Here is a 57,671-nt window from a genome sequence, read left to right as displayed (position 1 = left end):
GTATTTGACGCTGAAACGTTTATCCTTGGCGTCTTTTCTGGCGTGTTAGGTATCTTTATCGCCTACCTGCTCACCTTCCCAATCAACAGCATCATCTACAAGCTGACCGATTTAGCAAATGTAGCACAGCTAGATCCGATGGCTGCATTGATTTTAATCATTGTATCAACCGTACTCACCCTGCTGGGTGGTCATATCCCTGCCAGAATGGCAGCCAAAAAAGATGCCGCAATTGCTTTACGAAGTGAATAAGCTCAATAGAAAAAGAGACGCGTTGCGTCTCTTTTTTTCTATGCTCTTTTCATTACTAAATTCAGCGGTGTAACAATAATTGGGACAACTACTGCAGTAAATATAGCTTCAAATATGCCATTAACTCCTAACGCCATAATTAATATCAGAATTAATGGCGTACTTGAACTATAGTTGCCCAGATAATGTACTAAGCTAGCTGGGTCATGCATAAAGAATAAGCTGGTTAGCACAATCACCATAATGGTATTAGTCAACGAAGTTACCGCTCCGCTTAAAATATAACCTAATTTTGCATATTTTGTTTGATTTAAATACTTAGCAATTAATCCAGGAAAGTATCCTGCCAAAATGCTAGGCACTAACGAAATTACTGGATTTTGGAAAAGCATTAGGCTAACCATATCGCCCGGCTGCGTATAAGCGACAATCAAGCGGGTAATTCCCCAGAAAAGGCCAAAAATAAATCCTGCTTTTGGTCCCATTAATGTCCCATAAACTGCAATTGTTAGCGGAATAGTGGTAATTGCAGGAAGTGCTGGGATAATTCTAATGTAGCCAATGTTAGGTACAAAAGTTTGCATGATTAATATTGCAGCAAATACCGCTGTAATTGCCATGCGCTTCGTTTCTTCTCTTCTCATTATTTCTCTCCAATTCACAAAAAGTTACTTAAAAATTAAAACATGAATAGGGAATTTTTGCAGTAAATATACTTGCTTTCCTGTACAATTAACTAAAAAAGGGAATTATTATGAAGTTTAAAAAAGCAATTTTATTGATCTTATTAACTGCGACTACACTGACAGGCTGTGCTAATCAAAATAAAGCAGAAAATTCTAGTTCAAAATCGATCGCTCTAATCACGGACGGCAGCGGTATTAATGACCATTCTTTCAACCAATCCGCATGGGAAGGTTTCAAGGATTACGGTCAAGAATATAAGTTAAACCAAGGGAGAAATGGCTATCAATACTTCCAATCTAAAAACTCTGGTGACTTTTCAAAAAACATCGCTAAAGCTGTTAAAACTAAATATCAAACAATTTTTGGCATTGGCTATAAATTAAAAGATGATATCTCAACTGCAGCTAAACGTTATCCTAATAAAAACTTTGTGATCATCGACGATGTCATTAAGAATCACAAAAATGTAGCCTCTGTCACTTTTAGAAAAGATGAGGGTGCTTATTTAGCTGGTGTTGTTGCTGCTAGTGAATGCAAGACTGGTCGAGTTGGTTTTATCGGTGGTTCCAAAAGTGGCATTATTAACTCATTCAGTTCAGGTTTCACCCAGGGCGTACAAGATCAAGCTAAAAAGATGCATAAAAAGATCACTGTTTTTCATCAATATGTAGGCAATTTTACTGATACAAATAAAGCTAAAAGCATCGCCAGCGGGATGTACGGCAAGGGCGCTGATATTATTTTTCATGCAGCAGGCGGTGCTGGTAACGGATTATTTAAAGAAGCAAAATTCATTAATCAAGCTCGCCCCGCCAAAGATAAAGTTTGGGTAATTGGCGTTGATGCAGATCAATCTGACCTGGGTAATTATTTCGCCAAAGGTGGTCAAGAAGCCAACTTTGTTTTAACTTCTGTAATTACCGGTGTTAATGTAGCGACTAAAGATATTGCGAGTCAGGCTTATCAAGATAACTTTCCTGCCGGTAAAAAGCTAGTATACGGTCTGCGTAGTGGTGCCGTTTCACTCCTCCCTGGTCAAATAGACCCGAACGCCTGGAAGAACGCACAAATCGCAAAGCAAAAAATACTAGCTGGCAAAATCAAAATAAAAAATTAAAGAGCTGTTCCACATGGAACAACTCTTTTTTACACATATTCACAGACTTATCCACAAGATATAGTGACTATGCACTTGATTAAATACTATATCTTGATACTAAATTACTGCTAATGGTGTTTTCTCAGTTGGCATTGGAAAATCACTATTAATTAACCGCAATTCATCATCTGTTAATTTGATATTTTGTGCTTCAATATTTTCTTTCATATGCTTTACTTTGCCTGCTTTAGGAATTGAAAGGACATTGCCATTCCGCATCGTCCAAGCAAGCATAATCTGGTGTGGCGTAACGCCATGATCGCGCGCAACAATCTTCAAGTTTTGTGTGATTCGAATTGTGTTGCCTTTACCTGAATTAAATGGTGAGTAGCCAATAAAGCTGACGTGGTGCTTTTCCTGCCAGCCCTGCAAATCAAATTCAGTGCCTCGCTCACTTAAATTGTACAGATCCTCATTGGCAAAGCACTTTGTTCCACCAGGTACTGTAAACAGCTCTTCCATATCGCTGGTATCAAAGTTCGAAACGCCCCAGTGACGAATTAATCCTTCTTTTTGCAAAGCTTCTAAACCGCGAATCGTATCTGATAAACGGTGACTGCCACGCCAGTGCAGTAAGTATAAATCTAGATAGTCCGTACCTAATCTTTTCAAACTAGCTTCAAGGCTCTGACGCTCTAGTTCTGGCGTTGCATGATAGGGATAGAATTTTGAAATCAAAAACAGTTTGCTTCTATCATAGCCCTTGATTGCCTCACCTATCAGTTTTTCACTTTTTCCTTCGCCATACATCTCAGCTGTATCGATTATATTTAATCCATTATCTAGTCCATAACGCATAGCTGCTATTTCATCTTTTTTCTTCTTAGGATCTTCACCCAGATTCCAAGTTCCTATGCCTAAACCTGATAACTTTTCAAAATCCATCCTCGTTCACTTTCTCTATCCAAATTCTAACATAGTTAAGATTATTTCTTTCTATCAATTGACAAAATGGTCTATTCCATTTTATAATGGACTAGACCAGTAAGTAAGGAGGATTTATTATGAAAGTTATCGTTACAGAAAACAAAATTCAAGGTGGAGCAAGAGCTTTTGAAATCTTTGAAAAAGAAATCAGAAACGGAGCCAAGGTTTTAGGCTTAGCTACTGGTTCCACTCCTGAAACACTTTATCAAAGTTTCGTTGCCAGCGATCTTAACTGCGAAAATCTTATTAGCATCAACCTTGATGAATATGTTGGTTTAAAACCAGATAATCCTCAAAGTTACCACTACTTCATGCAAAAACACTTATTTGATAAAAAGCCTTTTAAGAAATCCTACATCCCCGATGGCATGACTAAAGACGTTGCTGCTACTTGCAAAGCATACGATCAAATAATCAAAGAACACCCTATTGATCTTCAATTATTAGGCATCGGCCGTAACGGTCATATTGCCTTCAATGAACCTGGTACTCCATTCGATATAGGAACTCACGAGGTTAAGTTAACTGAGAATACAATTAAGGCTAACTCTCGTTTCTTCGATAATGAAGATGAAGTACCAAAGAGCGCTATCTGCATGGGATCTGCTAATATTATGCAAGCTAAGAAGATCATTTTAATGGCCTTTGGTGAAAAGAAAGCTAAAGCTATTAAAGAAATGATCGAAGGTCCAGTTACTGAAGACGTACCTGCTTCTATTTTGCAAAAGCACCCAGATGTAACTGTCATTCTTGATACGGCAGCTGCCCAAGAATTAGACGATAAGTATAAGAACTAAAACATATTTATTTTAAAGAAAAACGGTTAGGTAAAATTATACCTAGCCGTTTTTGTTGTCTAATAACCAATCAACCACATTTACAATTGGGATACCTTCAATTCTAGTATTTTCAGGTATTTCCTCGGTAATTACCATTCTCTTAAAACCTGTTTTCAACTTCAGAAGGTTATCTGTTTCATGCGTGTTTTCTGGAATCTGCCGAGTTACTTGAATATATTCAACATCATCGACTTTTCTAGCAATAAAGTCAATTTCGACATCGTCCAATTTACCTACGCTAACATCATAACCACGTCTTTTTAACTCTAAATACACAATATTCTCTAGTTGATTTCCATAATTGCCTGCTCGTCTACCTATCGCTTGACGTCTAAGCCCTGTATCTACAATAAAGTATTTGCCATTATTAGATAAGAACTTTTTACCACGTAGATCATACTGGTCCACTTTATAAAAAAGAAAAGCGTCTTCCAGTAAGTCCATGTATCTTTGAACGGTATGGACATTTGTTTTTATTTGATTACTGGTTAATGTGTTAGCAATCTTAGTTGGCTTAATGAGTTGCCCTACGTCATCTGCCAAAAAGCCCACAATGTCACGTAGCACCGAAATGTCACGTAAGTTTCCTCTTGCGGCTACATCATTCAAGATTACTGCATCGTAGATTCCTGATAAAATAGTATCTTTAATATTCTCTTTAGCAAGTACTACAGCTGGGAAGCCACCATAATTACGATATTCACGAAAAGCTTTGATCAGACGATCAGAATCTTCGCTAATTCCTTTAACTTGCAAGAATTCTTTGAATGAAAATGGATAAATTGGAATTTGAACATATCGACCACTAAGCATAGTTGCAAGCTCACCTGAAAGCATCTTAGCGTTAGAGCCAGTGACTGTAATATCGCAGTCAAAAGATACACGAACGCCATTGATCACTCTTTGCCAGCCATCCACATTCTGAATTTCATCAAGTAGTAGATAAAAATGATGGTTTTTCGGCATTAATGGATCTAATACTTTATGAAGAGTAGCTTCATCTCTAACCATACTCATTTCATAACTTTCCATATTAAGATAAATAATATCTTCCGGTGGAACGTCATTTTCTTTTAGATAATCACGATACTGCATTAATAAAACGGACTTGCCGCTTCTTCTAACTCCAGTAATAACTTTTACAAAATCATTATTGGTCAAATCTTTTAATTGATTTAAATAGTAGGTTCTTTTTAACATAGTGAATCATACTTCATTTCTAACAAAAAATATTGCCTAATTGAATTATACTTCATTTTAACAGTATTTTTTGTTTAAAATGAAACATATTTCACTTTTTACCTATTTTTTACACAAAGTGAAGTATATTTCATTTCTATCCGATTTTTTTGTAAAACATCATTTATTCTATTGACTTTTCACCCATTTAGCTAATTGAAAAAGTCCTTGCGTGACTACCAGATATTGACTAAACTATTAAAGCAACCCTATATCTGGTAGAAAGAATGTGATTCAAGTTATTGTTTTAAGTGGGCCAATTGGAGCCGGAAAATCCAGTTTAACTAGTATTTTAGCTGAGCATTTAGGTACACAAGCTTTTTATGAAGGTGTTGATAGCAATCCAGTTTTGCCTTTGTATTACAAAGATATGAAGCGTTACACTTTTTTGCTTAATACCTACTTGCTCAACCACCGTTTAGCACAGATTAATCAAGCTATTCAAGAGAAAAATAGTGTTTCTGACCGTTCTATCTATGAAGATGCTTTGTTCTTCAAGATGAACGCTGACAGCAAAGTAGCTGATCCAACCGAGTTCAAAATCTATGATGATCTGCTTGAAAATATGATGGAAGATACGCCAGGCAATCCAAGCAAGAAGCCTGATCTATTAATCTACATCCATGTTTCGCTTGATACCATGCTTGCAAGAATTAAGAAGCGTGGTCGAGCTTTTGAACAAATCAGCTCTGATCCAGGATTGAAAGATTATTATGCTAGACTTTTGAAATACTACGAACCATGGTACAAGAATTACGATGCATCCCCTAAGATGATGATCAACGGTAACAAACTCGACTTCGTTACTAACATGGATGCTCAACGTGAAGTACTCAAAGAAATTGACGAGAAGTTGCACCAAATCGGCAACTTATAGATATAGATAAAAAGAAGGAACGTGATGACAGTTATTGTTTTAAGCGGGCCAATTGGAGCCGGAAAATCCAGTTTAACAGGTATTTTATCCAAATATTTGGGAACCAAGCCATTCTACGAAAGTGTTGACGACAATCCAGTCTTGCCACTTTTTTACGCTGATCCTAAAAAATACGCATTCTTATTGCAAGTATATTTCTTGAATACACGCTTTCACAGCATTAAAGATGCTCTTACTCAAGATAATAACGTTTTAGACCGTTCTATCTACGAAGACGCTCTTTTCTTCCAAATGAATGCAGACATCGGTCGTGCTACTTCTGAAGAAGTGGACACCTACTATGAACTCTTGCACAACATGATGGGCGAATTGAAGAGAATGCCTAAGAAGAATCCTGATCTGCTTGTTCATATCAATGTCTCATATGATACGATGATCAAACGGATTAAGAAGCGTGGTCGTCCATACGAGCAGCTGAGCTATGATTCAAGTTTGGAAGATTACTACAAGAGATTGCTTCGTTACTATAAGCCATGGTATGAAAACTATGATTATTCACCTAAGATGGAAATTGATGGTGACAAGCTTGATTTCATGGCTAATCCAGAAGATAAGCAAACAGTACTTGAACAAATTACAGCTAAATTAAAAGAAATGGGTAAATTGCCAGAAGATTGGGATAAATCTACTGACATTCAAATCGAGGCATAATTCCCCAGGAAATAATAAACGCGTTAGGATGTTTTCCTAACGCATTTTTATTTTATTCCAAATCATCTAGTACCTGTGCAATGCCATCATGATTATTATCTAGGGTTATATGATCGCTGCCGAATTTCTTCTGCAAATCTACTGGAGCGTTGCCCATCAAATACGGATGCCCTACTTCTTCCAACATTTCTTCATCGTTGTAGTTATCACCAAAGGCAATACAATCTTTTAGCGGTACCTTATATTCTTGTGCCAGAATCTTAACTGCACTAGCTTTGCTTACGCCCTTTAATACTACCTCAAGCAAAATTTTCGAAGATCTAACAAAACTCAAATCTGGAAATTTAGCAATCAATTCTTTTTGCATACGATCCAAATCTTCTGGCTCACCCATAATTAAAGCCTTGTGTACGCCCTGCAATTTCACTATTTTTTCAATTGAAGCAGGGGTTGCTTTCACATCAACGATTTTCTCTTCATGCTCTACTCTGGGACTCTTTTTTTCGGCACAGTACCACACATAGCCGCTATAAATGTTCCACGCGGAACTATTATCTTGTTCATCGACATAGCGGCAAATTTCTGCCGCTTTTTTTGCATCAAAGAAACGAGTAACTAAAGCTCGACCAGTTTCATCCAATGCCAATGCACCGTTATATGCAATTAACGGGCAAACCTTCAGAATCTGACCAACAGCAGTCATCATCCCCTTAGGAAGCCGTGCGGATGTTGGTACAAAAATATTGCCTTTGATAATCTGCTTGCGAATTGCATCCCGCGTCTTAGGCGTTACCTGCAGATCATCATTAATTAACGTGTCATCAATATCTGAAAAAATAAGTTTTGCGGACATCTTTTCACCTTTATTCTAAATTAACAAAGTTCTTCTTATATTTAAGAATAATGCTAAAAGAATGGGAATGAAAGCCAATTCAATCCGATTCGCTTTGTTTTAAACAAGGGTATTTTATCCTAAAGTTTCTCTTATAATTCGTATTTACAAATTTATTTTTGAATGATAAAGTATAAGAGTTGCTTCTCAGAAGTAAAAACACGAACAATTCTTTGGAGAGAGAATAATGAATTTTATCAAAAACTATTTTCAATTAGATAAGTACAAGACCAACATTAAAGTAGAATTTATTGCTGGTTTAACTACTTTCATTAGTATGTCGTACATTTTATTCGTTAACCCTAGCGTTTTAGGTGCCTCAGGCATGAATACCGGTGCCGTATTTACCGCTACAGCTTTAGCAAGTGCCCTTGGTACGGCGATCATGGGGATCGTTGCCAATTATCCTATTGGTGAAGCACCTGCATTAGGAATCAACGCATTCTTTGCATATACCGTATGTATTGGGATGCACGTTAAGTGGCAAACAGCTTTAGCTAGTGTCTTTGTTGCTTCAATCATTTTCATCTTAATTACTTTATTTAAATTAAGAGAAAAGATCATTGACTCTATTCCAGCCGACTTAAAGTTTGCCATTTCTTCAGGTATTGGTTTATTCATTGCCTTTTTAGGTTTGCAAAATGGTAAATTAATCGTTGCTAACAAATCAACATTGGTTGGCTTAGGTTCACTTCATGACCCACTCGTTTGGGTAACTATTTTCGGTTTATTAGTAACTGTTATTTTGATGATTTTGCAAGTTCCTGGTGCTATTTTCATCGGTATGGTTTTGGCTGCCGTATTTGGTATCTGCACCGGTCAAATTGCTTTACCACACAAAATCATTTCTACCGCACCTAGCTTGGCACCAACTTTTGGTCAAGCTATATTCCACATTAAAGACATTAATACCGTTCAAATGTGGGTTGTTGTTTTAACCTTCTTGCTCGTTACTTTCTTCGATACTGCTGGTACTTTAATCGGCTTGGCTCAACAAGCTGGTTTCATGAAGAACAACAAGATGCCACGTGTTGGTAAGGCCTTAGCTGCCGACTCAAGTGCGATGGCTGTTGGTTCTATTCTTGGTACGTCACCAGTTGGTGCATTCGTTGAATCAAGTGCCGGTATTGCCGTTGGTGGTCGTACTGGTTTAACCGCCGTATTTGTAGCTATCTTCTTCTTGATTTCAATGATCTTCAGTCCACTTTTGGGCGTGTTCACTAGTCAAGTAACTGCTCCTGCCTTGATCATCGTTGGTGTTTTAATGGCACAAAATACAGCACATATCCATTGGAACAAGTTGGAAATTGCCGTTCCTGCATTCTTAATCATTTTAGGGATGCCATTGACTTACTCAATTTCAGATGGTTTGTCATGGGGTATGATTACTTACCCAATCTGCATGATTTCTGCTAAGCGTGGTAAAGAAATCAGCCCGATGATGTGGGTACTATTCGTAGTATTCCTGATCTTCTTGTGGGTACTGAATTTCTAAAGTAAAAACAATAGATAAAGAAAGGACTAAGTTCGAATTTGAGCTTGGTCCTTTTTTGCTTGTACTTATTTTATTTTTCCAACAAGAAGTCAATAATATTCTGGTGGATAATCCCATTACGGCTCATGTCAAATCTATCCATCGAAAGCACATACTTAGGATAGTTATCAGCAACATCAGCATATGCACCGAATTCACGGTCAATCGTTGCCTGACTACCCAACATATAAGTCACTTGGTAGTACCGCTTATCACTGCCTTTTTGAGCCACAAAATCAATCTCTTTTTTATCATTTAGTCCTACAGAAATATGGTATCCACGACGCAAAAGCTCAATAAAGACAATATTTTCAAGAATCTGATCAATATTTTGCTGATTATTGCCAACAATAGTTTGCCGCAAACCATGATCTGTAATGTAATATTTATCATTAATGCGTAAATTCTCTTTGCCACGCAGATCCGTTCGAGGAACACGCGTAAATAAGTACGCATCGCAAGTATATGAAATATAATCAAGAATCGTATCTGCAGAACTTCCCCTGTGTTCACTTTTAAGGAATTTAGCAATACCTGTTGCCGAGATAGGATGCCCTATTTCACTGCTTAAATAGCTGATTATTCTTCTAAGTAGATCTACATTTCTAATTGCATGACGATCAACAATATCCTTTAGAACTACAGAACTATAAATATCCTGCAGGTACGTATCACATGCTTGCTGATCAGAATAGATCAGTGACAAGAAAGGCATTCCACCTATTTCTACATAAGTAGCAAAATCACGATCTAAGTTTTGCCGATCAGAATTAATTGCTTCCAAAAACTCACTGAATGAAAAAGGATAAACCTTAATTTCAACATATCGACCAGCAATTTCAGTTGCTAATTCTCCTGATAACAGTTGAGAATTCGATCCAGTAATATAAATATCGCAATTATAAGTTACACGTAAAGAATTAATTGTTTTTTCCCAGGATTTAACTCTTTGAATTTCATCAAGGAAAAGGTAAGCTTTGCCATCAATCTGGTTAATTCGTTTAATTAATTCTTGGTTAAGTGCTTGATAATTGAGCAGGAATTCATATTGTAAATCTTCAAAGTTAATGTAAATGAAATTAGCTCTATCTTTCCCACGTTGTACCAATTCATCTTGAATCTGTTGCAACAAAACTGATTTTCCACTACGGCGAATGCCTGTAATTACTTTAATAATATCTTTATCAATAAATGGACTAATTCGATTTAAATATGTAGTTCGTTTAATCATGCGTTCACCTCATTTATATCGATTATAATCGATATAAATGCTAAAATCATTAATCTTATCGATTATACTCGATAAGATTATAAAAAAAGAGCCTTTTATCGAGTATATTCGATAAAGGCTTCTTATATTTCCCAGGAAAATTATCGGGTAATCTCTAAACAATATGCCTTGTGATGACAATGCGGACATTCTAATTTCCTAAATTTAGGCGTATGCGCTGAAAAGATAAATGTTTTCAAAGATGGTACAAACTTAGTACCACAGTTTGGGCAAACATATTTTACCTGGTTATAGTAATACTTAGTTAAAAAGGCAGTCGATCCAAATACTAAAACCAGCATAATCACGATGCTGATAATCATCGCAACTAATGAATTAATTTGCTTAAATTGGTAGGCACTAAAGATCCCGATTGCTTCAATTAGCAAAATACCTACGCTGAATAGCCACATCCGTTTCCTTAAATTAGTTAATCTAGTTTCTTTTTTCATAATTTGGGCAATGTCGACGAGATTATTTGAATCAATTTTCTGTGTAGCAATTGTCTTGCTTAACCGCCGCAACTGCTTTTGTTGCTGTTCTAAAGAATCAATTTTGCTTTCATTTTCCATAATCTGCTTCTGGAATAATAACTGCAGTGAATCAGAACCACTCTGGTCACTAAGCAATTCCTTAATCTGCTTAATAGAAAAATCTAGTTGTCTCAAATAATTAATCAGTTCTAATTTTTGAATTTGCTCTTCGCCATAGTAGCGATAGCTGTTTTCACCAATGAATTCTGGCTTAACCAAATTTTTCTGATCATAAAAGCGAATCGCACGTGGCGTCATTTTTAGTTTTTTTGCTACCTCGCCAATGGAATATTTTTGCGACATTGCTTTCACCTCCTGATTTAAATATACGGGTTTACGTAGGGTTAAGGTCAACAATTATCTTAAATGAATTCGCATTCATTGCAAAAACTGAACAAATAGCTTGAATTTTATTGAAATTATTAACTATTTAAGTATAATTAAAGTTGATTATTCGGTATCTACTATTTTTTATTCGCAATATCTTTAGTTTATAGAATAAAATCAGATATTTTGCGAACTTTTCTGGAGGAATTACATGAATTCTATCAGCAAATTTTTTCATTTAGATGAGAATCACACCTCATTTAAAACAGAATTGCTAGCTGGGTTGACTACTTTTGTAAGTATGTCCTATATTCTTTTCGTTAACCCTAATGTTTTAGGTGCCAGCGGTATGAATAAAGGAGCGCTGTTCACCGTTACTGCCTTATCGGCCGCTTTCACTTGTATCGTAATGGGTTTGGTTGCTAACTACCCCATTGCATCCGCACCAACATTGGGACTGAACGCATTTTTTACCTACACAGTATGTTTAGGGATGCACGTTAAATGGCAAACTGCTTTAGCTGCCGTTTTTGTTGCTTCGATCCTCTTCATTTTGCTTACTATTTTTAAAGTCCGTGAAATGATTATTGATGCCATTCCTGCTGATATCAAATATGCAATTTCAGCTGGTATCGGTTTGTTCATTGCTTTCATTGGTCTTCAAGGTGGTAAGCTTATTCAAAACAGTGACTCAACTTTAGTTACTATTGGTGGTCTTAACAATCCAACCGTTTGGATCACTATCTTTGGTTTGATCGTTACCATTTTCCTAATGATTGCACGCGTACCTGGTGCAATCTTCATCGGAATGATTGCTGCGGCTGTCTTCGGTGTAGTTATTGGTCAAATTCCAATGCCTAAGGGCGTGATTTCATCTGTCCCAAGCATCGCACCAACTTTTGGTCAAGCAGTCTTCCACATCAGTGATATTAATACCGTTCAAATGTGGGTTGTTGTCTTCACCTTCCTTTTAGTAACTTTCTTTGACACGACCGGTACTTTAATCGGTTTGGTTCAACAAGCCGGCTTAATGAAAGACAACAAGATGCCTCGTGCCGGTGAAGCTTTAGCCGCTGACTCTTCAGGTATGCTTGTTGGTTCAGTACTTGGTACTTCACCTGTCGGTGCCTTCGTTGAATCAAGTTCTGGTATCGCAGTTGGTGGTAGAACTGGTTTAACCGCAGTTTGGGTTGGTATTTTCTTCCTAATTTCTACTATCTTCAGCCCAATCTTAAGTGTCTTTACTACTCAAGTAACTGCACCTGCCTTAATCATCGTCGGAGTTTTAATGGCTGAAAACTTGGCTCATGTACACTGGACTAATCTCGAAATTGCCATTCCTTGTTTCCTCATTGCAATCGGAATGCCTCTTACTTACTCAATTTCAGACGGTTTAGGCTGGGGCTTAATCGTATACCCAGTTTCAATGATCGCAGCTAAGCGTTTCAAGGAAATCACACCAATGATGTGGATTCTGTTCGTAGTGTTCATTATCTACTACGTGGTTTTAAACGTAAAATAATTTCATTAATAAAATACCTTCATCTAAGCAAGCAGTTAATAGCTGCTTGTTTTTTGTTTCCCAGGAAATTTGCGTAGACCACGAATTTCTGCTAGAATACTTAACAATCAAGTTATCTATATATCGTCGAAATAAGGTCGACAGTATCTACCCTGAGCCATAAATTCAGGACTATAGGTATCAGACGTCATAATTTTATCAAGGACATCTTTTACCCATGACTTTGGGTAAGCTATGTCCTTTTTCTTTTTGTTTTTATTTTGGAGGCGCAATGGATTTTTTAAATAAAGTCTTTCATTTAGAAGAAGCTAACACTAACGTTAAACGCGAATTAATCGCCGCATTAACCACGTTTGTCAGCCTCTCCTACATCTTGTTTGTTAACCCTAATATTTTACATGCAGCTGGTATCCCTAAAGGTGCAGCCTTCACTGTAACGGCCATCGCTACAGCAATTGGTTGTTTCCTGATGGGCTTTATTGCAAACTACCCTATTGCCTTAGCTCCAACTTTAGGTAGTGGTGCTTTCTTCGCATATAACGTTTGTGTAGGGATGCATATTTCCTGGGAAACAGCTTTAGCTGCCGTTTTAGTAGCATCTATCTTGTTCATCTTGATTACCGTCTTCAAATTGCGTGAAATGGTAGTTAATGCGATTCCACAAGATATGAAATATGCTATTTCTGCTGGTATTGGTTTATTTATTGCCTTTATTGGTTTGAAAAATGGTCAATTAATCGTTAATAGCGATTCTACGTTGGTTACTTTGGGCAAGTTTAGCAACTCAGCTGTTTGGATTACATTATTTGGCTTGGTTTTGACTGTGATCTTAATGGCTTTGAGAGTGCCTGGCTCAATTTTTGTGGGCATGATCATTACCGCTATTTTTGGCATGATTATCGGTCAAATTCCATTGCCACACGGCATCATTGCGGGTGCACCAAGCATTACCCCAACCTTTGGTCAAGCCGTCTTCCACTTAAAGGATATTAATACAGCACAGCTTTGGATGGTTGTTTTAACCTTCTTGTTAGTAACTTTCTTTGATACTGCAGGTACTTTAATCGGAATGACCGAACAAGCTGGCATGGTTGATAAAGATGGCAAGATTCCACGTATCGGTCGTGCTTTCTTGGCCGACTCAACTGCTATGGTTGAAGGTGCCGTTTGCGGTACTGCTCCACTTGGTACTTCAGTAGAATCAAGCGCTGGTATCGCTATGGGTGGTAGAACTGGTTTAACCGCGATCTTCGTTGGTATTTTCTTCATCATCAGTATGATCTTCAGTCCACTTCTTGCCGTTATCCCAACTACTGTAACGGCTCCAGCTTTGATCATCGTTGGTGTATTGATGGCAAGCAACTTGAAGAAGATCGACTGGGACAAGTTTGAGATTGCTTTCCCTGCATTCTTGACAGTTGTCGGCATGCCATTGACTTACAGTATTTCAGATGGTCTGGCTTTAGGTTTGATCGCCTACCCAATCACAATGATCGCATCTAAGCGCGCTAAGGAAGTTACCCCGATGATGTATATTCTATTCGTGGTATTCATTGTCTTCTTCCTAGTTACTAATTTATAGAAAAATAAGCAAAATTCGTTCCTCGTATGGAGCGGATTTTTTTGTATCTTTTGCATCTCACTCTACGATAAAATATCTGTAGGGGGAATTGTTTATGAAAAACAAAAAACTTATATTATTGCCTGGGTTATTTCTTACTCTAGGCCTTTTTCTAGCAGGCTGTAAATTCCATACTTACACTGACAAAAACTCTGGTCCAGTAGTTAAACAAACACTTTCTGAACAGAAGTTTAATTCTATGAAAGTTTCGACAGATATTGTTGATACCGAATTGCATGTTGGTAAAACATACAAAGTTATTTATCACGGCTTGAAACGTTTTAAACCTAGCGTTCAAATAAAAAACGGCATTTTAACAATCAAACAAGAAAATAAAGGTGGGCGTTATCGCATTTCTAAAGATAATGTGATCGCCATCTACTTGCCAGCAAAGGAATTACAAAAAATTGATATGCATCTAGAAGATGGCGATGTTGATTTTTATGGTAATATTCGGGTAAAAACTATTGCGCTTTCTGCTGAGGATGGAGACATCACGATTGATAGCTTGTATGCAAAGAATAAAGCCAAGATCGACTCAGAAGACGGAGATGTTGAAGTTGATAAATTGTTTACAACAAATGGAGCTAAAATCACCTCAGAAGATGGAGATATCAAGGTGAAGCAAAGTAACGCCCATGGCTATTATTTATCCTCTGATGATGGGGATGTAACCTTTAAGGGAACCGATCATGACAATGATGACGATGGTGGCTCATATACCAAAAATATTTCCAGCTCTAATGTCTTATTTGCTCATAGTGATGATGGAGACGTGACCGTTAACTAATTTTTCTTCTTGATACGCTATACTAAATATCAAGGAGAAATTAATCATGAAATTAACTAAAAAAACGCTTTGGATTCTCGGCACCCTGTTTTTTTCAGCCATTGCTGGAATCTACTTTTATCTCAATATTCATAATCCTTCAGGAACTACAATCGCAATTATCTTAGCTGCACTAGCACTATATTTTCTTTTTCAAACAGGACAACTTTATCAAAAAATGTGGACTAAAATTTTAGTCTATCTGCTTGATGTGGTATGGATTATTGCAGTTTTATTACTTGTGGGAATATTTGTGAAGTAAGGAAGACACTCGTCTTTCTTTTTTTATTGCATTAAAGTTTACAAATGTAGATTTTAAGAGTATAGTTACAAATGTAAACGTAAGGAGGAAAAGATGGTTACTCTTCAAGAAAAAGAAAGCACAATTTCCGATAGTGAATGGGATGTCATGCGAATTATTTGGACTCTTGAACCAGTTAGTTCAACTAAAGTAATTCAAGAATTGCAGGCTAAAAAAGATTGGTCTGAATCTACAATCAAGACTTTACTTCGACGGTTGGTTAAAAAGAACCTGCTAGAGACGTCTAAGGAAGGCAGACACTTTGTTTACTCTTTCAAGATTAATCAGACGCAGGTAATGACAGAGGCCGCACAAGAGCTTCTAAATCGCATGTGCGACATGCATAAAGGCGAGGTGCTCTTGCAGCTGCTGGCTAATTCCCCTATTTCTAAAAGTGACCTAGAAAAAATAAAACAAGAAGTTACTGTAAAAGAAAAAAGTGCTCCTGATAAAGTTCCTTGCAACTGCTTGTCAGGTAAAGAACACTTTTGCTAGGAGGGACTAAAATGGGTATCTCACAAATTATTACGTTAGTTGTGGCAGTTTTGCTGATCGGCTTTATTGTTTGGTGGTTCTTTGGCAAACACAAAGAAGCTATCGGCACTGCCAATATTGATCAAGGAACACAAGAAGCAAACATCGTTGTCAAAGGTGGCTATTCCCCTTCAACTGTTGTGTTGAAACAAGGCGTTCCAGCTAAGGTCAACTTCGATATGAAGGACTCAACTGCATGTTTGTCTCACGTTGTTTTTGAACAATTAGGCGTGAATAAAGATTTAACTAAACAGAAAATTACTACTATCGATATTCCTACTGACAAGAAAGGCACTTATAACTTTGCTTGCGGCATGGATATGTTTCATGGAAAGGTTGTTGTTAAATAATGAGTATTTTTTCAAAGAATCAAACTAAAAAAGTTGTTGTTAATGCAGAAAATCATGGTTACAAGCCTGATGTTGTTACCTTTAAACAAGGCAAGCCAGCTAAGTTAAAGTTCATTGCTTCAGATAATATGGGATGCATGAACGAAGTGGTTTCTAAAGACCTCAATTTTGATGAAAAATTAGATGGCAAAAAAGAAGTTACAATCAATGTTCCAACCGACAAGCCTGGCACTTACAACTACGCTTGTGGGATGGATATGTTCCATGGAAAAGTAGTGGTTAAGTAATGAAACTTTCTAATATTCAACGCTTCTGGATTTCATTCATTCTAGCAATCCCAATGCTTATCCAGATGTTCGCAATGCCCTTTCATTGGATGATGCCAGGCTATAATTGGATCGCTTTTATCACGACTACAATTATCATGGCAATCTCCGCTGCACCTTACTGGAGCAGTGCTTGGGCCGCTTTTAAAAAGCATAGCGCTAATATGAATACGCTAGTGGCAGTCGGTACTGCTGTAGCTTACTTCTACAGTATCTTTGCCATGTTTACTGGACGTGAAGTTTACTTTGAAAGTGCCGCTTTCGTAACGGTCTTCGTCCTTTTGGGCGACGTTATGGAAGAGAAGATGCACAATAACGCTTCAAACGCTTTGGCTAAATTAATCGACTTACAAGCTAAGGACGCTGAAGTCGAGCGTGATAGTCAATTCGTCAAGATTCCATTAGATCAGGTTAAGGTTGGCGATATCATTCGTGTTAAGCCTGGTGAAAAAGTACCTGTTGATGGTGAAATCATCACTGGATCTACGACAATTGACGAATCAATGGTCACTGGTGAAAGTATGCCAGTCACTAAAAAGAAGGGCGACAATGTAGTTGGCTCAACGATTAATACCAACGGTACTTTCACCTTTAAGGCTACCAAAGTTGGTAAAGATACGATGCTCTCTCAGATCGTTGATTTAGTTAAAAAAGCACAGACTAGTCATGCTCCTATTCAAAACCTGACTGATAAAATTTCCAATATCTTTGTTCCAGCTGTTTTGATCATTACGATTATTACCTTTGTAATCTGGTACGTCTTCTTAGGCGCAACATTGGTCAATGCAATGCTGTTCGCCGTTTCTGTAGTCGTTATTGCCTGCCCATGTGCATTGGGATTGGCTACGCCAACTGCATTGATGGTCGGGACTGCTCGTAGCGCCAAGATGGGCGTTTTAATCAAGAACGGTGAAGTTCTTGAAGAAGTCAGCGATATCGATACTGTTGTTTTTGACAAGACGGGTACGATTACCGTTGGTAAGCCTCAAGTAACTGACCTCGTTGGCGATCAAAACAAGGTATTGACTATTGCGGCCAGTTTGGAAGAAAATTCTGAACACCCTTTGGCAACAGCCGTGGTTAAAAAGGCTAAGGATGCTAAGATTGCTTTAGCCCAAGTTAAAAATTTTGCAGCTATTGAAGGTAAAGGTGTTAGAGCTACTTATGATGGACAAACTGCCTTCGTAGGTAGCGATAAATTGCTGGAAGATATCTCTATTTCCCAGGAAATGAAAGATCAAGCAATTAAATTGCAAAAGGAAGCTAAGACCGTTGTCTATGTTGGCTTAGGAGATCAAATTATCGGGCTTATTGCGATTCAAGATGTGCCTAAGGCTAGTTCCCAGGCCGCTATTGCCGAGCTGAAGAAACGCGGTTTAAAGACCATTATGCTTACCGGCGATAATCAAAATGTTGCGGAAGCTATCGGTAAAGAAGTTGGGATTGATCAAGTGATTGCAGGCGTTTTACCAACTGAAAAGGCTGCAGAGATTAAGAAATTGCAAGATGCTGGTAGAACAGTTGCCTTCGTCGGTGATGGAATTAACGACGCGCCTGCTTTATCTACAGCTGAAGTTGGGATTGCCATGGGTTCAGGAACTGACATCGCGATTGAATCCGGTGGTATTGTCCTCGTTCAGAACGATTTAATGGGCGTTGTACGGGCTTTGGATATTTCTAAGAAGACTTTCAACAGAATTAAGTTAAACCTCTTCTGGGCCCTAATATACAACACCATCGGCATCCCTATCGCCGCTGGTCTCTTCATGGGATTAGGATTAACTTTAAGTCCCGAGCTGGCAGGTTTAGCAATGGCCTTTAGTTCCGTATCAGTGGTAACCAGCTCACTGCTTTTGAATAAGACAAAAATTGCTGGAGAATCAGCAAAAGCGTAGCTTTCATGCTACGCTTTTTTGTTAGAATTGAATAATTTGATCTGCTTTATTTATTAACTCATTACTGTATACATGAGTAACATATAGCACTGTTTGATGTGGCAAGGAGAAAATTCTATCTTCAACTTTTCTTAAAGTATCTTTATCTAATCCAGATGAAAATTCATCTAAAATCAAAATCTCCTTATTTTGCAAAAGGAGTCGTGCAAGCTCAATTCTTTTAGCTTCTCCACCTGAAATAGACTCCGAGCTAATTTGTTTGCTCAAAGAATCTTCATTTGCCCACTTGTTTAATTCAACAAACTTTAGCACCTCAATTAAATCCTTATTCGTTTTATTTTGATACAGTGATAAATTATTGGCTAAAGTGGTTTCAAATATGTGTCCATGTTGCGGCAAATAGCCTATTTTGGAATATAATGTTTGATCTGCAATATTCGTAATATCCAATTCATTAAAAGTAATAAGACCTTTATAATTCAATATTTGTTTCGTTAGTATTTTAAGAAAAGTAGTTTTTCCACTGCCACTAGGTCCCTTGATCACATACTTCTGGTTTGCCAGAATATCAAGGTTCAATGAATCAAGGATTTTCTTTTGATCGTTTTTAAACGTTACATCCCTAAAACTGATTTTTTTAAATGTATCTAATTGAAGGTTATTCTGTAATTCATTAGAATTTACCGGGATTTCTGTTTCAATCTTTTCGAAGAGCTTTTTACCACCAACTATCTGAGAAAACATATCAGCACAACTGTATATTGGAAATGAAATATTAATCACTAATTGAGAAAAGGCTACAACTGATGCCATCGTCATTTGTTTATTCAGAATAAAAAATGCCCCAATTAGCCATGTACCTAAATACAACACATTTGAAAAAGCATGGTTAAAAGCTGTTGAAAGATTCTGTGCCTTTAATTCACTTTTTTGAAATTGTAATACTCGTGTATTTTCAATCTTTTCTTGTGTATCAATCAGCTTACTACCACCATTAATTTTCCAATCTGCAAAGCCAAATAAATAATCAGATATCTTAGCGATGTACAAATCTGTTTGCTTAATCGTCTTAATTTTTGTGTTTTCTAAAACCTTTCTAAAAATCAATGGTAGCAATAAATTAGGGATGCTTAGGATAATTGCTATTATGGCCATAGTTGGATTTACTGCAAGGGCTATAACGCATGCAACTATAAATTGAATTATTAAGTAAAACGCCCAAAATATTGCAGCAAAATAATTTTCATCCAGATTATCCATTTGAGCAGTCATTAGCGAAACATACTTACTTGGAGTGTGATTATCAAAAATAGATATTCTCTGAGCCGTGATCCGTCTGAAGACTATTCCTCGATATAAATTAACAGCTTTTTTAGCCAGATATTCAGAATTAAACTGTTGAAAATAATAGGCGAAGCCTTCAAGCAAGATAAATACCATTACTGATATGACTATTACGTAATATGGTATCTTGCTAGAGTCTTTCACATTATTAATAATAAACTGCAAAACCAGAGCATCTGACACCGTGATAACTGCAAGTACTAGTGACAGAATGGCAAAAAGTAAGATATATTTAGGATAATGCTTTATAACGTATTTCATGCGATTGTTCCTTTGTTCATGGACTATCGCACTATTTTACTGAATATTTTTTATTTTCCAAATCTATTTCGATATATCGAAACTTAATCGATTAGCTAAAGACGTATAGCCACATCTTGCAAGTAGATCCTTTAGCTCAGTCATATGCTTTTGATCACCTTTCAAATAATCTGCATAATACTGTCCTACCAATTTCTTTAGACCATAAACGTCATTAGCAGGTAAGCTTTCTATTAAATCAAGCGATTTCCGAACATATGTACCCATCTTATAAACGAAAATTGCATTGAATACGTAGTTTATACAGATAGTTGAAATACGACGTTGCACACTATCTGGGAATCTACTAATATCCGCATATTCTTTTATGATTTGTTTCATTCGACGTTGTAGAATACTTTGATTCATTCTTGGCATAGAATTACCAAATAGAATTAGAGCTTCTTTGTTTTTAACCCAATCATTTGATTTATATAAATAGTTACTAATCTCGTCTATTGTATTTTGATCAAGAGATGCCATGTGGTCTTTTAATTCTGCAGTTACTAAAATCGCTCTATATTTCAAGCCCAATGAAACTTCTGGATCTGTAAGTATTTTATTTTTTATTTCATTTGCTTTTTTAATGTCTCCACTATTGAAAGATTGCGATAGTTCCAAAGATAGTTCGTCCGTCAAAGACACATCATCCTGTAATTTTGAGAAAAACTCCATTATATCTACATTATTGTTCTTAAGAAGTAAAATTAACTGTTCACTATCTATATCTGCCTTTTTACCATTTTTAATAATGCCGTTTTCAATTTCAGAATATCTTGATACAGAAAGATGAATGTTTTTTATCCACTCTCGTTGAGTCTTATTCTGGGCTAATCTTTCTTCTTTTAACACTTGTCCTATGTTTAGCATTTTTCTAGTCTTTACTGTATTTTAATTCTTTTACCTTCGACACTGATTAATTCATCTTTTTCCAAACTTTTTAGCTGTCTACTCAACGTTTCCGGTGTAACACCCAAATAGCTTGCTAAATCCTTCTTCTTCAACTTCAGCTGAACGGTACGACTCTCTTGCTTTTTAGCCAAATCTTCCAAATAAGCTAAAAGGCGCTCCTTAGCGCTCATTGAATTACGCCGAATCGACTTGGTCTCAATAGCCACGAGTTTTTGACCAAAACTGTTCAGCAAATTAAGTGCCAAATCAGGTGTCTTCTTCAACAGATTTTGAAAGTCCTTGCGATTAATGGAACAAACATAAGTATCTTGTAGAGCTTGGACAAAATTTTCATTGTTATTATCTTGAAATAAATTCAATTGCCCATCAAAATCTCCTTGATTTAATACGCCTAAGACAGTTTCCTTGCCTTCCGCATTAAGGCTATAGATTTTAGCACTGCCTTCATCCATAAAGATCAATCCATCCTTGCCGTCCCCTGGTCGACGAATGATGCTTCCTTTTGGAAAATGTTCTTGGTGCGTTGAAATTGGTGCAATTTTCTTTAGGATGCTATCTGATAATTTTGAAAAAAGTCCTACCTGACTGATACATGCTACAGCTGAATGTTTTTTCATAAGATTCCTTCTTTTCTTGATCTACATCAATTTTTATCAAAAGCATTGTACATATAATTAAACTAACAAATCAAGAAAAGAAAGGAACTTTGACAATGACTAAATATATTGCAAATATTCAACCTTTAAATGCAGATAAAATCGGTACTAAAGCTCATGGTACTGCAACTTTCGAAGAAAACGACGACAAGCTTCACATCCATGTAGAAATGTTTGATACACCAGCAAATATTGAACATTGGGAACATTTCCACGGTTTTAAAGATGGTAAAAAGGCCCATGTACCTACTATGGCTCAAGATACTAACCATGACGGCTTCATCGACTTACCAGAAACCGAACCTGTTTCTGGTACGACAATGGTTCCTCTTGATGATGCCCCAGAAAAGATGAATATCCCTCATGACGGCTATCCTGTTGCTGATAGCAATGGTCATTATGAATATGATGTCAACGTTCCATTAACTGAGTTGCAAGCTAAATTCAAAGATGCCTTTGGCAGTAGTGACCTTCAATTAGATAAGCGAGTCGTTTATGTTCATGGGGTTCCTAAAGATCTTAAATTACCAGACAGCGTTGGCGGTTGCGTAATGAGTTATGATGCACATACTACTTTACCCATCGCCGCAGGTGAAATTGAAAAAGCATAACCAAAAAAGCCATCATTTGATGGCTTTTTGCATATCTTCTTATTATTTGTTAGCATATTATGTAAAGCTATTATTTAGATTTACTTAAGGAGTTGATGAATAAGCAAGCCGTAGCCTTGCTCTTATGGAAAATAACGAGAATATTAGACGTGAAAGAATTATCAAAACTAAAAAGAATTATAAACGCGCACCATTAATGCCAGTTCATTTACGAGTGTTAATTGCAGTCATCCTAGGTCAAATCGCCTGTGGGTATTCCCTGGGAATTAGTGGTACCGCACTTTCTAATGCTGCCAAGTATATTCAAATCAGTGATTTATGGACTGGTTTAATTGGAGCAGGATCACTAATTGGACTGGCTGGCAGCCTTTTGGTAGGACGTTTATCTGATAAAATCGGTCGACGCAAAATGTTAATGATTAACATGTATGTTTTAACCATTTTTACATTGCTGCACTTACTAACAGCTAATTTCTTATTAACTTTTATTATCAGAGTCGGTATTGGTTTAATGATTGCCGTTGATTACACTGTCGGTAATGCTCTATTAACCGAATGGTTACCCAAAGGCGAAGACAGCAAGCGTCAGAGTCATCTATTAATCTATTGGACAATCAGTTTTATCTTGTCATACTTAGCCGGATCATTTATTACTGGTTTAGGCAGTTATACTTGGCAAGTTATTCTAGCAACTGGTGCAGTGCCTGCCTTAATTACTGCCTTATTTAGAAGCTTCTTCCCACTTCCTGCATCCCCAAGTTGGTTAGCTAGTAAAGGGAAAGTCAAGAAGGCCAATAAAATTATCCGCAAACATATGGGACGCAAATGGAGATTGCCTGCAAGATTCATGAGACGCGATAAAGCAAAGAAGCCTAAAAACATTTCCTGGGCAATTCTATTTTCTAAAAAATATCTGCGCCATACTCTTGTTGGTGGTATCTTTTATGCTTGTCAGGCTTTCTCATTCTTTGGCATTAGTATTTTCCTGCCAATTTTGCTTAAAAGCATGAATATTACTAACAGCAGTATTTCTGGACTTATTTATAATGGCGGAATGATGGTTGGTGTGATTATCGGTATTCTGCTCTTTAACCGCATCAGCAGACGTGCTTTCCTAATCAGTAACTTTTTCCTTTCTGCGGTTTTGATCGGGACATTAGCTGTATTACCTAATTTGAATTCTATTCTTAAATTAATTATTTTCGCATTATTTGCTATTATTTTGTCATCTGGACTAGTTCTTGATTACCCATACCCAACTGAACTTTTTGATATCAAAGTCCGTGGTACTGGTGTAGGCACATGCATCACTATCAGTCGTATTGGAGCTGCCGCAGGAACTTTTCTATTGCCTATTTTGACCAACCAAGGTGGAAGCAATTTAGCAATGATTGTTTGTGCAATCGTGTTGTTCTTTGCCTTCATCGTTTGTCTGATCTGGGCACCAGAAACTTCGCCACAATTTAATCAAAAATAAATAATAATTAACTATTCAAAAAGGCAAATTGCATGAAAGCAATTTGCCTTTTTATTACTACTTCTTATCTTTACCTTTTTTCTTCTTAGCCTTTGAATCCTTATTAAGCAATTCTTCTGGATCTTTATGCTTTGGCGTTTTCTTTGGATCTGGAACGGTCGCAAAACGATCAAGCATCTTTTGTAAATTATTAGGGTTTTCAAAAGTTAATCCCATGGAACATCTTCCTTTCGTTTTCTAAATTATAGAAAAAGTTTGCGCTGCTGACAACTTATTTAACCATGATAGTCGACAAAGCGTTGCATTTTAATCATATCTGAGCTAGCTAAGTCGACGCTAATCAAATCATCATAGCTATGATCACTTACGTCACCTAAATCATATTCCGTTAAGATTTTAAGATCAAAACCTTCTTCATTACGTTCTGTAACTAGACCTAATCGATCTGGATAATGATAGATCGAATCACTAATTTTAACTACACGATCATTAGGCCAATCCTCAATTACTTCAGCAGGCGACTTAATCTCCCCTCGCAAATTGATTGAACGCTCCAAGTGATCCGGATCAAAACTGTTGTTTTTCTTCTGCCATTTTACTAGGTAATTAAAGTAATTTAGCTTTTCTGAATCTTCGGAAATATGTGCAATATGACTACGTGAAATTACTGCAATCGATTCTACCTGACCTAGCTCGTTTAAACTTTCAAGAATTAGATTTTCTTCATCATATTTAAGTACTTTACCAATTGCAAAGCTACCAAATTGATCATCAAAAGTATAATCAAAGTAAATTTCAGCTAATTCCAAATCATTATCATAGTTCTTATTCTGCTTTAAATATTGAACAAATAGTCGATTATCTATGCTGTTGATATCAATACAAACAATATCTGCTAGAGGAATGACAGTGGCGTAATGTTCAAGAATAGTTTCATTTTTCTCTAGAATGCGGACCTCGTTTTTGTCCAATTGAGTAATTAAGCCAGTATAAGTTACACCGGTATTAACTTCAACCGTAATAAAGGGATGCTCATCAGATGCATTAATTAGAAGATCATAAATATTGGTAAAATCCCAGTGTAGTACAGAAGCATTTAATTGTTTCATATGGAACGGATCATAGATGCTAGCAGTCGCATAATAATGTAGCACAGGAGTATTATCCTCTATTTTAGCAATTTGGTTTTCTCTAATAAAAACCACACCACCCCAGTTGCCGTCTTGGTCAACTGATTCTAACGTTATCCAGCCATGATGCCGATTAATAATTTGACCAATATAATAAGAATTCGCATCAATAAAAGTGATGCTTTCATCTCCATCCAGATTATATTTTTCCTGATCCGCATTTAACGTGATCTGTACTAAATTATTCACCTTCATCCCTCTTTTCTACATAAGTTTAAGTATCTAATATAACCTATTTTTGTGCAAGAAAAAAGACGGCATATATGTATGCCGCCCTTATTTCAATTATCCATCAAGTTCAACGCCTTGCAGGTCTTTCATTTTACTGTAAACACGACCTCGTTGACTTGAATCAAACTCCAAAACAAGCATATCGCCGCCACGAATAATCGTCTGACCGGTTGGGATTATTTCATCCCCATCGCGACGAATTGTTCTAATCCTTGTATCTTCAGGCCACTTAATATCAGCAACTTTTTTATCAACCAATTTACTGCTCTCATAGACTGGCAGAACCATTTGATCAGCCTCTCCAGTATAGTTAGCCTTACGATCACTGTGCGTGTCCATAGCAGCTGCTAGCAGACCATAGATAGGCTTGCCGCCTAAGAGCTCATCCACTAAAAGTGCAATAAATGCTACTACAGCTAAAGGCATTAAGTGCAGCAAGGAGCCAACCATTTCGGTAATTAAAATAATTGCTGTAAATGGTGCACGAATAATTGCAGCAAAATAGCCAGCCATTGAGAAGATTACCAAGTTAACTACTAAGCGTTGTGGCAATAGACCTAATTGAACCATAAACAACCCATAGGTTGCACCAATTAATGCACCCATAGTCAAAATTGGTAAGAAAATACCACTTGGTAAGCCCGAATCATAAGTCACAATTGAGAAGACGATTCTCATCACATAGTAGAAGGCTAAGAGTCCAACCAATCCCCATCCTGTTTTAGTAATCATATGGGGAAGAGCTAAAATCAAACGATTACCTGGACCTGTAATTAAAGGCCAGAAGTAAGCAATCGGGATCAAAATAGCCAATGGAATAAGACCATGAAGCCAACGTGGCAAAAAAGTAATTTTTGCATAAACCTTTTTCAGACTAAATAGACCAACCTTATACAAGTGTCCGAGAAGGCCTAATAAGATTCCTAAAACAATCAAATGCCAATATAAGATAATGGGGAAAGAATAATTATATGGAATAGCTAAAGCATGACGAATCCCAAACAAATTTGAAACAACAAAATTTGAAGCAATTGCACCAGCTAAAGCATTCATCCAAACAAGTGGTGAAAAGTTATGAAAGACTTCTTCTAGAACAAAAAGTGCGCCACTAAGTGGAGCTCCAAAAGCAGCTGATAAACCACTCGAAGCACCAGTAGCCAACAAAATTCGAGAATTAAGTTTATTCTGCTTAAAACCCTGTCCTACGCCTTGACCAATTGTAGAACCCAATTGCAATGAAGGTCCTTCTGGTCCTAAAAAGAGTCCAGTTCCAATAACCAGAATGCCGCCAATAAGTTTCCGCCATAAAATTGGAAGCCATTGTAAATGTAGTTTTCCTTGCAATTGCAGCTTAACTTCTGGAATACCGGATCCACCTACGTGGGGATACTGTTTTACAAAATAACCAGCAATCACAGCTACTGCAATGAAGCCAATGATAATTGCAATAAACCAAGCTGGATTCCGATGCGCCAACTGGAATAGATACAACCAGAATCCTGAAGTTTCTTGGATGCCAAATCTAAACAAACCAACTATTATTCCAGTGCAGACACCTACAACCAAGGCCTGCATCAGTAATTTAATGTTGGTTTTATTTCCCTCGTCTTTCATATAATCCTCTCTTTTACTCGAAAAACCATGCCGCTATTATTGTACACTAAAAAACCAGCTAGAATATCTCTAACTGGCTTTATTTAGTTTCACATGAAACTACTTATTTTTCTTCGTACCATTCAGTGTGGAATGTACCTTCACGGTCGTTTCTAAGGTAAGTGTGAGCACCGAAGTAATCACGTTGACCTTGAATCATGTTAGCTGGCAAGTTTGGATTGAAGATTGATTCCAAGTAATTGAGAGCTGCACTTAAAGTTGGAGTTGGTACACCAACCTTAGTAGCAAATTCTACTGACTTTCTCAAAGATGGCAAGTTCTTTTCTGCCAAGTTTCTGAAGTATTCATCTTGGAATAAGTTCATTGGCTTCTTGCCATCACTATAAGCATTTTCAATATCCTTAAGCATAGCAGAACGAATAATACAACCAGCTTCCCAGTTTTGGGCAATTGACTTAAATCTTAAGTCCCAGTTATATGCTTCAGCAGCCATAGTCAATTGTTGGAAACCTTGAGCATATGCGACAGCTTGAGCTAATTGCAAAGTTTTGCCAAATTCGTCTACCAAGTTATCTGGCAAGTCGCTATTTTCTTCAAATGTAATTGGCTTAATTCCTTTCTTAACTGCCATATGAGCTTGCTTACTCATAAAACGAGCCATAACGGCTTCACCAATTACAGTTACAGGAGCACCAAGAGCAACACCATCTTCAAGCATCCAGTTACCAGTACCCTTGTATGAAGCAACGTTCAAAATATGATCAATAACGTGATCTTTAGTTAAATCATCTTTCTGTGCTAAAACCTTTGAAGTGATTTCACTCAAGTAAGCTTCAACCAAACCATGGTTCCATTCGTCAAAGATCTTAGACATTTCGTCATCGCTCTTACGAGCAACGTCACGCAACAAGTTGTAAACTTCGGAAAATTCTTGCATGATACCATATTCGATACCATTGTGTACCATTTTTACATAGTGGCCGGCACCTTCAGGCCCCATGTAGCTAACGCATGGTTGGCCTTCTTTATTCTTAGCGGCAATAGCTTCAAGAATCGGAGCAACCTTCTTGTAGGCCTCTTCATCACCACCTGGCATAAGAGCCGGGCCGTTCAAGGCACCCTCTTCACCACCAGAAACACCCATACCAATGAAGTGAATTCCGTGTTTTTCCATTTCATGGTAACGACGGTTAGTATCGTGATAGTTTGAGTTACCACCATCGATTAAAATATCGCCTTTGTCTAAAAGTGGGAGCAATTTTTGCAAAGTTTGATCAACTGGATCACCAGCCATGATTTGAATCAAAATCTTCCGTGGCTTTTCAAGTGAGTTAACAAATTCTTCCCATGTGTAGCATGGCTTTAACTTATCATCTTCATACTTAGCAAAGGCATCAACTTCTGGCTTATCAATTGAAAAACCAGAAACTGAGAAGCCGTGATTTCTAACGTTTAAAGCAAGGTTCTTGCCCATAACAGACAAGCCGATAACGCCGAATTGTTGCATTTCTCTAATTCCTCCATATTAATCAAAAATCATCAAATATTATTATACGTTTAAGCACGTAAAAAAGCGAAACGAAAAGTTTTAAATTTAATAACTAATTTATTATTGCTTAAAAATGTTTCACAGGGCTTTTGAAAATTTCCTAGGAAATATTTTAGACAAAAATAAAGAGACGAGATTATTTCTCGTCTCTTTATTAGTTACTCAACCATATTAATGTTGTGAAGCACCTGAAATTGTATCAGGAGCAGGTTCTTCTTCTGGTTCTGATTCTTCATGTTGAGATGCACCTGTTGCAGCATCGGCTTCTAAGCCATACTTTTCAGCAAAGTAGCTAAATGGCTTCAAGTCTTCAGCTTCATACTTCTTAACGAATGCTGGATCGTCAAGTGAGTTCAACTCAGTTGAGTAAGGCATATTGTGCGTGTACTTAACATCGATTAACATTGGGCCGTCCATCTTCTTGAATTCGTCAACAGCTTCTTCGAATTCTTTCTTGGTACGAACTGTTACGCCTTTAACATTCATACCTTCAGCAACTTTAGCCCAATCATTATCTGGAAGCTTTACACCTGATAATGGTTGGTTAGATTCATCAACTTGTTCAGCTTCAATGTAACCTAAAGTTTCGTTGGTGAAGACAACATTTAAGACGTGCATGTTGTAGCGTGCCATTGTCAAAAGTTCTTGGTTCATCATGGCGAAGCCACCATCACCTGCCAAATTCCAAACTTCACGGTCTGGGTAAACTGTTGCAGCCATTAATGCGGCAGGAGCACCATAACCCATAGTTGCGTGCAAGCCTGATGTAGTCCACTTTTGATCATCATGCAAGTTTAATAAACGGCAGGAATCAACATTAACGTTACCAACATCAATTGCAAAGACTGCGTTATCATCAGCCTTCTTGTTAATAACGTCCCAAATTGGTTCTTGACGAACTGGCATTTCATCAGAGTTCTTAAAGCTGTCTTCCCATGCATCCCAGTTTTCACGGTCCGCAATAGCGGCCTTGTACAATGGTGACTCGCTTCTCTCTTCACCAGCATCAATAATTGCACGAAGTGCCTTTTTACTGTCAGCCAACATTGAAACATCAGTTGAGTGACGTTTACCAAACTTAGCTGGATCAACATCGATTTGAATTACTTTAGCGTTCTTAGGGAACCATAATACTGAGAATGGTGAGTTATTACCAACCCAAACGACTAAGTCGGTTGCAGTTTGAACTTCTTGAGCAGCTTTTGGTCCAATACGGCCAATTGTACCCATGTAAGCTGGGAATTTGTCTTCCACAATGCCCTTGCCTAAGTATGATGACATAATAGGAGTCTTAAATTTTTCAGCAAATTCCTTCACTTCTTCGCCAGCATCTTTAGCACCTAAACCAATGTACATGGTTGGGTTTTTAGCTTCTTTCAAAAGCTTAACGGCTTTATCTACTGAGGCCTTAGTTGGTGCTGGGTAGTTTGCTTCTGGACGAGCATTCTTATTTACACGGAAATTATCTTCAATCTTTTGCCAACCATAGTCCTTAGGAATGATCAAAACTGCAGGACCTTTTCTGGCATAAGCTTGACGAATAGCTTCATCAGTCAATACTGGAATAAGTTCCGGAGTCTTAGCTGAAGCACACCATACACTAGCATCTAAGAACCATTTATCTTCGTCAAATGCTTGGAAGAAATCAATGTCTTGCTTGCTAGTTGGAACGTTAGCCACGATTGCTACCATTGGTGTCTTATCGTATTTAGCATCATATAAGCCGTTAAATAAGTGAGCGGCACCAGGACCAGCTGAGCCAAAACATACACCCAACTTACCAGTAACTTTATATTCAGATGAAGCAGCAAGTGCGCCAGCTTCCTCGTGACGAACTTCGATAAACTTCATCTTGTCTCTAAAGTCATAAATAGCATTCATGCTGGAATCAAAAGATCCACCTGGGAAACCATAAATATGATCAATTCCCCAATCATAAATAACTTTAAGCATCGCATCAGAACCATTAATTTTAGTCATATAAGTGCATCTCCTTAATTTCGTTTCTTTCATAATGTATTAAAGCACATTTTTTCACATTTGCAAAACGCCAAAAGTACCGTTATTATGCAAATGAAAACGCTTTTGTAAAAATAACCATTTCACAAAGTCTAATTAATAAGAACTTATAGATCACTAATTGAGAGCGTTTTCTATTGTGATTTCATGAACATTATTATACTAAAATAAGTTTATTTTATATATATTTATATTTACTTATAGCTAAAATTTAAGAAAAATTTTTTAATTATTGAGGTTCTTAATACGCACTTATATATTTTGGTTATCTTATATCTAAACAAAAAAGACATTATTCGTTAAAACTGAATAATGTCTTCTATATTTAGTCTAGATTACTTTTTAATCTTAGAGTAACGCCCATTTTGAATATAAACACTCAAAATTGCCAAGTCAGCTGGGTTAACACCTGAAATACGTTCTGCCTGAGCTAAAGTTTCAGGACGAATTTTTTCAAACTTTTGGCGAGCCTCAGTAGCTAAACCTTCAATCATCTCGTAATCAATATCTGCTGGAATCTTTTTAGCCTCTTGTCGCTTCAAACGAGCAATTCGGGTTTCTTCTTTCTTGATATAGCCGGCATATTTAATACCAATTTCTACTTGTTCTTTAACGTAACGATCGCCCTTGATCTTTTCCCCAGTAAGACGTTCAATGTCATCGATCGTTACATTTGGACGACGCAGGAAGACGTCAGCCTTAACGCCTGCTTTCATTGGTTCTTGACCAATACTCTTCAAAAATTCTTGTACTTCATCAGTCAAATGGACTGTAATCCCATGCAACCTCTCTTTTGCATCCCTAATAGCTTGTTTCTTTTCTTCAAATCTCTTGTAACGTTCATCGGAAATTAATCCAAGTTGATGACCATATTCAGTTAAGCGCAAGTCAGCATTATCAGTACGTAAAATCAAACGATATTCAGCACGGCTAGTAAGCAAACGATATGGCTCATTAGTACCCTTTGTTACTAAATCATCAATCAAGACACCGATATAAGCATCGTTACGCCCTAATGTAAAGCCTGGCTTGTTTTGTGCACTAAGTGCGGCATTAATCCCAGCGATTAATCCTTGACCCGCTGCTTCCTCATAACCGGAAGTTCCATTCATTTGACCAGCCGTAAACAAGTGCTTAAGCTTTTTAGTTTCTAGCGTATGTTTCAATTGCCAAGGCTCAATAACGTCATATTCAATGGCGTAGCCAGGACGCATTAATTCTGCATGTTCTAGCCCTGCAACAGAGTGAACCATCTTCAATTGCACTTCTTCAGGCATGGAAGTTGAGAAGTCCCCAACATAGACTTCCTTGGTAGTCTTCCCTTCTGGTTCAAGGAAAATCTGGTGGCGATTCTTATCTGCAAAACGTACAACTTTATCCTCAATTGAAGGACAATAACGTGGACCTACGCCCTTAATTACCCCAGTAAACATAGGAGCACGATCAAGGTTGTTTCTAATAATCTCATGAGTAACTGGATTGGTGTAAGTCATCCAACAAGAGATTTGATGCTTTAAATAATCTGCATCTCTACTTTCAAATGAAAAATGCCGCGGAGTCTTATCCCCAGGCTCTTCTTCAGTCTTGGAATAATCAATTGTATTACCGTTAACACGTGGAGGAGTACCAGTCTTAAAGCGACGCAACTTAAAGCCAAGCTTTTCTAAATTCTCTGACAGCTTAATTGATGGGGTCGTATTGTTAGGACCTGAAGAATAAGTAAGCTCACCAATGATAATTTTGCCTCGAGCAGCGGTTCCTGTAGTTAAAACGACGCTTTTGGCATGATACTTGGCACCAGTGTTGGTAATTACGCCCTTGCAGACACCATCTTCAACTACCAATTCATCCACGATTGCCTGACGTAAAGTTAAATTAGGAGTATTTTCGATGGTATCTTTCATATGCTCATGATATTGCCACTTATCAGCTTGTGCACGAAGAGCACGTACAGCCGGACCTTTACCAGTATTAAGCATCCGCATCTGAATATAGGTAGCATCAATATTTTTACCCATTTGACCACCTAATGCATCAATCTCACGGACTACTGTACCTTTAGCTGGACCACCAACGGATGGGTTACATGGCATAAAGGCTACCATATCCAATCCAATCGTTACCAGCAATGTTTTTTGGCCCATATGAGCACTGGCTAGAGCGGCTTCACAGCCTGCATGTCCTGCCCCTACAACGATTACATCATATTCATTTGAATCATATGTCTTAATCATTCTTCCTCCTACTTTCCTAAACAGAATTGACTGAATAATTGCGTAATTAACTCATCAGGTGCGCTTTCACCAGTAATTTCACCTAGTGTATCCCAAGCACCAGTAAAGTCAATCTGTGCGATGTCAACAGGAATACCATTATCTACAGCCTGAACTACATCTTGCAACTCTTTCTTGGCTTTAGTTAAAAGCGAAGCTTGGCGTTGATTTGTAACCATAATTTGATCATTAGAATTTTCAATCCCAGCAAAGAATAATTTGTTAATCATTTCTTCCAAATCATCCAGATTCTTTTCTTGAAGGATTGAAGTTGAAATAACATCGCTACCAGTTAGTTTTTTCATCTGATCAACTGTTATTTTTTGTCCTAAATCAGATTTATTCAAAATAATAATCCGCTTCTTTGACTTAGTTTCTTCAATCAATGCTTTATCTTCAGCTGTTAAATCTTGACTCGCATCAATCAACAACAAAACTAAATCTGCACGTTCAAGGGCTTTTTTGGATCGTTCAACTCCTATTTTCTCAACTTTATCTTCTGTGTGGTGAATCCCAGCAGTATCAATTAGCTCCAGAGGTACGCCTTTTACAGACACATATTCTTCAAGCGTATCACGCGTTGTCCCAGCTACATCGGTAACAATCGCTTTATCACTTTGAGTTAAATAATTAAGCAGAGACGATTTACCAACATTAGGACGACCAACAATAGCTGTTGCCAAACCATTACGTAAAATTTTACCTTCTTGCGCGGTTTTAAGGAGACGATCTATTTTTTTAATCACGTCAGTAGCTGTATCAGACATTTGTTTTGCAGTTACCTGATCTGCATCATATTCTGGATAATCAATATTAACCTCAACATTAGCTAGAGTATCCAAAATCTCTTGTCGCAATGCACGAATTTTATGAAGCAAGCCACCAGCAAGCTGATGTACCGCAACTTGACGTGCCTTATCAGTTTTAGCACGAACAATATCCATCACGCTTTCTGCTTGTGTTAAATCAATTCGTCCATTTACAAAAGCACGCTTAGTAAATTCACCAGGCTCTGCCATTCTAGCACCATTGCTCAATAATAGCTGCAAGATATGATTAGTAACAACAATCCCACCATGGCAATTGATTTCGACAATATCTTCGCGAGTAAAAGTCTTAGGTGCACGTAATACAGTAACCATTGATTCATCAATAGTTTTACCCGTATGAGGATCAATAATATGACCATAATGGATAGTGTGTGTTGGCACTTTGCTTAAATCTGCACCTTTAAAAACCTTATTTGCAATTTTAACCGCATCTTCTCCAGACATTCGCACAATGGAGATTCCACCCTCACCAATTGGAGTTGAAATTGCGGCAATCGTATCAAATTCTGTTAAAGTTTGAGCCATAATTTTTTCCTTTTCTCAATAAAAAAAGTGCATTATACCACCACGAATAAACATGATGGATAAAGCACTTTGACTACTTTATCTAAAAATCATTTTAGATTGATATTCTTTTATTTGTTTTTGCGTCCTAAACGCTTGTAAGTTCTTCTTAGTTTACGCTTACGTTCACGTTCAGCTTCAGCCTTAGCTTCTTGCTCTTTCTTATACTTGATAGGATTTTGCAAGATAAAGGTCTGAACAGCCTGGAACATGTTGGAAATAACCCAATAAAGCGTGATGGCTGATTGGAATTGTAAAGCCATAACACCAACCATAATAGACATTCCATATGTCATTATCTTGGTCATTCCATTTTGAGATGACGCAGGTGTTGACAAGAAAGTAAACGCCATTGCCAAAATCGGCATTATAAAGTATGGATCAGGCTTGCTTAAGTCCATCCATAAAAAGCGCCCAGTCTGCAATTGTGGGGTACGTAAAATCGCACCATACAAAGCATACATAACAGGTAACTGAACTAACACAGGTAAACAACCCGTATATGGATTAACCCCTGCTTCTTTATAAAGCTTGTTAGTTTCTCGTTGTAATAATGTCCTTGATTCAGTGTCACGTCCTGGATACTTCTTACGCAACTCATTAATTTGTGGTTGAATGCTTTGCATCTTGGTTGTGCTTCGAATCGAAATAGCATTCAAAGGCAACAAGATAACACGAACAATGATGGTAAAGACAATAATAGCCCACCCATAACTATTGTTCATTAGATTTGCTAACCACAAAATGAAAGCTGACATGTAATAAACGATCCAACGATCCCACCAATTACCACTTGTATGTGATATTGGTGCCACATGACCGTTTGCGCCCTGAGTCGAACATCCTGTTAATACAACAGCCAATGTAACTACAGCCAGGACAACAAGAAGACGTTTGACATTTCTCTTAGTCAGAATGTCTTTCAATCTATTTTTCCTCAACTTCATCTGGCATTTCTTCAATAATATGAGCCAAAGCTAATGCATGCAGCAAGTTTTTGCGTACTTTGACCATATCAAAATTGCGAGCATAAGGTCGCGTAATGATCAAAAAATCAACATGCGGATTAATCTGCAATTTTTCTTCATCAATTACGGCCCGAATATAACGCTTGAGTCGATTGCGTGCGACAGCCGTATGACCAACCTTCTTGCCAACAGAAATACCTACACGAAAGTGCTTGTTTTCTGCTTTCTCTACTACATAGATAACAAAAGCACGGTTAGCGACTGAGTCGCCAGATTCGAAAACTTGCTGGAAATCTTTTTCAGATTTTACTCGATAAGACTTTCTCAAAACGTTTCATTCCACTCTAGTAGACTAAAAAAACCACTGGGATTCAGTGGTTTAAGCAGATAAGACTTTTCTACCTTTTGCACGGCGTCTTGCTAAAACCTTACGGCCATTTGATGTGCTCATGCGCTTCATAAAACCGTGAACACGTGAACGGTGACGCTTCTTAGGTTGGTAAGTTCTCTTAGTTGTCATTATAAACTGCACCTCCATATTTTTTGTGCCAACTGCACAATTTCTTATTAAGGATAGCACGAATAACAATAAAAACCAAGTCTTTATTAAAAAAAGGCTGTGCATACTTTCGTCTACTTTTTTCAAAAAGCGAAAAAATGAATGTGGATAAAATATTTTTTGCTTGGTTATAAAAATAAATTCACAGATTAATTCTCATTGTTTTCCACAACTCACACGGTGTTAAAAACTTAATTCACACCATGTGGATAACGCATATGGAATTTTCAATCAATTACTGATAGAATAGCATCTGTAATCCACATAGCAGCTGTGCATAAACTAACAGCTTTGCCTTTGTCATGTCAAAATGTGCATATTGCATTACAAAATATCCACAGCTTGTTAATACTGTTTATTTCTTTTTGCCCTGTGGAAAACTTATCTATGACATGCTAAAATAAAATTGCTTTTTACCAATGGAGGAATACACATTGTTCGACATTGAAAAATTTTGGCAGCAATTTAACGATGAAATGCGTGCTCGTTTTAATGAAGTTGCCTATAATGCATGGTTTAAAAACACTAAGCCTATTTCTTACAATAAAAAAACGCATGAATTAAAAATTCTTGTTCAAAATCCTGTTGCAAAAGGTTATTGGGAAAAAAATCTTTCTTCACAATTAATTCAATCAGCGTATGGATACGCGGGCATTGAAATCCTACCTGTATTTCAGATAAGTGAAACTGATGACAGTCCAGAAAGAATAGTTACCCCAGAGCCACAACATGATATACGAATTCGACAAGAGAAAAGGGAGCAAAAAGAATTCACTAAAGATCTGAAATTAAACGAAAAATATACTTTCGATAATTTTGTTCAAGGTGAAGGAAATAAACTGGCTGCGGGTGCTGCTTTAGCAGTTGCTGATAGTCCCGGAAGTTTTTACAATCCTTTATTTATCTTTGGTGGAGTCGGCCTGGGAAAAACACACTTGATGCAAGCTATCGGTCATCAAATGTTAGTCGAAAGACCTAATGCTAAAGCAGTTTATATACAGAGCGAAACTTTCGTCAACGATTTTATTAACTCTATAAAAAATAAAACGCAGGACCAATTCCGCGAAAAATACAGAACTTGTGACCTGCTATTAGTTGATGATATTCAATTCTTCACTAAAAAAGAAGGAATTCAAGAAGAATTCTTCCATACTTTTGAAACACTTTATAATGATCAAAAGCAAATTGTAATGACCAGTGACCGACTTCCAACTGAAATACCCGATTTATCAGAGAGATTGGTTTCTCGATTCACTTGGGGGTTGCAAGTTGAAATTACTCCACCTGATCTTGAAACACGAATTGCAATTCTACGCAGAAAAGCAGAAGCAGAGGGCTTAACAATTGATGATGATACACTCGATTACATTGCTTCCCAAGTAGACACTAATATTAGAGAACTTGAAGGAGCTTTGGTTAAAGTGCAAGCTTATGCCACAATTGAGAAAGCGGATATCAATGTTAACTTGGCTCGAGAAGCCTTAGTCGATCTTAAACTTGTCCAAAAAAATCGTGGACTACAAATATCCAAAATTCAAGAAGTAGTCGCAAATTACTTCCAAACTTCAACTGCTGAATTAAAAGGTAAAAAGCGAGTACGGCAGATTGTAGTACCACGGCAAATTGCAATGTATCTTTCACGTGAATTGACAGATGCTAGTTTGCCTAAAATTGGACAGGAATTTGGTGGGAAAGATCACACAACTGTAATGCATGCATATGATAAAATTGACAAGCAAATGAAAACTGATGCTGATATTAAAACTGCAGTTTTTGATTTGAAACAGATGCTAGAACATTAGTTAAAGTTATCCACTGTGGATAACTTTATAGTTTTTACACATCTTTTTTAACCGTTACAATTCCGTTATTTTAGGGCTTCTTATGAGTTTTCAACAAAAATCACAGGCCCTACTACTACTAATTAAATATATAATTAATATAAATAATAAAATTCAGCAATCTCAGGAGGATGAAAATGAAATTTACAATCAACCGTAACCTGTTTATAGAGAACTTGAACAATGTAATGCGGGCCATTTCATCAAGAGCTACTATTCCAATTCTTAGTGGCATCAAGTTAGATTTAACTGAAGATGAATTAACCTTAACAGGTAGTGATACTGATATTTCCATTGAAATCAAAATACCAGTAAATGAAGACTTGAATGTAGAATCAACAGGTTCTATTGTGTTACCTGCTCGTTTCTTTAGTGAAATTGTTAAAAAATTACCAGGCAAAGATTTCTCTTTCGAAGTCAAAGAAAGTTTTCAAACACAAATCGTATCTGAAAATAGTGAATTTACAATTAATGGCTTAGATGCGAATAATTATCCACGTCTACCAGAAATACCTGATGCTACATCATTCACAATTTCTGGTAAAACTTTCCGTGAAATCATTAATGAAACACAATTTGCCACTTCTAATGATCAAACTCGTGCGATTTTAACTGGTGTACGTTTCTTCTTTAAACCAGATAGTATTAAAGCAGTTGCAACTGATTCACACCGTTTATCACAAAGAACAATTGCTTTAGAAAACGGACCTCAAGCAGAAACAGATTTAATTATTCCTGGTAAAAGTTTACAAGAATTAGCTAGAATTATCGGTGAAACTGATCCAGAAGTAAAAGTTTGTCCCGGCGACAATCAAGCTTTGTTCATTATTGGCAATCTTTCATTTTACTCACGTTTACTTGACGGCAACTATCCAGATACTGATCGTTTGATTCCAACTGAAAAAACAACCAGTATTGAATTTGATATTCCCGAATTATCAAGTGCGCTCGAGCGTGCAAGTTTGTTAACACATGCAGGTCGCAATAATGTCGTAACTTTGACTTTAGATGTGGAAAAACAAACTGCTAAATTGTCAGGTAAGTCAGCTGAAATTGGTAATGTTGAGGAAGATGTAAGCTTTAGAAATCTAGAAGGAAATAATTTGGAAATTTCATTCAACCCTGACTACATGCGCGATGCACTTCGAGCTTCAGTTACTGATTCTGTAATCATGGACTTTACTAAACCACTTCGTCCATTCATTATTAATCCTGATAAAGACAATGTTGAATTTGTGCAATTGATTACTCCAGTTAGAACTTATTAATCAAGTACACTAAATTTAGCTTCTTAAAAACCACCCATTTTTGGGTGGTTTTTTTGTAGATTTGGTGATAAATGCCAAAAAATCGGTGTTCTTTTATTTTTAACTTGTCTTAGTATGATTAGTTTAATTTTAAAAAAAACGCTGAAATAGCGTTTGAGCGCGTTTTAAGTTTGTTATTTGCTCTGAAAACTAATATAATTATATAGGTAAAAAGAGTATTGAAGGTGAGTATTATCAAGGATTTCACAATCGAGGGCGAATACATTACTTTGGGACAATTTCTGAAGGAAGAGAGCATTATTTCGTCAGGTGGACAAGCAAAATTTTATCTTCAAGACAATCCTGTAACTTTAAATGGAGAACTTGAAGATCGACGAGGTAAAAAATTGCATGTTGGTGATCATTTACAAGTTAATGGTCAAGAATATGAATTTCGGTAGGAAGATTAATGTATCTTGATCGTTTTACTGTTCAAAATTTCCGTAATCTAAAAAAGCTTGACGTAAAGTTTGATCCGAACGTCAATATTTTTATTGGCAAAAATGCACAAGGCAAAACGAATTTGCTGGAAGCAATTTATTTTCTAGCATTGACACGTTCACATCGAACCAATAGTGATAAGGAATTAATTGGCTTTGGTGGTGAATACACAAATTTATTGGGACATGTGCAAAAAAGCCAAGTAGATTTAACCCTGCGTGTTTTAATTACCAAAAAGGGTAAAAAAGTGTGGATAAACCGAGTTGAGCAATCCAAACTGTCTAAATATGTAGGCCAGTTGAATGCTATTTTATTTTCTCCAGAAGATTTGGAATTAATAAAAGGCGCACCTGCTTTGCGCAGAAGGTTTATGGATCAGGAATTTGGACAGATAAATCCAGAATATTTGTATTTTGCAAGCAAGTATCGCCAGGTTTTGATTCAAAAGAATAATTATTTGAAGCAACTATCGAAGGGAAAAGCTAAAGACAAAGTTTTTTTAGATGTTCTTTCAGATCAGCTGGCTGGAATTGCGGCAGAAGTTATTTCTCGCCGTTTTAAATTCTTGCGGTATTTGAGTCATTATGCCAGCGATGCCTATGCCCATATTAGTTTAGGCAGTGAACAGTTAGCAATTGCTTATCATCCCTCCGTTTCAGATATTAAAGCTGATGATAGCACTGAAGATATTTATCATAAGATTCTTGCTAGTTTTGAACGCAACAAGGATACAGAGATTCGTAAGGGAACAACTACATCGGGTCCGCATCGTGATGATATTGAGTTTAAACTTGATGGTAAAAATGCTCATTTATATGCCTCACAAGGGCAGCAGCGCTCGATTGCTCTTAGTGTGAAGCTAGCGGAAATTCAATTAGTTCATCAATTGACTGATGAATATCCGCTTTTGCTTTTAGACGATGTTATGAGTGAATTGGATCATGGTCGTCAAAGTGCGCTTTTAAATTATATTCATGGGAAAACCCAGACCTTTATTACAACGACAGATCTGGAAGGAATTTCTTGGGAAATAATAAAAAAGCCGCGTGTATACCACATTCAATCAGGCAAAATTAGTTTGGAGAAGGAGAATTAAATGGCTGATAATTCAAAAGAAAATCTTGATAAGGTCAAAAAGTATGAAAAAGAGGCCGACAAGTATAATGCCAGTCAAATTCAGGTCCTAGGAGGACTAGAAGCCGTACGTAAGCGTCCTGGTATGTATATTGGCTCAACTAGTTCTCAAGGTCTACACCACTTGGTGTGGGAAATTATTGACAACAGTATCGATGAACGACTTGCTGGTTTTGCCACCAAGATTGAAGTTACTGTTAATGAAGATGGCAGTGTCACTGTTCAAGATGATGGACGTGGAATTCCAGTGGATATTCAAGAAAAAACTGGTCGTCCAGCTCTAGAAACTGTCTTTACCGTATTGCACGCTGGAGGTAAGTTCGGCGGTGGAGGATACAAGGTTTCAGGTGGTTTGCACGGTGTTGGTGCATCAGTTGTGAATGCTTTATCCACTAAACTTGACGTAACTGTTATGCGTGATGGCAAGAAATACTTCATTGATTTTGATCACGGTCGTGTAAAAGATGAAATGAAGCAAATTGGAACAGTTCCACTCGATGAGCATGGGACAATTGTGCACTTTTATCCAGATCCAGATATTTTCACCGAGACTACAACTTTTGATGACAAGATCTTAAAGAATAGAATTCGTGAATTAGCTTTCTTAAATAAAGGGTTGAAGCTGACTTTTACTGATAAGCGTAAAGATAGTGCTGAAACCGATGTTTATAAGTATGAAGGTGGTATCAAAGAATACGTTGCCTTTTTGAACAAGGGTCAAGAAGTATTGTTTGATGAGCCAATTTACGTAGAGAGTACTTATAACGGTATTGATGTTGAAGTTGCTTTGCAATACACCAATGGTTATAAGACTACTCTGATGACTTTTGCCAACAATATCCACACCTATGAAGGTGGGATGCACGAAGCTGGGTTTAAGACGGCTTTGACACGTGTGGTTAACGATTATGCACATAAGGCAAAAATTTTAAAGGATAAGGATGATAATCTTTCTGGTGAAGACATTCGTGAAGGAATGACCGCTGTTGTTTCAGTTAAACACCCTAGTCCGCAATTTGAGGGTCAGACTAAGACAAAATTAGGTAACTCCGATGCGAGAACTGCTGTGGATAAAGCCTTCTCTGAAACCTTCAGTCGTTTCTTGATGGAAAATCCATCAGTTGGACGCAAGATTGTTGAAAAAGGTCAATTAGCAGAACGTGCTAGAACAGCAGCAAAACGTGCCCGTGAAGTTACCCGTAAAAAGTCTGGTTTGGAAATTGCTAACTTGCCAGGCAAATTAGCCGATAATACTAGTAATGATCCTAATATTTCTGAATTGTTTATCGTCGAAGGTAACTCAGCTGGTGGTTCTGCTAAGCAAGGTCGTTCACGTTTGACACAAGCTATTTTGCCAATCAGAGGGAAAATTCTGAATGTGGAAAAAGCTTCAATGGATCGAATCTTGGCTAACCAAGAAATTAGATCATTATTCACAGCTTTAGGCACAGGTTTTGGTGCAGACTTTGACGTATCAAAAGCACGTTACCATAAACTAATCATCATGACTGATGCCGATGTTGATGGTGCTCACATTAGAACCTTGTTATTGACGCTGTTTTATAACTACATGCGTCCAATGATTGAAAAGGGTTATGTTTACATTGCTCGTCCACCTCTGTATCAAGTACGTCAGGGCAAGGTAGTTAAGTATCTTGATACTGATGAAGAATTACATGATTATCTTGGCAGTTTGCAACCTAGTCCAAAACCTATTGTCCAACGTTACAAGGGGTTAGGTGAAATGGACCCAGAACAGTTGTGGGATACTACTATGAATCCCGAAAATAGACGACTGGATCGTGTAAGTCCTGAATATGCCAAAGATGCTGATGCGGTCTTTGAATTACTCATGGGTAATGAAGTTGCACCAAGACGTGACTTTATTCAAAAGAACGCTAAGTATGTGGAAAACTTGGATGCGTAGGAGGCTTTAGATGGACGAGAATCAAACTCAAGATCATAGAATTAGAAACGTCGATCTGACAAGCATGATGCGTAGTTCTTTCTTGGACTATGCTATGTCAGTTATTGTTGCACGTGCTTTGCCTGATGTACGTGATGGTTTAAAACCCGTACAGCGTCGTATTCTTTATGGAATGAGCGAATTAGGTGTTACGCCTGATAAGCCATATAAAAAGAGTGCCAGAATCGTAGGGGAAGTTATGGGTAAGTTTCACCCACACGGTGACTCCTCAATTTATTTAGCTATGGCGCATATGGCACAAGATTTCTCATATCGTTATATGTTGGTTGATGGACACGGTAACTTTGGTTCTGTTGATGGGGATGAACCAGCCGCAATGCGTTATACCGAAGCAAGAATGAGTAAAATTGCTGTGGAAATGTTGCGGGATATCAACAAGAACACTATCGATTGGCAAAGAAACTACGATGATACCGAAAATGAACCAGTAGTTTTACCAGCTAGAATTCCTAATCTGTTGGTAAACGGTGCAAATGGTATTGCTGTTGGTATGACTACTAATATTCCTCCACATAACTTGAGTGAAGTAATTAGTGGTTTGCACATGCTTATGAAAAATCCTGATGCTACTACCAAGGATTTGATGAAGGTTATCCCAGGTCCTGATTTCCCAACAGGCGGGATCATTATGGGGCGCGGTGGTATTTACCGTGCCTATGAGAGTGGCAAAGGCAATATTGTTGTTCGTGCCAAGACCAATATTGAAACTGAAAAAAGTGGCCGTGAACGCATTATTGTCAATGAAATTCCATTTATGGTCAATAAGGCGGAGTTGGTTAAGAAGATTGCTGATTTAGCTCGTGAAAAGATTATTGATGGTATCACTGGTGTACGTGATGAATCTGACCAGACAGGTATGCGAATTACAATTGATATTCGTAGGGATGCAAGTGCTAGTGTTGTTTTGAACAATTTATTCAAGCAAACGCAAATGCAAGCCAACTTCGGGATGAATATGGTTGCTATTGTGGATGGCGCACCACATTACCTGACTTTGAAGCAAATGTTGCAATATTACTTGGATCACCAAGAAGATGTTGTTACTCGCAGAACGAAGTTCGAATTAGCCAAAGCTGAGGCTAGAGCTCATATTCTTGAAGGTTTGAGAATTGCTTTGGATAATATCGATGAAATTGTGCATATTATCCGTAGCAGTCATTCAAGCGATATTGCCAAGGCAACTTTAATCAGTCGTTTCGGTCTGGATGATAAACAATCTCAAGCTATTTTGAACATGCGTTTGGTACGTCTGACTGGCTTGGAAAGAGACAAAGTTGAAGCCGAATACAAAGAATTGCAAGCTAAGATCGCAGATTATAAAGATATCTTGGCTAAGCCTGAACGTATTGACCAAATTATTTATGATGAATTGCTTGATATTCAAAAACGTTTTGGTGATAAACGTAGAACTGAAATTGGTGCTAGTGAAGTTGTTTCAATTGAAGACGAAGATTTGATTGAAAAGCAAAATATTCTTTTGACTGTAACGCATAACGGTTATATCAAGAGAATGCCAATTCAAGAATTTAAGACCCAAAACCGTGGTGGTAAGGGTATCAAAGGCATGGGTGTTCAAGAAGGCGACTTTATTGAGCACTTAATTTATTCAAGTACACACGATACGCTTTTATTCTTTACCAATGCTGGTAAGGTTTACTCAAAGAAGGCCTATGAAATTCCAGAATACGGCAGAATGGCTAAGGGTTTGCCTGTAGTCAACCTGTTACAACTGGAAAAGGGTGAAAAGGTTCAAACCGTTATCAATATTCCTGAAGGTGCAGATGACAATTACTTATTCTTCGTTACCAAGATGGGTACAGTTAAGCGTACGCATGTCAGTGAATTCTCTAATATTAGAAACAGTGGATTAATTGCTCTTACTCTTCGTGATGGAGATGAGCTGAGCAACGTTTTGACTACGGATGGCAAGCAAAATATCTTAATTGGTACACACTTAGGCTATGCTGTAACTTTCAACGAAAATGATGTTCGTGCTATGGGTAGAACCGCTGCTGGTGTTCGTGGTATTAACCTTCGTCCACACGATTATGTCGTTGGTTCAGGCGTTTTAGGCAGCAACGATCAAGTATTGGTTATTTCTGAAAAAGGTTATGGTAAGCGCACCTCAGCTTCAGAATATCCAGTTAAGGGCCGTGGCGGTAAAGGTATTAAAACTGCCAATATTACTGAAAAGAATGGTCCACTTGCTGGTGTAATTGTCATCAATAGTAGTAAAGATATTATGGTAATTACTACTGACGGTATCATGATCCGCTTCAAGACTAAGGATGTTTCTCAAACAGGACGTAGTACAATGGGCGTTCGTTTGATTAAGGTTGATAATGGCAGTCAAGTTGCAAGTTTGACAATAGTTCCAACTGAGGCTGAGCAAGATCAAACTGGTGACGATGACGATACCGAAAATGAATAATTAGTTAAAATTACAAAAAAATTCAACTTTTGAAAAAATTATCAAACTTTTTTGCGTAATAAATAATAGACAGTAAAAAAACTGTTAGGATCACGTGAAAAACTGTTTGGTAATTTTTTATTTATATGCTAGAATTAGAAATTGCGAGTAATATTCCAATTACTCCTTGTTCTTGATTTTAGCAAGAACCATATAGTCCAAAAGGAGGTGCAATAGTCATGGCAACTACAAAGTACGAAGTAACTTACATCATTAAGCCTGATGTTGATGAAGATAGCAAGAAGGCTCTCGTAGAAAACTACGACAAGGTTATCGCTGATAACGGTGGTACTATGGTAGAATCCAAAGACTGGGGCAAGCGTCGTTTCGCATATGAAATTGATAAGTATCGTGAAGGTACCTACCACATTATGACTTTCACTGCTGACAACGCTGACGCAGTTAACGAATTTAGCCGTTTGTCAAAGATTGACAACGCTATCTTACGTTCAATGACCGTTAAGTTAGACAAGTAATTTTTATTTATTATCTATGTGATTTAGGAAAGGGAGGACATAAGTATGATTAATAGAGTTGTACTTGTTGGCCGATTAACACGTGATCCTGAATTGCGTACTACTGGGAGTGGTATCTCGGTTGCTACGTTTACTCTTGCTGTTGACCGTCAATTTACAAATAGCCAAGGTGAGAGAGGCGCAGACTTTATCAGCTGTGTAATTTGGAGAAAGTCCGCAGAGAACTTCTGCAACTTTACTTCTAAGGGTTCATTGGTTGGTATTGATGGCCGAATCCAAACTAGAAGTTATGATAATAAAGATGGGCAGAGAGTATATGTAACTGAAGTTGTCGTTGATAACTTCGCATTGCTTGAATCACGTAAGGATCGTGAAGCCCGCGGTCAAAATGGTGGTTATACACCAAATACTGGAAATAATAGCGCACCAAGCACTAATAATTTCCAAAATAATGGTGGATCACAAAGTAATTCACAGAATAATAACAATCAAAATAGTCAAAATAATTCACAAGATCCATTTGCTGGATCCGGTGATACAATTGATATTTCTGATGATGATCTTCCATTTTAAAAATAAATTTAAGAAAGGATTCTAAAACATGGCTCAACAAAGAAGAGGTGGCCGTCGTCGTCGTAAGGTTGACTACATTGCAGCTAACCACATCGACTACGTTGACTACAAAGATGTAGATCTGTTGAAACGTTTTATCTCAGAAAGAGGTAAGATTTTACCACGTCGTGTTACTGGCACTAGTGCTAAGAACCAACGTAAAGTAGCTAATGCAATTAAGAGAGCTCGTATCATGGGCTTATTGCCATTCGTTGCTGAAGACTAATTTAGATCGAATAAAAAATTGAAGGGTAGAACTAACTTAAAGTTCTGCCCTTTTTTAATTTCATCTTTTTCATTCATAGCACGTAATAAGGTATAATTGATACTGATGTAGTTTACCCTAGTAGGAAGGATCTTCATGAAAGATTTTTTACGTAAGCTTGAATTGCCTGAATTTATTAAAGATTCAAGATTGACAGCTTCCGTAGTAATTATCCTATCACTTTCCTTAATTGGAAGTGTGATTGCGATGATTATGAATCCATTATTTGGTTTGGCGATGGTATTGGTATTTATCTTAACTGTCGCTTTTGCTGTTTATGGAACCTATATTTTAGCGGGTAATGCAACTAACTTTGCGGTTAATTTGTCTTACCGGATAAAACGTAGTGAACAGGAAGCAATGATCAAGATGCCATTAGGTATCTTGCTGTATGATTCTGATCATCAGATTCAATGGGTTAACCCATATCTGCAGCTTTATTTGAAAGATACAGATTTAGTTGGTCATACTATCGAAGCTGTTGATCCTGACTTGAATAAATTGCTCAATGAGGCAATTGAGGCTAAAACCTCAGAAAACCACCTTGTAGATTGGGATGGACACCGTTTTGAAATGGTGGTTCAAGATAATTTGGGCGTAATTTATTTGTTAGATATTACGCGCTATGCAAAAATTGAAGATAAATATAAGGCTGAACGTCTAGCTATTGGACAAATTTTCATTGATAATTACGATGAATTAAGTGAAACCATGCATGATCAGGAATTGACCAGCATGAGTTCATATGTCCAAAATACGTTGAGTGATTATGCTAAGAAATTTAAGGCATATTTAAAACGAATCGACGAAGACCATTTTCTCTTGCTTGTACATATGCAAGATCTGGCTGAGATGGAGAAGGATAAGTTCTCTGTTTTAGATAAGGTTCGTCAAGAAACCAGTCGTAATAATACTCCGTTGACACTTTCCATGGGTATTGCTTTTGGTAGTGATTCATTATCTGAGATTGCCAACCAGGCTCAATCCAATTTGGACTTAGCTTTAGGCCGAGGTGGTGACCAGGTAGTTTTACGTCAGCCGGGTAAAGATGCTCGTTTCTATGGTGGCAAGTCTAATCCAATGGAGAAGAGAACCAGAGTCAGAGCGAGAATGGTTTCTCAGGCTATTAGTGAATTATTTAAAGATGCTGATCGTGTCTTTGTTGTCGGTCACCAACGGCCCGATATGGACTCTGTTGGTAGTGGAATTGGTGTAGTAAAAATAGCTCGTCTTCATGGCGTTAAGGCTAATTTTGTACTGGATACCAACAAAACCAACTATGATGTCGGCCGTTTGGTAACTCGCATGCAACAAAAGAATCAAGATAAGGATATTTTTATCAGTCCTGATGTTGCTTTAGCTGAAGTTACTGACAAGTCGATGTTGGTAATGGTGGATCACTCGAAGTATTCAATTACTTATTCACAACCACTTTACGATCGGTTGAAAAACAGAATTATTGTGATCGATCACCATAGACGTGGCGAAGAGTTCCCTGAGAACCCAATGCTTACCTATGTTGAACCTTATGCTTCTTCAGCCTGTGAATTGGTTACTGAAATGATCGAATATCAACAGCCTGCCAATGGCAAACGAGTATTAACTGACTTAGAAGCTACAGCTATGTTAGCCGGAATCGTAGTTGACTCGAAAGAATTCTCGCTGAGAACGGGAACTAGAACTTTCGATGCAGCCAGCTACTTGCGGTCAATTGGTGCAGATTCTGCTGTGGTAAGCATGCTTTTGAAAGAAGATATTGACAGCTTCCTTGAAAGAACGCATTTGGTTGCTACATTGAAGATGGTTAAGCCGCATATGGCTGTACTTTGTGGACCAGATGATCAAATTATTGATCCAATTATTACAGCTCAGGCTGCTGATACTGCACTTGATTTGGAAAACGTTGGCGCTAGTTTTGCTATTACAAGGCGTAGTCAGAATACTATTGGTATTTCGGCGCGTTCCATGGGTAAGATCAATGTGCAGATTATCATGGAAAAGCTCGGCGGTGGTGGACATCTTTCTAATGCGGCAACGCAGATTAAAGATGTTACTATTGAAGAAGCAAGAGCAAAATTGCTTAAAGCAATTGATGAATATGAAGAAGAAAATGATTAAGGAGGACCAGAATGAAGGTTATTTTTACACAAGATGTTAAAGGTCGTGGCAAGCGTGGACAAGTTAAGGATGTCCCAGATGGTTATGCACAAAACTATTTGATCAAGCGTGGCCTTGCTAAGGCAGCTACTAAAGGAAACATGAACACTTTAAAGCGTGTTGAAGCTAATGAAAAAGCTGCATATGAAGCAGAAAAGGCTAAAGCAGAAAAGGTTAAGGCAGAACTTGAAAAGGACGATACTATTGTTAACTTCAAGTCAAAAGCTGGTGCAGATTCTCGTTTGTTTGGTTCAATCTCAAGCAAGAAGATTGTTGAAGGCCTGGAAAAACAATATGGTATCAAGATTGATAAGCGTAAGTTGAATTTGCCTGAACCAATCAAGTCTTTAGGTTACACTAATGTTCACGTTAAATTGTTCAAGGGTGTAGAAGCAACAATTCGTGTTCATATTACTGAACAAGACTAATTTTGATAAAAAAGTGGTTGTGATTGATGGATAATATCATTTCTCAACAGATTCCGCATGATTCGGATGCGGAAAAGGCTGTATTGGGTGCAATTTTTATCGATCCAGAAGCAATTGCAGATGCAAGTGCAGTGGTTCAGCCGGAAGATTTTTATGAAAAGGCAAATCAAATTGTTTTTCAAGCGATGATAGATTTGTCTGATCGAGGGGATGCAATTGATCCCTTAACTCTGCAGGATGAATTAAATAAGCGTAATCAGTTGGATGATATTGGTGGAATTAGTTACGTTTCAGAACTGGCAATGGCCACGCCTACTGCGGCGCATGTGACTTATTATGCACAAATTGTGCACAGAAAGGCTCTGTTGCGGAGATTAATTTCTGCCAGTCAAACAATTATCTCCAATGCGATGAAAGGCTCAGATGATGTCACTGATATTCTTGATGATGCGGAAAGCGAAATCATGAATGTCTCGTCTGAAAACAACACTGGTGGTTTTCGGACTATCAAGGAAGTTGTTAATTCAACAATTGATGATATCAACAATCTTCCTGATGACAATGACATGGTCACAGGATTGCCTACTGGTTTTTCAGAGTTAGACAAAATGACTACCGGTTTTCATGATGATGAATTGATTATCATCGCTGCTCGTCCAGGTGTTGGTAAGACTTCTTTTGCTTTGAATGTTGCACAATATGTGGGTTTGCATACTGACAAATCAGTTGCTATGTTTTCTCTAGAAATGAGTGGCGAGCAACTGGTACAAAGAATGCTTGCTTCTGAAGGATTGATTGATTCGCAACATTTAAGAACAGGATATTTGAATTCCGATGAATGGAATAAATTAGTGATGGCAGCGGGTTCCTTAGCTGATACCCAAATTTTTATTGATGATACTCCTGGTATTAAGATGAGTGAAATTCGGGCTAAGTCGCGGCGTTTAGCCAAAGAAAAAGGAAACCTTGGCTTGGTTGTAATCGACTATTTGCAGTTGATTGAAGGTCCACGAAGCGAATCACGGCAACAAGAAGTTTCCGCTATTTCTAGACAGTTGAAGAAACTGGCTAAGGAGCTTCACGTGCCCGTTATAGCACTTTCGCAGTTGTCACGGTCAGTTGAGCAGAGACAGGATAAACGGCCTGTATTGTCCGATATTCGTGAATCTGGATCAATTGAGCAGGATGCCGATATTGTATCGTTCTTATATCGTGAAGACTACTATCGTGATGAACCTGAAGATGGTGAAAGTAGCGGCAGTAGCGATGAAGTAGGAGCCGAAGACGATAACGGTGAAGTCGAAGTTATTATTGAAAAGAACCGTTCAGGTAGTCGAGGCACTGTTAAATTAATGTTCTCGAAACCCTATAACCGTTTTTCAAATTTGGATTATGCGCATGATGATCCTAATGGTAATTAAGCACATGTTGAAAGCATGTGCTTTTTTATTTACGCAAATATTCGTAAGTGACATAATAAATCCTACTAGAAATGTCTCGCTTTAATTCATATGCATAATATACACATACAATATTATTATTAAATAACATAAATATTCGCATTTTTAATTGAAATGCATCTATAATTCTGGTATACCTATTTATGAAATCAATCATCTCTAGTTATATCGGAGGACAAGAGAATCTTTATGAAGTTTAAAAAAGTTTTGGTCGGTGCTCTAGCTGTTTTAGCAACAGTTTCACTTGCAGCTTGCTCAAATAGCAAAAAGAGCTCATCTTCATCAAATGAGCCCAAGGAATTGAATGTGGAATTTGTGCCAAGTACTCAGGCCAACAAGATGGAAGCGAAGGCAAAACCTTTGGGAACTTTGTTGCAAAAACAATTGCATATTCCTGTACATGTAACTGTTTCAACTGACTATAGCGGTTTGGTTGAAGCAATGGCATCTAAAAAAGTTGATGTTGGTTTCATGCCACCATATTCTTACATTTTGGCTCATAAAAAAGGAATTGCGGATGTTCTTCTACAAGCTGAACGTTACGGCTACGATGAACCTTCTGGCAAAATGAATCACACTTTGATGCACAAGTATCGTGGCATGATCGTGGTTAAGAAGGGCTCTAAGATTAAATCTTGGAAAGATCTTAAAGGCAAGAAAATTGCAATTGGTGATCCAAGTTCTTCATCCGGTTATGTTTACCCAATTGCAGAACTTTACAAGAAGGGTTTGAATGTTACTAAAGACTGCAAGTTAGTCAACATTAAGGGTGATGATCAAGAAGTTCTTTCAGTATTGAACGGTGATGTTGATGCCGCATTTGTTTTCTCAGATGCACGTAATATTGCTGCTAAGGACGATAAGAAAGCAATGACTGATGTTGTTCCAATCTACTTTACTCAATGGATTCCTAACGATACTATTGCGGTTAGAAAAGATATGCCTAAGAAGTTTAGAGCTAAGCTTTCAAAGGCTTTCATGAATATTGCTAAGTCTAAGAAGGGTAAGCAGATTATTGAAAGCATCTACAACCATTACGGTTATGTAAAAGCGAAGGATTCAGACTTTGATGGCTTGCGTCAATATCAAAAGATTGTTAATAAGGCAACCAGTAGCAATAACAATTAATAGATAGTTCTAAAGAATTATTAAAAGAACTCGCTTTTTAAAAGAGTGAGTTCTTTTTTCTATATCTGCTTTCAGTTAAAATAGAGATGATAGAAGGAGAATTTATTATGAAAATTGCTGTTTTGACTGATAGTTCAGCCTATTTAACTAAAGAGCAACAAGAAAAATATCATATTGATGTTTTGCCTATCCCAATTATTTGGAATGGTAATACTTACCGTGACTTAATTGATATTGGTTATCAAGAGTTTTATCAAAAATTAGCAGAAGAAAAGGATTTGCCTTCTACTTCACAACCTTCAATTGGCGATTTACAGAAAAAGATTGATGAGTATGTCAAAGAAGGTTACACCGATGTAATCGTAATTACGCTTTCTAGTGGTATATCTAGCTATTATTCTAGTGTAGTTAGTGTAGCTAGGGATGAAAATAGAATTAAGGTTCATCCTTTTGATAGCAAGATTACTTGTGCCGGTGAAGCGGATTTTGCTATGCTTGCAGGGCGCTTAATTGAAGCAGGAGCGGATATGGACCTGATTATACATGATCTAACTGATCTGCAAAAAACGATGGATGTGCGCTTTATGGTGGATGATTTGGGCCATTTGAAGAGAACAGGTCGCCTCTCTAATGCTGCTAGTTTTGTTGGTACTTTATTCAAAATTAAGCCTATTCTTTCAATGGATGTGCAAAATGAAGGGAAAATTTCTGCCATTGCTAAAGAACGGCAATATAAACGTGCTTATAAGCATATTCAAAATGATTTTGATAATTTGACTAAGGTCATGCCTTATAAAATCAAATGCACATTCTTTGATTCGCTGGATCCCAAGAAAAAACAAGAATGGCTGGAAGATTATAGTGCTAAGTTTCCAAAATATCTTTTTGATACCAGCATCATTGGCCCGGTAGTTGGTGTGCATGTTGGTCAGGGGACCATGGCAATGATTTGGTGTCGTGATCTTAATGATTATTTTGATAAAGATGGTCAACCTGTTGAAGGGATGAATTCAAAAGAAGTTGTAGATAATGAAGAGTAACTAAAATGAATAAAAGATGGATAATCTATTACCGCTTCTTTTCGATCCTTCTCTTCTTGTTTTCTGCAGGTTTCTATACTGCTATGTGGAAGTTCATTCCGCAGAGAAGTGACGCGCCTGGATTAGCAATTACCTCGCTAATTGTTGGTGTATATCATCTAATACGTGTGTATTTGCTGATAAGAAACAAGAATCAGATCATAAGTAAACAAAATTAATTACATATACATGAAAGCCTTTACACATAAGGGCTTTTTTCTTTATAATATGATCAGCACAAAAACTATTTGGAGATAAAAACTTATACGAAAAGGATGAGAATATGGCAGAAAAGAAATATGTCGGCAGTATCGAAGCCGGCGGTACTAAGTTTATCGTAGCTGTTCAAGATGTTGAAACTGGTAAGGAGGTCGCTCGCGATCGTATTCCTACCACTACTAACAAGGAAACCTTGCAAAAAACAGCGGATTTCTTTAAGGAACATCCAGTTGATGCTTTAGGTATTGGCACTTTTGGGCCAATTGATATTAACCCTAAGTCACATACTTATGGCTACATTTTGGATACGCCAAAGCCAGGCTGGTCAGGTACTAATGTTAAAGGCTTTTTTGAAAAAGAATTAGGTATCCCAGTTGTTATGACTACTGATGTTAACGCATCTTGCTATGGCGAATATGTTGCTCGTGGTCGCGATGATAGTAAGAGTTACTTCTACGCAACTGTTGGTACTGGTGTTGGTGCGGGTATCGTTCAAGCAGGTAAATTTCTCGGCTTGAACAACCACCCAGAAATGGGACACATGCTTGTTCGTCGTTATCCAGGCGATGACTATAAGGGTCATTGTCCATTCCACGATGATGCTTGTGTTGAAGGCATGGCAGCTGGTCCAAGTTTGGAAGGCAGAACTGGCATCCCTGGTGAAAAACTTTCTCGTGATAACAAAGTTTTCACTTACTCCGCATATTACATTGCTCAAATGCTCTTCAACGTATATATGACTGCCCGTCCTGATGTAATGGTTGTTGGTGGTTCAGTTTTAAATGAAGACGATCTGGTTAAGGTAAGAAAATTCTTTGATGAATTCAACAACAATTATGTTGCTACACCAGATTTAAATGACTTAATTGTACGTCCAGCCGTTCCTCACAACGGTTCCGCAACTCTTGGCGACTTCGAATTGGCTAAGAATTTACTCAAGTAAAAAAACACGATTCAATTTAATAAGCAATAAAAAGGCTCAACCTGTTAAGAAAGACGTAAGGCGAGCCTTTTTTGACGTAATTAGGAGTAAATCAGCGTAGTATTAATATCAACAACAAAACATCTAGTTTTCCAGAAAGGAGTCACGCTTATGAATAAAAAAGATAGTGGCTTAAAAGACAAAGTTGTTGGAAAAATGAAAGAAGTCGAAGGTAAAATTACCGGCGACAAGGCTCGTGAAGTTCAAGGCAAAGCTCAACAAGCTAAAGGCAAAGTGAAGAGCAAAGCTGAAGAACTAAAAAATGATCTCGAAAAAGATCACGAAGTCGAAGAAGATTGCTGAGCGTTTTAGCCCTAACAACCGCAAAAATAACTACACAGAAAGAAAATAGGTGATCCTATGTTATATTGGATCTGGGTTTTAATTGTCGGAGCTATAATAGGTGTCGTCGCTGGTTTTGTAACCGGTAGGGGCGGCTCGATGGGCATGATTGCCAACATCTTAGCAGGGCTGATAGGCTCTTCGTTAGGGCAAGCACTCTTTGGTCAATGGGGACCACAAATGGCAGGGATGGCAATAGTGCCATCAATATTAGGAGCAATAATCTTAGTACTGCTGGCCTCATTCATCTTAGGCATCTTCAATCGAAGAACTGAATAACAATTGAATAAAAAGAAGCGATTGGAAGTATAAAATCCAATCGCTTTTTGTGTTTCATGTGAAACTATTGCAATTTACCTTTGTTTTTATCTTGTTCTTTGCCTTCACGCTTTTCTTTCTCTTTTTCTTCTTTAAATCGTTGTTTGATTTCTTCAGGCAAGATGCTTGGTACCGTGGTGTCGTAGAACTCGAAGAAAATAGGCGCCTTATTAGAATCATTGCTCTTAGGATAAAGGGCAAAATCTGTTTCATTAAAAGGTAGACTAATATTGCCACGGATAGCGTTAATGATTTCACCGATCATGTGCAAAACGTATTTACGTGTTTCAGGCGTAAGCGACATAATAGCTCGACTAAACCGAACTGTCCCAATTAATTTGTGAGCAGTAATTTGGAAAACATCGGTTATGTTTAAATCATCAAATGCTTGGAAAAGCGCATCCCATAACTCACCACGTTGTTTATCAGGAATAGAGTGGTTGAAATCGATAAATGAGTGCCTGAGAGATCGTGCTCCAGAAGTTAAGCTTTCTGCTAAAACAAAACTATCACGACCAACGCTCCAACGACGGGGATCGTGTTGCTGCAACATGGGAGCTGTACTTTTAACAATGATTACTCGTTCAGGATGGTCTAACATTGTACCAATAATTGAGGATTCTGGCAGGTAAGTTTTCATCTTCGATTCGGCCCGGACAAAGCCAGGGGATTTCCATACTTGGTGGAAAAATCCAGGGCCGTCAAAACTAAGTGCACGAATAATGCGATCTTGTAATTCAGGTTCGGCTACGCTTAAAGCATATTCCGCATAATTTCCACCTTTGGAATGTCCAGCAAGATAAATCTTATCGTGTGGATATTCCTGTGCCATTTCTTTTAAGTAATTAGCGGCAACATCCTGACCATAAACTTTAGGCATATAATTCATGTTCATGTCTTCGTTCCAGCCAATAATTGAACTATCAGTACCACGGTAGACGATAATAATGGTATCAGGTGTCAAGCGAAAGGTGGCTGCAGTAAATTGGAGTGGATAAGGATCTTTTTCTAGGCGATTCGTCCAATTTAAGACCTTAATGTTACCTAAACGAGGGCTAGGTGGTAGCAGTAATACTTGTGTTCCAGCCAAGTCTTGCATTTGTACTTGGAAAGAAGGCAATTTTCGTAATTTTTCCGCTACCTCGCTTAAGGTATGTCCTTTAGCTGTATGATCAACAGGAAGATAGATAATGGAAGCTAAAAGAGAAGCATCGACGTTGTTAAAAGTTTTTTCTTTAAAAGATAAATCTCCACGCCAACGCAAATAATCGAGAGTTCCTGCCATAGTTTCATCCTTTCATAATCATAGACATCAATATTACTATTTTACTAGTTATTTCATAAAAAATCTCGAACCGTTAAGTTCGAGAAAATTATTTTTATCTACCACCGCGTGTATAGCTGATTCTATCAATGTCTGGATATTTACGTAAGGACATAATAATTTTATTTTCATCTAGTTTATTGTTAATTACTCCATCCACATAAAAGACAATTCTTTCTTCATTAACATCTAAGATCTTAATTGAGATATTTTCGACCTGACTATTTTCTAGCTCTTTAGTAATACGAGAAAGAATGTGTGGCGTGTTAGCCGCTTCAATCTGAATGTTAAAGCGAATATGTGGTGTGATTTTACTGATGATAATATCATCATGGAAGACCATTTGAATAATGAATAAAAGTGCTGTGGATAAAACACCTATAAAGTACATGCCTGCACCAATGAAGGAAATACCTGTTACAATTTGAGCAGCAATTCTTGAAGGGTCTAATGCAATGTCATGCATATTTAATAAGTCAGTGAAGCCGTATTTGGAAACGATCATGAACAGTGCGGAGGCAATCGCTACGACAATGTGAGTTCTAACTCCCGCGCTTTTTCTCTGAATAGCACGTTCGTAACCAATTACGCCACCACAAATAGCAGCAACAATAATTCTAAGCAGCCAATCCAATTCGGTTGAGATTGGGGCTAAAGTTTCCATCAAATCACTCCTTGGATTATTAACACTTGCAAGTTCATTCTAACGTAAATCTGCATATTTGATAGTTTTAAGAATTTTTTTGATTTTTTTCAAAAAAAGACTTGCGTAAGTCCCATCTATATGGTTTAATAAATACTGTTGTTGATGAGGCAACAAAGAGTTGCTGACTTAGCTCAGTTGGCAGAGCACGTCACTAGTAATGATGAGGTCGGAGGTTCGAATCCTCTAGTCAGCATTAGACGAACAACTTAATAGTTTTCAAGTCTGTTATTGAAGCTTTAAAAAGCTTATGATGACAGGCTTTTTTATTACTTTTGAATATTTGTTAATATTTAAAAAACAGTTATGAATAATTATTTTGACCACAAAAATTGCCACACAAAATTTTCGTGTGGCATCTGTGTGGCAAAGGTTTATAAAGTATTGAAATAAGAGTAGTTAATTATATTCTACATTATCGATTATAAGAGAGACGACCATCTTTAATAATAAAGAATCTGTATATGCAACTTTTAGTTCATTGGATAGTGGAAGAGGAAAAACGCCTCTAGTTTTTTGAGGAATTAAAATGTTTTTCCATATTTCTTTGTCTGCTTTTATTTGTTCTATTTCTTCCTCGTTTATTCGTGTTTTAATAAATTTTTGGATAATTGCTTTAAGCAGTTTTTGAATGATTGTATTAGATTTGGTGATTTCTGGCATGATTTCGATTCCATTTTTAGGCCAAGTGTTAATTATTAATCTATCATGTTTATTGAATTTGCCTTTTAAATCTTGTCTTTTTATTGTAGGTCTTATCTTTGCTTCACCATTAGATGATGATTCTGTAGTTAATCCAGATATTGGAATAGTTGCATGATTTGCATAATTGCGTAGTACATGTAGATTTTCTTCACATTTAGTTTTATCACATGAGTTAATTGGATCATTAAGATTTAAGTCATTTAATTGAATTGCTAAATTTTTACAATTATCTATAAACATACGATTTAGTATTATATAAATAGTTGTTTTTTGAATGGCTAAATCATATCCTTGTTCGCTTAAAATTGGAAGATTTTCTATAATACGGGGTACTGCCTGCAATTCAATATATTGATTTTGTGTCATCTTATATGTTTGAATAATATTTTTTAACGGACTTAATTTATTAATGAACTGAGAATATATTTTAAATTGCTCTTTAGAGATGAATGTTGCAATATTTAAGTTGTAATCTGAAAAATTATATTTGAGTTGATTCATATTTTTACCTGAATGATTTTGTAATATAAATTAATTATAGTAAAAAAACGCGTGGTGCTAGTTAAATCGT

At 37.2% G+C, this 57,671-nt stretch carries 55 protein-coding genes, 1 tRNA gene and 1 riboswitch (1 of these 57 running past the window's edge); of the genes, 34 read left to right on the top strand and 22 right to left on the bottom strand.

Annotation, left to right across the window (positions count from 1 at the left end):
• Positions 1-252 carry the final stretch of an ABC transporter ATP-binding protein/permease gene (locus FC57_RS03955; protein WP_007125891.1) on the top strand. It extends 2,088 nt beyond the left edge of the window, so only the last 252 of its 2,340 coding nucleotides appear in the window; its start codon lies beyond the left edge, outside the window; its stop codon occupies positions 250-252.
• A gap of 38 nt (positions 253-290) precedes the next feature.
• Here FC57_RS03955 and FC57_RS03950 read toward each other — a convergent pair whose 3' ends face one another.
• The gene (locus FC57_RS03950) at positions 291-896 is read right to left on the bottom strand and encodes an ECF transporter S component (protein ID WP_007125890.1); all 606 of its coding nucleotides are present in this window, start codon (positions 894-896) and stop codon (positions 291-293) included.
• A gap of 110 nt (positions 897-1,006) precedes the next feature.
• Here FC57_RS03950 and FC57_RS03945 point away from each other — a divergent pair, with 110 nt between their 5' ends.
• Positions 1,007-2,056, top strand: a complete 1,050-nt coding sequence (locus tag FC57_RS03945; RefSeq protein ID WP_007125889.1) for a BMP family lipoprotein — start codon at positions 1,007-1,009, stop codon at positions 2,054-2,056.
• Between the two features lie 99 nt (positions 2,057-2,155).
• Here the strand turns inward: FC57_RS03945 and FC57_RS03940 are convergent, their stop codons facing one another.
• On the bottom strand, positions 2,156-2,983 hold the full coding sequence (locus FC57_RS03940) for an aldo/keto reductase (protein WP_007125888.1): 828 nt from the start codon (positions 2,981-2,983) through the stop codon (positions 2,156-2,158).
• Between the two features lie 119 nt (positions 2,984-3,102).
• On the opposite strand from FC57_RS03940, the gene nagB reads away from it, so the two are divergent.
• Complete coding sequence (gene nagB / locus FC57_RS03935; protein ID WP_007125887.1) at positions 3,103-3,822, top strand: glucosamine-6-phosphate deaminase; 720 nt, start codon at positions 3,103-3,105, stop codon at positions 3,820-3,822.
• A gap of 42 nt (positions 3,823-3,864) precedes the next feature.
• Here nagB and FC57_RS03930 read toward each other — a convergent pair whose 3' ends face one another.
• The gene (locus FC57_RS03930; protein ID WP_007125886.1) at positions 3,865-5,064 is read right to left on the bottom strand and encodes an ATP-binding protein; all 1,200 of its coding nucleotides are present in this window, start codon (positions 5,062-5,064) and stop codon (positions 3,865-3,867) included.
• A 268-nt stretch (positions 5,065-5,332) separates the two neighbouring features.
• On the opposite strand from FC57_RS03930, the gene FC57_RS03925 reads away from it, so the two are divergent.
• Positions 5,333-5,980 (top strand): deoxynucleoside kinase, encoded by a 648-nt coding sequence (locus tag FC57_RS03925; protein ID WP_007125885.1) that lies wholly within the window; start codon positions 5,333-5,335, stop codon positions 5,978-5,980.
• 24 nt (positions 5,981-6,004) lie between these two features.
• Positions 6,005-6,691: a deoxynucleoside kinase gene (locus tag FC57_RS03920; protein WP_007125884.1), complete on the top strand. Its 687-nt coding sequence runs from the start codon at positions 6,005-6,007 to the stop codon at positions 6,689-6,691.
• 52 nt (positions 6,692-6,743) lie between these two features.
• Here the strand turns inward: FC57_RS03920 and FC57_RS03915 are convergent, their stop codons facing one another.
• Positions 6,744-7,544 carry a Cof-type HAD-IIB family hydrolase gene (locus FC57_RS03915; protein WP_007125883.1) on the bottom strand — a complete coding sequence of 267 codons (801 nt, stop codon included), beginning with the start codon at positions 7,542-7,544 and terminating at the stop codon, positions 6,744-6,746.
• Positions 7,545-7,770: 226 nt separating this feature from the next.
• Here FC57_RS03915 and FC57_RS03910 point away from each other — a divergent pair, with 226 nt between their 5' ends.
• The gene (locus FC57_RS03910; RefSeq protein ID WP_007125882.1) at positions 7,771-9,078 is read left to right on the top strand and encodes an NCS2 family permease; all 1,308 of its coding nucleotides are present in this window, start codon (positions 7,771-7,773) and stop codon (positions 9,076-9,078) included.
• 70 nt (positions 9,079-9,148) lie between these two features.
• On the opposite strand, the gene FC57_RS03905 is transcribed toward FC57_RS03910, so the two are convergent.
• Entirely contained in the window at positions 9,149-10,348 is a 1,200-nt protein-coding gene (locus tag FC57_RS03905; protein WP_007125881.1) for an ATP-binding protein, read from the bottom strand.
• Positions 10,349-10,488: 140 nt separating this feature from the next.
• Complete coding sequence (locus FC57_RS03900) at positions 10,489-11,223, bottom strand: MerR family transcriptional regulator (RefSeq protein WP_040529495.1); 735 nt, start codon at positions 11,221-11,223, stop codon at positions 10,489-10,491.
• Between the two features lie 235 nt (positions 11,224-11,458).
• Here FC57_RS03900 and FC57_RS03895 point away from each other — a divergent pair, with 235 nt between their 5' ends.
• The 8 genes from FC57_RS03895 to FC57_RS03860 all read left to right on the top strand — a co-directional run bounded on the left by FC57_RS03895 (position 11,459) and on the right by FC57_RS03860 (position 18,625).
• Positions 11,459-12,769: an NCS2 family permease gene (locus FC57_RS03895; RefSeq protein ID WP_007125879.1), complete on the top strand. Its 1,311-nt coding sequence runs from the start codon at positions 11,459-11,461 to the stop codon at positions 12,767-12,769.
• 96 nt (positions 12,770-12,865) lie between these two features.
• A riboswitch (purine riboswitch) is annotated at positions 12,866-12,963 on the top strand.
• A gap of 77 nt (positions 12,964-13,040) precedes the next feature.
• A complete protein-coding gene (locus FC57_RS03890) occupies positions 13,041-14,351 on the top strand; it encodes an NCS2 family permease (RefSeq protein ID WP_040529493.1) in 1,311 nt (436 codons plus the stop codon).
• 238 nt (positions 14,352-14,589) lie between these two features.
• The gene (locus FC57_RS03885) at positions 14,590-15,180 is read left to right on the top strand and encodes a DUF4097 family beta strand repeat-containing protein (RefSeq protein WP_236695706.1); all 591 of its coding nucleotides are present in this window, start codon (positions 14,590-14,592) and stop codon (positions 15,178-15,180) included.
• 46 nt (positions 15,181-15,226) lie between these two features.
• Positions 15,227-15,481 carry a hypothetical protein gene (locus tag FC57_RS03880; RefSeq protein ID WP_007125876.1) on the top strand — a complete coding sequence of 85 codons (255 nt, stop codon included), beginning with the start codon at positions 15,227-15,229 and terminating at the stop codon, positions 15,479-15,481.
• 93 nt (positions 15,482-15,574) lie between these two features.
• Entirely contained in the window at positions 15,575-16,015 is a 441-nt protein-coding gene (locus tag FC57_RS03875) for a CopY/TcrY family copper transport repressor (RefSeq protein WP_007125875.1), read from the top strand.
• 11 nt (positions 16,016-16,026) lie between these two features.
• Positions 16,027-16,404: a cupredoxin domain-containing protein gene (locus FC57_RS03870; protein ID WP_040529491.1), complete on the top strand. Its 378-nt coding sequence runs from the start codon at positions 16,027-16,029 to the stop codon at positions 16,402-16,404.
• On the top strand, positions 16,404-16,691 hold the full coding sequence (locus FC57_RS03865) for a cupredoxin domain-containing protein (protein WP_007125873.1): 288 nt from the start codon (positions 16,404-16,406) through the stop codon (positions 16,689-16,691). Before FC57_RS03870 ends, FC57_RS03865 begins: the two co-directional genes overlap by 1 nt.
• Positions 16,691-18,625 (top strand): copper-translocating P-type ATPase, encoded by a 1,935-nt coding sequence (locus FC57_RS03860; protein ID WP_007125872.1) that lies wholly within the window; start codon positions 16,691-16,693, stop codon positions 18,623-18,625. Before FC57_RS03865 ends, FC57_RS03860 begins: the two co-directional genes overlap by 1 nt.
• 21 nt (positions 18,626-18,646) lie before the next feature.
• Here FC57_RS03860 and FC57_RS03855 read toward each other — a convergent pair whose 3' ends face one another.
• From FC57_RS03855 to FC57_RS03845, 3 genes are all read right to left on the bottom strand, one after another.
• Positions 18,647-20,230, bottom strand: a complete 1,584-nt coding sequence (locus FC57_RS03855; RefSeq protein WP_007125871.1) for an ATP-binding cassette domain-containing protein — start codon at positions 20,228-20,230, stop codon at positions 18,647-18,649.
• Positions 20,231-20,293: 63 nt separating this feature from the next.
• The gene (locus tag FC57_RS03850) at positions 20,294-21,139 is read right to left on the bottom strand and encodes a helix-turn-helix domain-containing protein (RefSeq protein WP_007125870.1); all 846 of its coding nucleotides are present in this window, start codon (positions 21,137-21,139) and stop codon (positions 20,294-20,296) included.
• An 11-nt stretch (positions 21,140-21,150) separates the two neighbouring features.
• Positions 21,151-21,798 (bottom strand): Crp/Fnr family transcriptional regulator, encoded by a 648-nt coding sequence (locus FC57_RS03845; protein WP_007125869.1) that lies wholly within the window; start codon positions 21,796-21,798, stop codon positions 21,151-21,153.
• 95 nt (positions 21,799-21,893) lie between these two features.
• On the opposite strand from FC57_RS03845, the gene FC57_RS03840 reads away from it, so the two are divergent.
• A complete protein-coding gene (locus FC57_RS03840) occupies positions 21,894-22,448 on the top strand; it encodes a hypothetical protein (protein WP_007125868.1) in 555 nt (184 codons plus the stop codon).
• 124 nt (positions 22,449-22,572) lie between these two features.
• Positions 22,573-23,925 (top strand): MFS transporter, encoded by a 1,353-nt coding sequence (locus FC57_RS03835; RefSeq protein ID WP_007125867.1) that lies wholly within the window; start codon positions 22,573-22,575, stop codon positions 23,923-23,925.
• Positions 23,926-23,982: 57 nt separating this feature from the next.
• Here FC57_RS03835 and FC57_RS11100 read toward each other — a convergent pair whose 3' ends face one another.
• The 10 genes from FC57_RS11100 to rpmH all read right to left on the bottom strand — a co-directional run bounded on the left by FC57_RS11100 (position 23,983) and on the right by rpmH (position 35,683).
• Positions 23,983-24,141, bottom strand: a complete 159-nt coding sequence (locus tag FC57_RS11100) for an SPJ_0845 family protein (RefSeq protein WP_007125866.1) — start codon at positions 24,139-24,141, stop codon at positions 23,983-23,985.
• A 59-nt stretch (positions 24,142-24,200) separates the two neighbouring features.
• Entirely contained in the window at positions 24,201-25,304 is a 1,104-nt protein-coding gene (locus tag FC57_RS03830) for a hypothetical protein (RefSeq protein WP_148449512.1), read from the bottom strand.
• A 96-nt stretch (positions 25,305-25,400) separates the two neighbouring features.
• Positions 25,401-26,960 carry a ClC family H(+)/Cl(-) exchange transporter gene (locus tag FC57_RS03825; RefSeq protein ID WP_007125864.1) on the bottom strand — a complete coding sequence of 520 codons (1,560 nt, stop codon included), beginning with the start codon at positions 26,958-26,960 and terminating at the stop codon, positions 25,401-25,403.
• A 103-nt stretch (positions 26,961-27,063) separates the two neighbouring features.
• Positions 27,064-28,467 (bottom strand): NADP-dependent phosphogluconate dehydrogenase, encoded by a 1,404-nt coding sequence (gene gndA / locus FC57_RS03820; protein WP_007125863.1) that lies wholly within the window; start codon positions 28,465-28,467, stop codon positions 27,064-27,066.
• Positions 28,468-28,680: 213 nt separating this feature from the next.
• Positions 28,681-30,489, bottom strand: a complete 1,809-nt coding sequence (gene spxB, locus FC57_RS03815) for a pyruvate oxidase (protein ID WP_007125862.1) — start codon at positions 30,487-30,489, stop codon at positions 28,681-28,683.
• 374 nt (positions 30,490-30,863) lie between these two features.
• Complete coding sequence (mnmG, locus tag FC57_RS03810) at positions 30,864-32,762, bottom strand: tRNA uridine-5-carboxymethylaminomethyl(34) synthesis enzyme MnmG (protein WP_007125861.1); 1,899 nt, start codon at positions 32,760-32,762, stop codon at positions 30,864-30,866.
• Between the two features lie 8 nt (positions 32,763-32,770).
• Entirely contained in the window at positions 32,771-34,156 is a 1,386-nt protein-coding gene (gene mnmE, locus FC57_RS03805) for a tRNA uridine-5-carboxymethylaminomethyl(34) synthesis GTPase MnmE (RefSeq protein WP_007125860.1), read from the bottom strand.
• 110 nt (positions 34,157-34,266) lie between these two features.
• Positions 34,267-35,121, bottom strand: a complete 855-nt coding sequence (locus FC57_RS03800; RefSeq protein ID WP_148449511.1) for a YidC/Oxa1 family membrane protein insertase — start codon at positions 35,119-35,121, stop codon at positions 34,267-34,269.
• A gap of 1 nt (position 35,122) precedes the next feature.
• Positions 35,123-35,491 (bottom strand): ribonuclease P protein component, encoded by a 369-nt coding sequence (gene rnpA, locus FC57_RS03795; protein ID WP_007125858.1) that lies wholly within the window; start codon positions 35,489-35,491, stop codon positions 35,123-35,125.
• 51 nt (positions 35,492-35,542) lie between these two features.
• Positions 35,543-35,683, bottom strand: a complete 141-nt coding sequence (rpmH, locus tag FC57_RS03790; RefSeq protein WP_003549412.1) for a 50S ribosomal protein L34 — start codon at positions 35,681-35,683, stop codon at positions 35,543-35,545.
• Positions 35,684-36,156: 473 nt separating this feature from the next.
• Between rpmH and dnaA the strand changes: the two genes are divergently transcribed.
• The 17 genes from dnaA to FC57_RS03705 all read left to right on the top strand — a co-directional run bounded on the left by dnaA (position 36,157) and on the right by FC57_RS03705 (position 54,329).
• Positions 36,157-37,524, top strand: coding sequence for a chromosomal replication initiator protein DnaA (gene dnaA, locus FC57_RS03785; protein WP_040529486.1), 1,368 nt, complete (start codon positions 36,157-36,159; stop codon positions 37,522-37,524).
• Positions 37,525-37,700: 176 nt separating this feature from the next.
• Entirely contained in the window at positions 37,701-38,831 is a 1,131-nt protein-coding gene (gene dnaN, locus FC57_RS03780) for a DNA polymerase III subunit beta (protein ID WP_040529485.1), read from the top strand.
• Positions 38,832-39,055: 224 nt separating this feature from the next.
• A complete protein-coding gene (gene yaaA, locus FC57_RS03775) occupies positions 39,056-39,271 on the top strand; it encodes a S4 domain-containing protein YaaA (protein WP_007125855.1) in 216 nt (71 codons plus the stop codon).
• Positions 39,272-39,279: 8 nt separating this feature from the next.
• Positions 39,280-40,407 carry a DNA replication/repair protein RecF gene (recF, locus tag FC57_RS03770; RefSeq protein WP_007125854.1) on the top strand — a complete coding sequence of 376 codons (1,128 nt, stop codon included), beginning with the start codon at positions 39,280-39,282 and terminating at the stop codon, positions 40,405-40,407.
• A complete protein-coding gene (gene gyrB / locus FC57_RS03765) occupies positions 40,408-42,372 on the top strand; it encodes a DNA topoisomerase (ATP-hydrolyzing) subunit B (RefSeq protein ID WP_007125853.1) in 1,965 nt (654 codons plus the stop codon).
• Between the two features lie 10 nt (positions 42,373-42,382).
• Positions 42,383-44,863: a DNA gyrase subunit A gene (gene gyrA, locus FC57_RS03760; protein ID WP_007125852.1), complete on the top strand. Its 2,481-nt coding sequence runs from the start codon at positions 42,383-42,385 to the stop codon at positions 44,861-44,863.
• A 218-nt stretch (positions 44,864-45,081) separates the two neighbouring features.
• Positions 45,082-45,378: a 30S ribosomal protein S6 gene (gene rpsF, locus FC57_RS03755; protein ID WP_007125851.1), complete on the top strand. Its 297-nt coding sequence runs from the start codon at positions 45,082-45,084 to the stop codon at positions 45,376-45,378.
• Between the two features lie 45 nt (positions 45,379-45,423).
• Positions 45,424-45,951 carry a single-stranded DNA-binding protein gene (gene ssb / locus FC57_RS03750; protein WP_007125850.1) on the top strand — a complete coding sequence of 176 codons (528 nt, stop codon included), beginning with the start codon at positions 45,424-45,426 and terminating at the stop codon, positions 45,949-45,951.
• 28 nt (positions 45,952-45,979) lie between these two features.
• Entirely contained in the window at positions 45,980-46,216 is a 237-nt protein-coding gene (gene rpsR / locus FC57_RS03745) for a 30S ribosomal protein S18 (RefSeq protein ID WP_003549366.1), read from the top strand.
• A 135-nt stretch (positions 46,217-46,351) separates the two neighbouring features.
• The gene (locus tag FC57_RS03740; RefSeq protein WP_007125848.1) at positions 46,352-48,373 is read left to right on the top strand and encodes a DHH family phosphoesterase; all 2,022 of its coding nucleotides are present in this window, start codon (positions 46,352-46,354) and stop codon (positions 48,371-48,373) included.
• A gap of 11 nt (positions 48,374-48,384) precedes the next feature.
• Complete coding sequence (gene rplI / locus FC57_RS03735) at positions 48,385-48,840, top strand: 50S ribosomal protein L9 (RefSeq protein ID WP_007125847.1); 456 nt, start codon at positions 48,385-48,387, stop codon at positions 48,838-48,840.
• A gap of 26 nt (positions 48,841-48,866) precedes the next feature.
• Positions 48,867-50,261, top strand: a complete 1,395-nt coding sequence (gene dnaB, locus FC57_RS03730; RefSeq protein ID WP_007125846.1) for a replicative DNA helicase — start codon at positions 48,867-48,869, stop codon at positions 50,259-50,261.
• Positions 50,262-50,489: 228 nt separating this feature from the next.
• Complete coding sequence (phnD, locus tag FC57_RS03725) at positions 50,490-51,428, top strand: phosphate/phosphite/phosphonate ABC transporter substrate-binding protein (protein WP_007125845.1); 939 nt, start codon at positions 50,490-50,492, stop codon at positions 51,426-51,428.
• 107 nt (positions 51,429-51,535) lie between these two features.
• Complete coding sequence (locus FC57_RS03720) at positions 51,536-52,468, top strand: DegV family protein (protein ID WP_040529484.1); 933 nt, start codon at positions 51,536-51,538, stop codon at positions 52,466-52,468.
• Positions 52,469-52,790: 322 nt separating this feature from the next.
• Positions 52,791-53,669, top strand: coding sequence for an ROK family protein (locus FC57_RS03715; protein ID WP_007125843.1), 879 nt, complete (start codon positions 52,791-52,793; stop codon positions 53,667-53,669).
• Between the two features lie 150 nt (positions 53,670-53,819).
• Positions 53,820-54,011 carry a CsbD family protein gene (locus tag FC57_RS03710; protein WP_007125842.1) on the top strand — a complete coding sequence of 64 codons (192 nt, stop codon included), beginning with the start codon at positions 53,820-53,822 and terminating at the stop codon, positions 54,009-54,011.
• A gap of 57 nt (positions 54,012-54,068) precedes the next feature.
• The gene (locus tag FC57_RS03705; RefSeq protein WP_007125841.1) at positions 54,069-54,329 is read left to right on the top strand and encodes a GlsB/YeaQ/YmgE family stress response membrane protein; all 261 of its coding nucleotides are present in this window, start codon (positions 54,069-54,071) and stop codon (positions 54,327-54,329) included.
• A gap of 64 nt (positions 54,330-54,393) precedes the next feature.
• Here the strand turns inward: FC57_RS03705 and FC57_RS03700 are convergent, their stop codons facing one another.
• Entirely contained in the window at positions 54,394-55,653 is a 1,260-nt protein-coding gene (locus FC57_RS03700) for a DUF2974 domain-containing protein (protein WP_007125840.1), read from the bottom strand.
• A gap of 94 nt (positions 55,654-55,747) precedes the next feature.
• Positions 55,748-56,356: an MgtC/SapB family protein gene (locus tag FC57_RS03695; protein WP_007125839.1), complete on the bottom strand. Its 609-nt coding sequence runs from the start codon at positions 56,354-56,356 to the stop codon at positions 55,748-55,750.
• Positions 56,357-56,518: 162 nt separating this feature from the next.
• On the opposite strand from FC57_RS03695, the gene FC57_RS03690 reads away from it, so the two are divergent.
• Positions 56,519-56,591: transfer RNA gene (locus FC57_RS03690), tRNA-Thr, on the top strand.
• A 203-nt stretch (positions 56,592-56,794) separates the two neighbouring features.
• Here the strand turns inward: FC57_RS03690 and FC57_RS03685 are convergent.
• Positions 56,795-57,601: a hypothetical protein gene (locus FC57_RS03685; protein WP_007125838.1), complete on the bottom strand. Its 807-nt coding sequence runs from the start codon at positions 57,599-57,601 to the stop codon at positions 56,795-56,797.
• Positions 57,602-57,671: the final 70 nt, after the last annotated feature.

It is taken from the genome of Lactobacillus ultunensis DSM 16047 (genome assembly GCF_001436305.1).
Classification (GTDB): domain Bacteria; phylum Bacillota; class Bacilli; order Lactobacillales; family Lactobacillaceae; genus Lactobacillus; species Lactobacillus ultunensis.
This window is presented reverse-complemented; position numbering and strand designations above follow the sequence as displayed.

What these genes read in the sequence shown, in the direction of transcription:
- dnaN (WP_040529485.1), top strand. Translation starts at nt 37,701, where the DNA reads ATGAAATTTACAATCAACCGTAACCTGTTTATAGAGAACTTGAACAAT.
- mnmG (WP_007125861.1), bottom strand. Translation starts at nt 32,762, where the DNA reads ATGATTAAGACATATGATTCAAATGAATATGATGTAATCGTTGTAGGG.
- FC57_RS03700 (WP_007125840.1), bottom strand. Translation starts at nt 55,653, where the DNA reads ATGGCAGGAACTCTCGATTATTTGCGTTGGCGTGGAGATTTATCTTTT.
- FC57_RS03880 (WP_007125876.1), top strand. Translation starts at nt 15,227, where the DNA reads ATGAAATTAACTAAAAAAACGCTTTGGATTCTCGGCACCCTGTTTTTT.
- phnD (WP_007125845.1), top strand. Translation starts at nt 50,490, where the DNA reads ATGAAGTTTAAAAAAGTTTTGGTCGGTGCTCTAGCTGTTTTAGCAACA.
- FC57_RS03885 (WP_236695706.1), top strand. Translation starts at nt 14,590, where the DNA reads ATGAAAGTTTCGACAGATATTGTTGATACCGAATTGCATGTTGGTAAA.
- ssb (WP_007125850.1), top strand. Translation starts at nt 45,424, where the DNA reads ATGATTAATAGAGTTGTACTTGTTGGCCGATTAACACGTGATCCTGAA.
- FC57_RS03695 (WP_007125839.1), bottom strand. Translation starts at nt 56,356, where the DNA reads ATGGAAACTTTAGCCCCAATCTCAACCGAATTGGATTGGCTGCTTAGA.
- rplI (WP_007125847.1), top strand. Translation starts at nt 48,385, where the DNA reads ATGAAGGTTATTTTTACACAAGATGTTAAAGGTCGTGGCAAGCGTGGA.
- FC57_RS03915 (WP_007125883.1), bottom strand. Translation starts at nt 7,544, where the DNA reads ATGTCCGCAAAACTTATTTTTTCAGATATTGATGACACGTTAATTAAT.
- FC57_RS03930 (WP_007125886.1), bottom strand. Translation starts at nt 5,064, where the DNA reads ATGTTAAAAAGAACCTACTATTTAAATCAATTAAAAGATTTGACCAAT.
- rpmH (WP_003549412.1), bottom strand. Translation starts at nt 35,683, where the DNA reads ATGACAACTAAGAGAACTTACCAACCTAAGAAGCGTCACCGTTCACGT.
- spxB (WP_007125862.1), bottom strand. Translation starts at nt 30,489, where the DNA reads ATGACTAAAATTAATGGTTCTGATGCGATGCTTAAAGTTATTTATGAT.
- FC57_RS03860 (WP_007125872.1), top strand. Translation starts at nt 16,691, where the DNA reads ATGAAACTTTCTAATATTCAACGCTTCTGGATTTCATTCATTCTAGCA.
- FC57_RS03740 (WP_007125848.1), top strand. Translation starts at nt 46,352, where the DNA reads ATGAAAGATTTTTTACGTAAGCTTGAATTGCCTGAATTTATTAAAGAT.
- FC57_RS03715 (WP_007125843.1), top strand. Translation starts at nt 52,791, where the DNA reads ATGGCAGAAAAGAAATATGTCGGCAGTATCGAAGCCGGCGGTACTAAG.
- rpsF (WP_007125851.1), top strand. Translation starts at nt 45,082, where the DNA reads ATGGCAACTACAAAGTACGAAGTAACTTACATCATTAAGCCTGATGTT.
- FC57_RS03855 (WP_007125871.1), bottom strand. Translation starts at nt 20,230, where the DNA reads ATGAAATACGTTATAAAGCATTATCCTAAATATATCTTACTTTTTGCC.
- FC57_RS03910 (WP_007125882.1), top strand. Translation starts at nt 7,771, where the DNA reads ATGAATTTTATCAAAAACTATTTTCAATTAGATAAGTACAAGACCAAC.
- FC57_RS03710 (WP_007125842.1), top strand. Translation starts at nt 53,820, where the DNA reads ATGAATAAAAAAGATAGTGGCTTAAAAGACAAAGTTGTTGGAAAAATG.
- FC57_RS03905 (WP_007125881.1), bottom strand. Translation starts at nt 10,348, where the DNA reads ATGATTAAACGAACTACATATTTAAATCGAATTAGTCCATTTATTGAT.
- FC57_RS03940 (WP_007125888.1), bottom strand. Translation starts at nt 2,983, where the DNA reads ATGGATTTTGAAAAGTTATCAGGTTTAGGCATAGGAACTTGGAATCTG.
- FC57_RS03845 (WP_007125869.1), bottom strand. Translation starts at nt 21,798, where the DNA reads ATGAAAAAACATTCAGCTGTAGCATGTATCAGTCAGGTAGGACTTTTT.
- FC57_RS03865 (WP_007125873.1), top strand. Translation starts at nt 16,404, where the DNA reads ATGAGTATTTTTTCAAAGAATCAAACTAAAAAAGTTGTTGTTAATGCA.
- FC57_RS03685 (WP_007125838.1), bottom strand. Translation starts at nt 57,601, where the DNA reads ATGAATCAACTCAAATATAATTTTTCAGATTACAACTTAAATATTGCA.
- FC57_RS11100 (WP_007125866.1), bottom strand. Translation starts at nt 24,141, where the DNA reads ATGGGATTAACTTTTGAAAACCCTAATAATTTACAAAAGATGCTTGAT.
- FC57_RS03895 (WP_007125879.1), top strand. Translation starts at nt 11,459, where the DNA reads ATGAATTCTATCAGCAAATTTTTTCATTTAGATGAGAATCACACCTCA.
- FC57_RS03945 (WP_007125889.1), top strand. Translation starts at nt 1,007, where the DNA reads ATGAAGTTTAAAAAAGCAATTTTATTGATCTTATTAACTGCGACTACA.
- rpsR (WP_003549366.1), top strand. Translation starts at nt 45,980, where the DNA reads ATGGCTCAACAAAGAAGAGGTGGCCGTCGTCGTCGTAAGGTTGACTAC.
- FC57_RS03900 (WP_040529495.1), bottom strand. Translation starts at nt 11,223, where the DNA reads ATGTCGCAAAAATATTCCATTGGCGAGGTAGCAAAAAAACTAAAAATG.
- FC57_RS03870 (WP_040529491.1), top strand. Translation starts at nt 16,027, where the DNA reads ATGGGTATCTCACAAATTATTACGTTAGTTGTGGCAGTTTTGCTGATC.
- dnaB (WP_007125846.1), top strand. Translation starts at nt 48,867, where the DNA reads ATGGATAATATCATTTCTCAACAGATTCCGCATGATTCGGATGCGGAA.
- FC57_RS03920 (WP_007125884.1), top strand. Translation starts at nt 6,005, where the DNA reads ATGACAGTTATTGTTTTAAGCGGGCCAATTGGAGCCGGAAAATCCAGT.
- mnmE (WP_007125860.1), bottom strand. Translation starts at nt 34,156, where the DNA reads ATGGCTCAAACTTTAACAGAATTTGATACGATTGCCGCAATTTCAACT.
- gndA (WP_007125863.1), bottom strand. Translation starts at nt 28,467, where the DNA reads ATGCAACAATTCGGCGTTATCGGCTTGTCTGTTATGGGCAAGAACCTT.
- FC57_RS03835 (WP_007125867.1), top strand. Translation starts at nt 22,573, where the DNA reads ATGGAAAATAACGAGAATATTAGACGTGAAAGAATTATCAAAACTAAA.
- gyrA (WP_007125852.1), top strand. Translation starts at nt 42,383, where the DNA reads ATGGACGAGAATCAAACTCAAGATCATAGAATTAGAAACGTCGATCTG.
- FC57_RS03705 (WP_007125841.1), top strand. Translation starts at nt 54,069, where the DNA reads ATGTTATATTGGATCTGGGTTTTAATTGTCGGAGCTATAATAGGTGTC.
- FC57_RS03840 (WP_007125868.1), top strand. Translation starts at nt 21,894, where the DNA reads ATGACTAAATATATTGCAAATATTCAACCTTTAAATGCAGATAAAATC.
- recF (WP_007125854.1), top strand. Translation starts at nt 39,280, where the DNA reads ATGTATCTTGATCGTTTTACTGTTCAAAATTTCCGTAATCTAAAAAAG.
- FC57_RS03825 (WP_007125864.1), bottom strand. Translation starts at nt 26,960, where the DNA reads ATGAAAGACGAGGGAAATAAAACCAACATTAAATTACTGATGCAGGCC.
- FC57_RS03890 (WP_040529493.1), top strand. Translation starts at nt 13,041, where the DNA reads ATGGATTTTTTAAATAAAGTCTTTCATTTAGAAGAAGCTAACACTAAC.
- FC57_RS03850 (WP_007125870.1), bottom strand. Translation starts at nt 21,139, where the DNA reads ATGCTAAACATAGGACAAGTGTTAAAAGAAGAAAGATTAGCCCAGAAT.
- nagB (WP_007125887.1), top strand. Translation starts at nt 3,103, where the DNA reads ATGAAAGTTATCGTTACAGAAAACAAAATTCAAGGTGGAGCAAGAGCT.
- FC57_RS03950 (WP_007125890.1), bottom strand. Translation starts at nt 896, where the DNA reads ATGAGAAGAGAAGAAACGAAGCGCATGGCAATTACAGCGGTATTTGCT.
- FC57_RS03875 (WP_007125875.1), top strand. Translation starts at nt 15,575, where the DNA reads ATGGTTACTCTTCAAGAAAAAGAAAGCACAATTTCCGATAGTGAATGG.
- gyrB (WP_007125853.1), top strand. Translation starts at nt 40,408, where the DNA reads ATGGCTGATAATTCAAAAGAAAATCTTGATAAGGTCAAAAAGTATGAA.
- FC57_RS03720 (WP_040529484.1), top strand. Translation starts at nt 51,536, where the DNA reads ATGAAAATTGCTGTTTTGACTGATAGTTCAGCCTATTTAACTAAAGAG.